The 57,671-nt window shown below is 68.6% G+C and carries 51 protein-coding genes (2 of these 51 cut by a window edge); 27 read left to right on the forward strand and 24 right to left on the reverse strand.

Features of this window, described 5'->3' with window-relative positions:
- From QSK05_RS06730 to QSK05_RS06775, 10 genes are all read left to right on the forward strand, one after another.
- A protein-coding gene (locus tag QSK05_RS06730; protein WP_285594980.1) for a hypothetical protein crosses the window boundary here: on the forward strand, positions 1–125 show its end. It extends 319 nt beyond the left edge of the window; the window shows 125 of its 444 coding nt (coding positions 320–444); its start codon lies off the left edge, out of view; it ends in the stop codon at positions 123–125.
- A gap of 303 nt (positions 126–428) precedes the next feature.
- A complete protein-coding gene (gene atpB / locus QSK05_RS06735) occupies positions 429–1,214 on the forward strand; it encodes a F0F1 ATP synthase subunit A (RefSeq protein WP_285594981.1) in 786 nt (261 codons plus the stop codon).
- A gap of 81 nt (positions 1,215–1,295) precedes the next feature.
- The gene (atpE, locus tag QSK05_RS06740) at positions 1,296–1,505 is read left to right on the forward strand and encodes an ATP synthase F0 subunit C (RefSeq protein ID WP_214158441.1); all 210 of its coding nucleotides are present in this window, start codon (positions 1,296–1,298) and stop codon (positions 1,503–1,505) included.
- A gap of 39 nt (positions 1,506–1,544) precedes the next feature.
- On the forward strand, positions 1,545–2,135 hold the full coding sequence (locus tag QSK05_RS06745) for a F0F1 ATP synthase subunit B (RefSeq protein WP_285594985.1): 591 nt from the start codon (positions 1,545–1,547) through the stop codon (positions 2,133–2,135).
- A complete protein-coding gene (locus QSK05_RS06750; protein ID WP_285594987.1) occupies positions 2,135–2,968 on the forward strand; it encodes a F0F1 ATP synthase subunit delta in 834 nt (277 codons plus the stop codon). Before QSK05_RS06745 ends, QSK05_RS06750 begins: the two co-directional genes overlap by 1 nt.
- A 175-nt stretch (positions 2,969–3,143) precedes the next feature.
- Positions 3,144–4,778: a F0F1 ATP synthase subunit alpha gene (atpA, locus tag QSK05_RS06755; protein ID WP_285594989.1), complete on the forward strand. Its 1,635-nt coding sequence runs from the start codon at positions 3,144–3,146 to the stop codon at positions 4,776–4,778.
- A gap of 34 nt (positions 4,779–4,812) precedes the next feature.
- Positions 4,813–5,706 (forward strand): F0F1 ATP synthase subunit gamma, encoded by an 894-nt coding sequence (locus tag QSK05_RS06760; protein WP_285594991.1) that lies wholly within the window; start codon positions 4,813–4,815, stop codon positions 5,704–5,706.
- A gap of 54 nt (positions 5,707–5,760) precedes the next feature.
- On the forward strand, positions 5,761–7,227 hold the full coding sequence (gene atpD / locus QSK05_RS06765) for a F0F1 ATP synthase subunit beta (protein ID WP_285594992.1): 1,467 nt from the start codon (positions 5,761–5,763) through the stop codon (positions 7,225–7,227).
- Positions 7,228–7,358: 131 nt separating this feature from the next.
- The gene (locus tag QSK05_RS06770) at positions 7,359–7,631 is read left to right on the forward strand and encodes a F0F1 ATP synthase subunit epsilon (RefSeq protein WP_285594994.1); all 273 of its coding nucleotides are present in this window, start codon (positions 7,359–7,361) and stop codon (positions 7,629–7,631) included.
- An 18-nt stretch (positions 7,632–7,649) separates the two neighbouring features.
- Positions 7,650–8,093 carry a DUF2550 domain-containing protein gene (locus QSK05_RS06775; protein ID WP_285594996.1) on the forward strand — a complete coding sequence of 148 codons (444 nt, stop codon included), beginning with the start codon at positions 7,650–7,652 and terminating at the stop codon, positions 8,091–8,093.
- A 345-nt stretch (positions 8,094–8,438) separates the two neighbouring features.
- On the opposite strand, the gene QSK05_RS06780 is transcribed toward QSK05_RS06775, so the two are convergent.
- Genes QSK05_RS06780 through QSK05_RS06790 form a run of 3 tightly spaced genes read right to left on the reverse strand, consistent with a single transcriptional unit; the run spans position 8,439 to position 11,323 of the window.
- Positions 8,439–9,335 carry a DUF4097 family beta strand repeat-containing protein gene (locus tag QSK05_RS06780; protein ID WP_285594998.1) on the reverse strand — a complete coding sequence of 299 codons (897 nt, stop codon included), beginning with the start codon at positions 9,333–9,335 and terminating at the stop codon, positions 8,439–8,441.
- Between the two features lie 6 nt (positions 9,336–9,341).
- Complete coding sequence (locus QSK05_RS06785) at positions 9,342–10,001, reverse strand: response regulator (protein WP_285595000.1); 660 nt, start codon at positions 9,999–10,001, stop codon at positions 9,342–9,344.
- Positions 9,998–11,323, reverse strand: a complete 1,326-nt coding sequence (locus tag QSK05_RS06790) for a sensor histidine kinase (RefSeq protein ID WP_285595002.1) — start codon at positions 11,321–11,323, stop codon at positions 9,998–10,000. The genes QSK05_RS06785 and QSK05_RS06790 overlap by 4 nt, the downstream gene beginning before the upstream one ends.
- A gap of 134 nt (positions 11,324–11,457) precedes the next feature.
- On the opposite strand from QSK05_RS06790, the gene QSK05_RS06795 reads away from it, so the two are divergent.
- Positions 11,458–13,641, forward strand: a complete 2,184-nt coding sequence (locus QSK05_RS06795) for an MMPL family transporter (RefSeq protein WP_285595004.1) — start codon at positions 11,458–11,460, stop codon at positions 13,639–13,641.
- A gap of 115 nt (positions 13,642–13,756) precedes the next feature.
- Here the strand turns inward: QSK05_RS06795 and QSK05_RS06800 are convergent, their stop codons facing one another.
- On the reverse strand, positions 13,757–14,464 hold the full coding sequence (locus QSK05_RS06800; RefSeq protein ID WP_285595005.1) for a GntR family transcriptional regulator: 708 nt from the start codon (positions 14,462–14,464) through the stop codon (positions 13,757–13,759).
- A gap of 198 nt (positions 14,465–14,662) precedes the next feature.
- Here QSK05_RS06800 and QSK05_RS06805 point away from each other — a divergent pair, with 198 nt between their 5' ends.
- On the forward strand, positions 14,663–15,844 hold the full coding sequence (locus QSK05_RS06805) for a hypothetical protein (protein ID WP_285595006.1): 1,182 nt from the start codon (positions 14,663–14,665) through the stop codon (positions 15,842–15,844).
- A gap of 160 nt (positions 15,845–16,004) precedes the next feature.
- Here QSK05_RS06805 and QSK05_RS06810 read toward each other — a convergent pair whose 3' ends face one another.
- Both QSK05_RS06810 and QSK05_RS06815 read right to left on the reverse strand, forming a co-directional pair.
- Positions 16,005–17,897 carry a Na+/H+ antiporter gene (locus QSK05_RS06810; protein WP_285595007.1) on the reverse strand — a complete coding sequence of 631 codons (1,893 nt, stop codon included), beginning with the start codon at positions 17,895–17,897 and terminating at the stop codon, positions 16,005–16,007.
- Between the two features lie 93 nt (positions 17,898–17,990).
- Positions 17,991–18,362: an STAS domain-containing protein gene (locus QSK05_RS06815; protein ID WP_285595008.1), complete on the reverse strand. Its 372-nt coding sequence runs from the start codon at positions 18,360–18,362 to the stop codon at positions 17,991–17,993.
- 244 nt (positions 18,363–18,606) lie between these two features.
- Between QSK05_RS06815 and QSK05_RS06820 the strand changes: the two genes are divergently transcribed.
- Complete coding sequence (locus QSK05_RS06820) at positions 18,607–18,954, forward strand: hypothetical protein (protein ID WP_285595010.1); 348 nt, start codon at positions 18,607–18,609, stop codon at positions 18,952–18,954.
- Here the strand turns inward: QSK05_RS06820 and murA are convergent.
- On the reverse strand, positions 18,951–20,240 hold the full coding sequence (gene murA, locus QSK05_RS06825) for a UDP-N-acetylglucosamine 1-carboxyvinyltransferase (RefSeq protein ID WP_285595012.1): 1,290 nt from the start codon (positions 20,238–20,240) through the stop codon (positions 18,951–18,953). The genes QSK05_RS06820 and murA overlap by 4 nt on opposite strands.
- A 185-nt stretch (positions 20,241–20,425) precedes the next feature.
- Here murA and QSK05_RS06830 point away from each other — a divergent pair, with 185 nt between their 5' ends.
- Together QSK05_RS06830 and QSK05_RS06835 are read left to right on the forward strand one after the other, a co-directional pair.
- Positions 20,426–21,013: a cob(I)yrinic acid a,c-diamide adenosyltransferase gene (locus QSK05_RS06830; protein ID WP_285595014.1), complete on the forward strand. Its 588-nt coding sequence runs from the start codon at positions 20,426–20,428 to the stop codon at positions 21,011–21,013.
- A gap of 164 nt (positions 21,014–21,177) precedes the next feature.
- The gene (locus tag QSK05_RS06835; protein WP_285595016.1) at positions 21,178–22,137 is read left to right on the forward strand and encodes a type IV toxin-antitoxin system AbiEi family antitoxin domain-containing protein; all 960 of its coding nucleotides are present in this window, start codon (positions 21,178–21,180) and stop codon (positions 22,135–22,137) included.
- Positions 22,138–22,231: 94 nt separating this feature from the next.
- Here QSK05_RS06835 and QSK05_RS06840 read toward each other — a convergent pair whose 3' ends face one another.
- The 6 genes from QSK05_RS06840 to nucS all read right to left on the reverse strand — a co-directional run bounded on the left by QSK05_RS06840 (position 22,232) and on the right by nucS (position 30,692).
- Entirely contained in the window at positions 22,232–24,232 is a 2,001-nt protein-coding gene (locus QSK05_RS06840; protein WP_285595018.1) for an ethylmalonyl-CoA mutase, read from the reverse strand.
- Positions 24,233–24,371: 139 nt separating this feature from the next.
- On the reverse strand, positions 24,372–25,649 hold the full coding sequence (locus QSK05_RS06845; RefSeq protein WP_285595020.1) for a DUF1501 domain-containing protein: 1,278 nt from the start codon (positions 25,647–25,649) through the stop codon (positions 24,372–24,374).
- Positions 25,650–25,661: 12 nt separating this feature from the next.
- On the reverse strand, positions 25,662–27,497 hold the full coding sequence (locus QSK05_RS06850) for a DUF1800 domain-containing protein (protein ID WP_285595021.1): 1,836 nt from the start codon (positions 27,495–27,497) through the stop codon (positions 25,662–25,664).
- Positions 27,498–27,870: 373 nt separating this feature from the next.
- Positions 27,871–28,812: an FAD-dependent oxidoreductase gene (locus QSK05_RS06855; RefSeq protein ID WP_285595023.1), complete on the reverse strand. Its 942-nt coding sequence runs from the start codon at positions 28,810–28,812 to the stop codon at positions 27,871–27,873.
- A gap of 72 nt (positions 28,813–28,884) precedes the next feature.
- Positions 28,885–29,997: a quinone-dependent dihydroorotate dehydrogenase gene (locus QSK05_RS06860; RefSeq protein ID WP_285595026.1), complete on the reverse strand. Its 1,113-nt coding sequence runs from the start codon at positions 29,995–29,997 to the stop codon at positions 28,885–28,887.
- Positions 29,997–30,692 carry an endonuclease NucS gene (gene nucS, locus QSK05_RS06865; protein ID WP_285595029.1) on the reverse strand — a complete coding sequence of 232 codons (696 nt, stop codon included), beginning with the start codon at positions 30,690–30,692 and terminating at the stop codon, positions 29,997–29,999. Before nucS ends, QSK05_RS06860 begins: the two co-directional genes overlap by 1 nt.
- 238 nt (positions 30,693–30,930) lie before the next feature.
- Between nucS and QSK05_RS06870 the strand changes: the two genes are divergently transcribed.
- The 3 genes from QSK05_RS06870 to QSK05_RS06880 are packed head-to-tail and all read left to right on the forward strand — an operon-like array spanning position 30,931 to position 32,589.
- Complete coding sequence (locus QSK05_RS06870) at positions 30,931–31,308, forward strand: PadR family transcriptional regulator (protein ID WP_285595031.1); 378 nt, start codon at positions 30,931–30,933, stop codon at positions 31,306–31,308.
- A complete protein-coding gene (locus tag QSK05_RS06875) occupies positions 31,305–32,450 on the forward strand; it encodes a hypothetical protein (protein ID WP_285595033.1) in 1,146 nt (381 codons plus the stop codon). The genes QSK05_RS06870 and QSK05_RS06875 overlap by 4 nt, the downstream gene beginning before the upstream one ends.
- A complete protein-coding gene (locus QSK05_RS06880; protein WP_285595035.1) occupies positions 32,437–32,589 on the forward strand; it encodes a hypothetical protein in 153 nt (50 codons plus the stop codon). The genes QSK05_RS06875 and QSK05_RS06880 overlap by 14 nt, the downstream gene beginning before the upstream one ends.
- 67 nt (positions 32,590–32,656) lie before the next feature.
- Here QSK05_RS06880 and QSK05_RS06885 read toward each other — a convergent pair whose 3' ends face one another.
- A complete protein-coding gene (locus tag QSK05_RS06885) occupies positions 32,657–34,342 on the reverse strand; it encodes a S8 family peptidase (protein ID WP_285595037.1) in 1,686 nt (561 codons plus the stop codon).
- A gap of 323 nt (positions 34,343–34,665) precedes the next feature.
- Between QSK05_RS06885 and QSK05_RS06890 the strand changes: the two genes are divergently transcribed.
- Positions 34,666–36,441, forward strand: a complete 1,776-nt coding sequence (locus tag QSK05_RS06890) for a 3-hydroxyacyl-CoA dehydrogenase family protein (protein ID WP_285595039.1) — start codon at positions 34,666–34,668, stop codon at positions 36,439–36,441.
- 128 nt (positions 36,442–36,569) lie between these two features.
- Complete coding sequence (locus QSK05_RS06895; RefSeq protein WP_285595040.1) at positions 36,570–37,139, forward strand: SigE family RNA polymerase sigma factor; 570 nt, start codon at positions 36,570–36,572, stop codon at positions 37,137–37,139.
- Positions 37,140–37,263: 124 nt separating this feature from the next.
- Here the strand turns inward: QSK05_RS06895 and QSK05_RS06900 are convergent, their stop codons facing one another.
- The 6 genes from QSK05_RS06900 to QSK05_RS06925 all read right to left on the reverse strand — a co-directional run bounded on the left by QSK05_RS06900 (position 37,264) and on the right by QSK05_RS06925 (position 43,240).
- Positions 37,264–37,635: a DUF952 domain-containing protein gene (locus QSK05_RS06900; protein WP_285595042.1), complete on the reverse strand. Its 372-nt coding sequence runs from the start codon at positions 37,633–37,635 to the stop codon at positions 37,264–37,266.
- Entirely contained in the window at positions 37,632–38,843 is a 1,212-nt protein-coding gene (locus QSK05_RS06905; RefSeq protein WP_285595044.1) for an AI-2E family transporter, read from the reverse strand. Before QSK05_RS06905 ends, QSK05_RS06900 begins: the two co-directional genes overlap by 4 nt.
- A gap of 123 nt (positions 38,844–38,966) precedes the next feature.
- Complete coding sequence (locus QSK05_RS06910) at positions 38,967–40,229, reverse strand: coiled-coil domain-containing protein (protein WP_285595045.1); 1,263 nt, start codon at positions 40,227–40,229, stop codon at positions 38,967–38,969.
- 73 nt (positions 40,230–40,302) lie between these two features.
- Complete coding sequence (ccrA, locus tag QSK05_RS06915; protein WP_285595047.1) at positions 40,303–41,640, reverse strand: crotonyl-CoA carboxylase/reductase; 1,338 nt, start codon at positions 41,638–41,640, stop codon at positions 40,303–40,305.
- Between the two features lie 263 nt (positions 41,641–41,903).
- Positions 41,904–42,350, reverse strand: coding sequence for a methylmalonyl-CoA epimerase (gene mce, locus QSK05_RS06920; RefSeq protein ID WP_285595049.1), 447 nt, complete (start codon positions 42,348–42,350; stop codon positions 41,904–41,906).
- 68 nt (positions 42,351–42,418) lie between these two features.
- On the reverse strand, positions 42,419–43,240 hold the full coding sequence (locus tag QSK05_RS06925) for an Fpg/Nei family DNA glycosylase (protein WP_352300327.1): 822 nt from the start codon (positions 43,238–43,240) through the stop codon (positions 42,419–42,421).
- 206 nt (positions 43,241–43,446) lie between these two features.
- Here QSK05_RS06925 and QSK05_RS06930 point away from each other — a divergent pair, with 206 nt between their 5' ends.
- Complete coding sequence (locus tag QSK05_RS06930) at positions 43,447–44,649, forward strand: acetyl-CoA C-acetyltransferase (RefSeq protein WP_285595053.1); 1,203 nt, start codon at positions 43,447–43,449, stop codon at positions 44,647–44,649.
- Between the two features lie 15 nt (positions 44,650–44,664).
- On the forward strand, positions 44,665–45,663 hold the full coding sequence (gene meaB, locus QSK05_RS06935; protein WP_285595055.1) for a methylmalonyl Co-A mutase-associated GTPase MeaB: 999 nt from the start codon (positions 44,665–44,667) through the stop codon (positions 45,661–45,663).
- Here meaB and QSK05_RS06940 read toward each other — a convergent pair.
- A complete protein-coding gene (locus QSK05_RS06940) occupies positions 45,562–46,986 on the reverse strand; it encodes a hypothetical protein (protein WP_285595057.1) in 1,425 nt (474 codons plus the stop codon). The genes meaB and QSK05_RS06940 overlap by 102 nt on opposite strands.
- A 290-nt stretch (positions 46,987–47,276) precedes the next feature.
- On the opposite strand from QSK05_RS06940, the gene QSK05_RS06945 reads away from it, so the two are divergent.
- Positions 47,277–47,630 carry a thiamine-binding protein gene (locus QSK05_RS06945; RefSeq protein WP_231480880.1) on the forward strand — a complete coding sequence of 118 codons (354 nt, stop codon included), beginning with the start codon at positions 47,277–47,279 and terminating at the stop codon, positions 47,628–47,630.
- Positions 47,631–48,575: 945 nt separating this feature from the next.
- On the opposite strand, the gene QSK05_RS06950 is transcribed toward QSK05_RS06945, so the two are convergent.
- Positions 48,576–48,746 carry a hypothetical protein gene (locus tag QSK05_RS06950; protein WP_285595061.1) on the reverse strand — a complete coding sequence of 57 codons (171 nt, stop codon included), beginning with the start codon at positions 48,744–48,746 and terminating at the stop codon, positions 48,576–48,578.
- A 1,543-nt stretch (positions 48,747–50,289) separates the two neighbouring features.
- Between QSK05_RS06950 and QSK05_RS06955 the strand changes: the two genes are divergently transcribed.
- The 4 genes from QSK05_RS06955 to QSK05_RS06970 all read left to right on the forward strand — a co-directional run bounded on the left by QSK05_RS06955 (position 50,290) and on the right by QSK05_RS06970 (position 55,035).
- Entirely contained in the window at positions 50,290–51,549 is a 1,260-nt protein-coding gene (locus QSK05_RS06955; RefSeq protein WP_285595063.1) for a hypothetical protein, read from the forward strand.
- Positions 51,546–52,544, forward strand: a complete 999-nt coding sequence (locus QSK05_RS06960; RefSeq protein ID WP_285595065.1) for a DUF8094 domain-containing protein — start codon at positions 51,546–51,548, stop codon at positions 52,542–52,544. The genes QSK05_RS06955 and QSK05_RS06960 overlap by 4 nt, the downstream gene beginning before the upstream one ends.
- Before the next feature lie 37 nt (positions 52,545–52,581).
- Positions 52,582–53,553 (forward strand): tetratricopeptide repeat protein, encoded by a 972-nt coding sequence (locus QSK05_RS06965; RefSeq protein WP_285595066.1) that lies wholly within the window; start codon positions 52,582–52,584, stop codon positions 53,551–53,553.
- A gap of 273 nt (positions 53,554–53,826) precedes the next feature.
- Positions 53,827–55,035 (forward strand): 2-dehydropantoate 2-reductase N-terminal domain-containing protein, encoded by a 1,209-nt coding sequence (locus tag QSK05_RS06970; RefSeq protein WP_285595068.1) that lies wholly within the window; start codon positions 53,827–53,829, stop codon positions 55,033–55,035.
- 41 nt (positions 55,036–55,076) lie between these two features.
- Here QSK05_RS06970 and QSK05_RS06975 read toward each other — a convergent pair whose 3' ends face one another.
- Together QSK05_RS06975 and glgB are read right to left on the reverse strand one after the other, a co-directional pair.
- Entirely contained in the window at positions 55,077–57,047 is a 1,971-nt protein-coding gene (locus QSK05_RS06975) for a M13 family metallopeptidase (RefSeq protein WP_285595071.1), read from the reverse strand.
- A 47-nt stretch (positions 57,048–57,094) separates the two neighbouring features.
- Positions 57,095–57,671 carry the 3' portion of a 1,4-alpha-glucan branching protein GlgB gene (gene glgB / locus QSK05_RS06980; RefSeq protein WP_285595073.1) on the reverse strand. It continues 1,775 nt past the right edge of the window, so 577 of the gene's 2,352 nt are visible here — the last part of the coding sequence; its start codon lies off the right edge, out of view; its stop codon occupies positions 57,095–57,097.

Below are 57,671 nucleotides of genomic sequence, written 5' to 3' on the forward strand. Positions count from 1 at the left end.
GGGTCAATGGCCCCAGTACGGCGTTCGGTCTCCTGGCCGGTGTCCTGGGCTGGGCCGGAGGTCTGATGCGCGGAGCGCTCAAGCTTCGCGAGCCGGTGTACGACGAGAAAGAGGCACGCGATTAACCCGATCGGGTGTGTGACCAGAGACCCTTAGGGATGTGCTGCTGGCCCCTTGTGAGGGGGTGCCGACAGAACCGCCCTACATGACTGATAGTGTCAATCCAGATGGATGACGAGTCGACCCTGCTGAGGGCACCCGCCATAACTGCGGTGTGCCTGCTGAAGGAACCCGCCGGCTACGAGCTGTAACGCCCGAGCCCGTCCTCCCCCTGAACCTGTTACACCCGTGACCCTGCTGCCAGCGCCTGCAAGCGAGCGGTTGGCTGCAACCCCGCAATGAAGCACCTGAGTCTTGGAGGAGCGACCGTGATTCATCTGGCCGCCGGCGGCGGCGAGAGCTACGAGGCTCCGACCATCGCCGAGTTCTGGCAGCCACTGGTCGGTGATGGCGCATTCGCCCTCACCCGCTCAATGGTCGTCTTCGCTGTCGTCGCCATTGTCATCTCGGTCGTGCTGCTGAGCATCACGTCGAAGCTCCGGGTGGTGCCGGGTAAGGCACAGTTCCTGGTCGAAGGCACCTACGGGATGGTCCGTAACAGCCTGGCGCGCGACATCATCGGCGCGGAGAAGTTCAAGCCGTTCCTGCCGCTGCTCTTCGCGTTGTTCACCGTCATCCTGGTGAACAACCTGATGGGCGTCACGCCGTTCATCACCTTCCCGACGTTCAGCCGCATCGGCTACGCCATCGTGCTGACCGCGATCGTCTACTTCACCTACCACGGTGTGTGGATCGCGCGGCTAGGTGTCATCGGCTGGCTGAAGAGCTTTGTGCCGCCGGGCCTTCCGGGCTGGATCGTTCCGTTCATGTGGGTCCTGGAGTTCATGACCTACGTGATCACCCGCCCGCTGACGCTCGCGCTGCGACTCTTCGGCAACATGTTCGCCGGTCACTTCATGCTGCTGATCTTCACCTTCGGCGGCGAGTACCTGCTCTTCCAAGCCTCGGGCTTCCTGCCTGTCACGGGTGCCCTGGCCTACCTCTTCACCCTCGTCATGTACGGCTTCGAGGTTGTTGTCCAGTTCCTCCAGGCGTACGTCTTCGTGCTCCTGACCTGTGTGTACATCGCCGGTGCCGTCGCCGACGAGCACTGATCTTCCGCCGGTGTTCGTCGTCGACGCGCACTGACAATTGCCTGAGCCCCTCAGGCATCAACCGAAAGGCAGGAAACTGCAATGACCGGCAACATCGCCTTCCTTGGCTACGGCATCGCTGCTATCGGTCCGGGTATCGGTATCGGCCTTATCTTCGCCGCGTACATCAACGGTGTGGCCCGCCAGCCGGAGTCCCGCAGCGTTCTTCAGACCATCGCCTTCACCGGCTTCGCCCTCACCGAGGCGCTGGCCATCCTGGGCCTGGTCTTCGCCTTCCTCTTCAAGTCCTGACCCCCTCCACCCACGGTCTGACCGGGAAGGAGGGTGACCATGAATTCACTAGTACAGATCGCAACTGCGGTCGAGGCCGAGCACGAGCAGGCGACTGGCTGGGGCACCAAGCTGCCGCTGATTCCGCACCCGTCGGAAGTTGTCGTCAGCCTCGTCTTCTTCGCCATCGTCTACTTCGTGATGCGCAAGTACGTCGTGCCGCGGCTGGAAGCCGTGTACGCCGAGCGCACCGCCGAGATCGAGGGCGGTATCGAGAAGGCGGCCCAGGCTCAGGCCGAGGCTGCCGCTGCCCTGGACGAGTACCAGGCGCAGCTGGCCGAGGCACGGGCCGAGGCCGGGCGTATTCGTGAGGAAGCCCGGGTCCAGGGCACGCAGATCGTTGCGGAACTGCGCGAGCAGGCCCAGAACGAGGCGGCCCGGATCATCGCGTCCGCAGAAGCGCAGATTGCTGCCGAGCGGCAGCAGGCTGTCGTTCAGCTGCGGTCCGATGTCGGTGCTCTGGCAACCGATCTCGCGTCGCGCATCGTCGGCGAGTCCCTTCAGGACTCGGCCCGTCAGTCGCGCGTGATCGACCGTTTCCTGGACGAGCTCGAGCAGTCCGACACGGCAACCACCAGCAGGATCTCCTGATGGCGGCGCAGGTGCGGATGCAGGGGCCGAGCCGGGTGGCACTCGCCGCCGGGCAGGACCGGCTGGAGCTGCTGTTGAGCTCGGCCGGCACCGACGCGGCCCGGCTCGCGGAGGACCTGTTCGGGGTCACGAACCTGGTGGCCTCCAACGCCGCCCTGCGCCGGGCCCTGACCGAGTCGTCCCGTGAGGCCGACAACCGCGCCGCCCTGGTGGCGCGGCTGCTCGAGGGCAAGGTCTCCGGACCCGCCCAGGACCTGGTCTCCGGACTGGTCCGTTCGCACTGGTCGAACTCCGCCGACCTCACCGAGGCGCTGGAAGGCCTGGCGGTCTCCGCCGAGCTGTACAGCGCCGAGAAGGCCGGGCGTCTCGACAATGTCGAGGACGAGCTGTTCCGTTTCGGCCGCACGGTCGCCGGCGATGTCTCGCTGCGTGACGCCTTCGCGATCCGGACCCCGGGTGGCGAGCGCAAGCGCGAGCTGGTCAACGCCTTGCTGAGCAGCAAGGTGGCGCCGGAGACGCTCCGTCTGGCCGAGCAGGCAGCTACTGCCCCGCGCGGCCGCCGGGTCGAGCAGGTGCTGGAGAAGTTCCTCGAGGCCGCCGCCGCCCGACGCCGCCAGCTGGTGGCAGAGGTCGTCGCTGCCTCACCGCTCACCGAGGGCCAGCGGGCCCGGCTCAGCACTGCGCTGCGCCGGCTCTACGGACGCGACATCCGGGTGAACCTGGACGTCGACCCCGAGGTGATGGGTGGGCTGCGCATCATGGTGGCCGGTGAACTCATCGACAGCACGGTCCTGAGCCGGCTGAACACCGCTAAGCGAACCATCGCAGGCTGACCCCGTCGCACAGCTGTCGGCCGCTCTCAGGGCAGGCAGCTGTGCGGACGCCGCGGCGCACGATGATGGACGCGTAGAAGCTTAGGTAAGTAGCAACAAAAAGTAAGTGGCAACGAAGAATGACGACCCACGGCCCGGCTCACGCCGGACAACGACGAGAGAGCAGGGGATCCAGATGGCGGAACTGACGATCCGTCCGGACGAGATCCGGGACGCGCTGGACGCCTTCGTTCAGTCCTACGACCCGAGCGCGGCGACGCGCGAAGAGGTCGGCACGATTTCCGAGGCTGCCGACGGCATCGCTCGGGTCGAGGGCCTTCCGAGCGTGATGGCCAACGAGCTGCTGCAGTTCGAGGACGGCACGCTGGGCCTGGCCCAGAACCTGGACGTCAACGAGATCGGCGTCGTCGTTCTCGGTGAGTTCAGCGGCCTGGAAGAGGGCCAGGAGGTCAAGCGGACCGGAGAGGTTCTCTCCGTGCCCGTCGGCGACGCCTTCCTGGGCCGCGTGGTGGACCCGCTGGGTACGCCGATCGACGGCCTCGGCGAGATCGTGGCCGAAGGCCGCCGGGCGCTGGAGCTTCAGGCTCCCGGCGTCATGCAGCGTAAGTCGGTGCACGAGCCGATGCAGACCGGGATCAAGGCGATCGACTCGCTGACCCCGATCGGCCGCGGCCAGCGCCAGCTGATCATCGGCGACCGCCAGACCGGTAAGACGGCCATCGCGATCGACACGATCATCAACCAGAAGGCCAACTGGGAGAGCGGCGACCCGGACAAGCAGGTCCGCTGCATCTACGTCGCGATCGGGCAGAAGGGTTCGACCATCGCGTCGATCCGCGGCTCGCTCGAAGAGTCCGGCGCCCTGGAGTACACGACCATCGTCGCCGCTCCGGCGTCCGACCCGGCCGGCTTCAAGTACCTCGCCCCGTACACCGGTTCGGCCATCGGCCAGCACTGGATGTACGCCGGCAAGCACGTCCTGATCGTCTTCGACGACCTGAGCAAGCAGGCCGAGGCCTACCGCTCGGTGTCGCTGCTGCTGCGCCGTCCGCCGGGCCGCGAGGCCTACCCGGGTGACGTCTTCTACCTGCACTCCCGCCTGCTGGAGCGTTGCGCGAAGCTCTCCGACGAGCTGGGCCACGGCTCGATGACCGGTCTCCCGATCGTCGAGACCAAGGCGAACGACGTGTCGGCGTACATCCCGACCAACGTCATCTCCATCACCGACGGTCAGCTGTTCCTGCAGTCCGACCTGTTCAACGCCAACCAGCGTCCCGCGGTCGACGTCGGTATCTCCGTCTCCCGCGTCGGTGGCTCGGCCATGACGAAGGCGATGAAGGCCGTCACCGGCTCGCTGAAGATCGAGCTGGCGCAGTACCGCGCCCTCGAGGCCTTCGCCCTGTTCGCCTCCGACCTGGACGCGGCGTCGAAGCAGCAGCTGGCGCGCGGTCAGCGTCTGATGGAGCTGTTCAAGCAGCCGCAGTACTCGCCCTACGCCACCGAGGACCAGGTCGTCTCGATCTGGCTGGGTACCACGGGTGCGCTCGACTCCGTCGAGATCAGCGACGTGCGCCGGTTCGAGCAGGAGTTCATCGATCACCTGCGCCGCAACACCGACGTGCTCACCACGATCGCGGAGACGTTGAAGTTCACCGACGACACCGCGGCCAGCCTGGAGAAGGAGGCCGAGTCGTTCAAGCAGTTCTTCCAGGCCGGCTCCGACGAGGGCATCGTGGCGGGTTCCGAGGAGTTCGAGGCCTCCGGCGACGAGGACATCTCGCAGGAGCAGATCGTCCGGCAGCAGCGCTGACGCACCCGCGCGGATCTAAGGAGAGCTAAGCGATATGGCAGGCCAGCAGAGGGTCTACCGGGCCCGAATCCGGTCTACCGCGTCCCTGGAGAAGATCTTCCGGGCGATGGAACTCATCGCCTCGTCGCGAATTTCCAAGGCACGGCAGGCCGTGGCTTCGTCGACGCCGTACGCGCGGGCCATCTCCCGCGCCGTGTCAGCGGTCGCGACCTACTCCGACGTGGATCACATCCTCACCACGGAGAAGGAAAGCGTCCGGCGGGCAGCGATTCTCGTCGTCACGGCCGACCGCGGCATGGCGGGTGCCTACTCCTCGAACGCGATCAAGGCGAGCGAACAGCTGCGTGAGCGGCTGCAGGGCGAGGGCAAGGAGGTCGCCACCTACGTCACCGGACGTAAGGGCGTCGCCTTCCTCAAGTTCCGCAAGCGTGACGTCGCGGCGGAGTGGACCGGTTTCTCGGACGCCCCGCGGTACGAGAACGCCGAGACCATCGGTGACACGCTGGTCGAGGCGTTCCTCAGGGAGTACGAGGACGGCGGTGTCGACGAGATCCACATCGTCTACACCCGGTTCGTCAGCATGGTGACGCAGCAGCCGGAGATCGTCCGTCTGCTGCCGCTCGAGGTCGTCGAGGGCACCGAGCCGCCGGCACCCGACGAGTTGCTGCCGCTGTACGCCTTCGAGCCGAACCCGGCGGAGGTGCTCGACGCGCTGCTGCCGAAGTACGTGAACAGCCGGATCTACAACGCACTGCTGCAGGCGTCGGCCAGCGAGCTGGCTTCCCGTCAGCGTGCGATGAAGTCCGCCTCGGACAACGCCAAGGAACTGATCCGGACCTACACGCGACTGGCCAACCAGGCGCGCCAGGCCGAGATCACCCAGGAGATCAGCGAGATCGTCGGCGGCGCCGACGCGCTTGCCAGCTGATCCAGCAGCTGATCTCCCGCCCGAGCCACGAGCCATGACAGAGAGAAGAGCGAAATGACCGCCACCGTCACCGAAACGGGTGCGACCAGCGGCCAGGCCGGCGTCGGCCGGGTGGCCCGGGTCATCGGCCCCGTCGTCGACATTGAGTTCCCGCAGGGCCAGTTGCCCTCGATGTACAACGCTCTGTACATCGACTACACGCTGAACGAGGGTGACATCCGGCTCTGGCTGGAGGTCGCGCAGTTCATCGGCGACAACCTGGTCCGCGCCATCGCCCTGAAGCCGACCGACGGCCTCGTCCGCGGCATGACGGTCTCCGACAGCGGCTCGCCCATCAGCGTGCCGGTCGGCGACGTCACCAAGGGCCGTGTCTTCAACGCGATCGGGGAGGTGCTCAACCTCAACGAGGGTGAGCGCTTCGAGGTCACCGAGCGCTGGCCGATTCACCGCAAGGCCCCGGCCTTCGACCAGCTCGAGTCCAAGACCGAGATGTTCCAGACCGGCATCAAGGTCATCGACCTGCTCACCCCGTACGTGCAGGGCGGAAAGATCGGCCTGTTCGGTGGTGCCGGTGTCGGCAAGACCGTGCTGATCCAGGAGATGATCGCCCGGGTCGCCCGCGACCACGGTGGTGTCTCCGTGTTCGCCGGTGTCGGCGAGCGCACCCGTGAGGGCAACGACCTCATCGTCGAGATGGAAGAGGCCGGCGTTCTCCCGAACACCGCGCTCGTCTTCGGTCAGATGGACGAGCCGCCGGGCACGCGTCTGCGCGTGGCCCTCTCGGCCCTCACGATGGCGGAGTACTTCCGCGACGTGCAGAGCCAGGACGTGCTGCTCTTCATCGACAACATCTTCCGGTTCACGCAGGCCGGTTCCGAGGTCTCCACGCTGCTCGGCCGTATGCCGTCCGCCGTGGGTTACCAGCCGAACCTGGCCGACGAGATGGGCCTCCTCCAGGAGCGCATCACCTCGACGCGTGGTCACTCGATCACCTCGATGCAGGCGATCTACGTGCCGGCCGACGACTACACCGACCCGGCCCCGGCGACCACGTTCGCCCACCTGGACGCGACCACCGAGCTCTCCCGCGAGATCGCGTCGATGGGTATCTACCCCGCCGTGGACCCGCTGACCTCGACGTCGCGCATCCTGGACCCGCGGTACATCGCCGCGGACCACTACAACACCGCGGTGCGGGTCAAGCAGATCCTGCAGCGCAACAAGGAACTGCAGGACATCATCGCGATCCTGGGTGTCGACGAACTGTCCGAAGAGGACAAGATCGTCGTCAACCGGGCCCGTCGTCTGCAGCGGTTCCTCTCGCAGAACACCTACGTGGCGAAGCAGTTCACGGGCATCGAGGGTTCGACCGTCCCGGTCGACGAGACCGTCGACGCCTTCGCCCGGATCTGTGACGGCGAGTTCGACCACGTCGCTGAGCAGGCCTTCTTCATGTGCGGTGGGCTCGACGACGTCGAGCGCAAGTGGGCCGACATCCAGAAGAAGACCGGCGGCGCCTGATCCTCGATCAGGTAGTCGTTGTGCCGGGGGCCGGCACTCTCGTGTCCGGCCCCCACACCTCGGCTCGCTGAGCCGATATTGTTTCCAGCACGTCGCACCGACGACGCGTCCAAGAGCACGGAGGAAACGGCGTGACACTCCAGGTAGAACTGGTGAGTGCCGAGGCGAAGGTCTGGTCGGGCACCGCCCGCATGGTGATCGCCAGGACGAGCGAAGGCGAGATCGGTGTTCTCACCGGTCACGAGCCGACGCTTGCGCTGCTCGCTCCCGGCAAGGTCACGATCCGCGGTGAAGACGGCTCCACGGTGGTGGCCGAGGTCAAGGACGGTGGGTTCCTCTCCATCGACCACGACCGGGTCACCGTGGTGGCCGATACCGCGGCCCTCGCCGACTCGGCCGTCTGAGCCAGGGCCCGGCCGTAGTTGGGAGACCTGGTCGCACCGCTCGAGATTCTCGGCGCGCTCCTCGTCCTCTTCGGCCTGGTCCTCGCACTGTTCATCCTGCGTCGTTACCTGTTAGCACGTAACGGCGCCACGTTCGACTGCTCGGTCAGACACGAGTACCCGCGCCGCGCGAGCGCCTGGATCCTGGGCGTCGCGCGGTACGGCGAGGACACTCTCGAGTGGTTCCGCATCTTCACCGTCGACCCGCGCCCCAGCCGCGTGTTCGTCCGCTCCCAGCTCTTTCTGGTCGAGTGGGAACAGCCCGCTGAACAGGAAATCAACTCCATCCTGCCGGGCGCTGTGATCGTGCGGTGCACCTATGGCGACGAGAAGCTCGACATGGCCATGACCAGGTCGGACTACACCGGTTTCATTACCTGGCTGGAAGCCACACCGCCTGGTATCGCACCGTTCAGCGCTTGATCTCACCTCAGCTGTTCGTGCTTCGACCTGGTCGCCCACGCACTCGACCCACCTGATCCGGCGTGGACGACCTGGCCTCCATCTGTTTTCCGCAGGGGTCGGTACAGCCGCCTCATTCGCCGGGTAGCGAATGTTCCCTCGCGGCGGCCGCACTTCCCGGCGTAGGGCTGAGTCGCAGTGGTTTCGGCTGCTCCTCGCTCATAGTGATACCCCGGTGGCGATCCATGAAACCCGTTCCATCCCATTTCTTACGGCGAATGTGGTGCTTTCGCGGTCAACCATTTCGCCATTTCCTGAATGCACCGTAGAACCGCAGGCAGACCGGGTCCGGGCGCTTTCCCGTGCTCAGCCGCCGTGCTTGATCCACACGTCGCCGGACCCGGTGTCGGCCACCAGCCGACGTTCTGAACTACCGGTCGGCACCTCGATGTGGCGGTCGCCGGTGCCGGTCGAACCGCTGATGTCGTAGCTCGTGCCGTCGTCCGGGACGTAGATCTTCACGTCGCCCGACCCGGTCTTCGTCACCACGTCGGTGGGGGAGCCGTCGAACCGGGCGGTGATGTCACCGGAACCGGTCCGGGCGGTCAGCCCCGTGGTGGCGCTGGTGAACGCGGCCTTGACGTCGCCGGAGCCGGTGCGCAGCTGGGCCCGGGTGCCGCCCAGCCGGACGGCGCTGATGTCGCCGGAACCGGTGCTGGCCACCACGTAACCGCCCAGGCCGTCGACGTGGATGTCGCCGGAGCCGGCCCGCGCCTGCACCGCCTTCGTGACATCGGTGATGATCTGGTCGCCCGACTCGGTGTGCGTCGTCACCGTGATGTCGTCGGGCACGGTGATCTGGAAGGTCACGGAGCAGTTCCCGACCGTCAGCCAGGAGCCGCCGCACGTGCCGGTCAGGTTCAGTACCCCGTCGTCCACCGACCGGGTGTAGGTGGCCTGGCTCAGGCCGGATCGCGTGGTCGCCTCGACGTGGACGGAGGTGAAGGCCGGGTCGGCGTACACCCGCACGTCACCGGAGCCGATGTCCACCGTCATCGCGTTCAGGTCATCGTCGACGGTGAACGCCTGGTTCTCCACCCGGGTGGCGAACTGGGCCACCACGGAGAGCGTGCCGCCGCCGATGAGGCACGCGCCCAGGGCGATCCCGGTGAAGCGGATCGGCCCCAGCCAGGGGTTGCGCCGGCGGGGAGGCTGAGCCGGTGCACCGGGTTCGCCGGTCGTGCCGGTCGTGAGCGTGGTCATGGTGTGTCAGGCCTCCTGGCCGAGCCAACGAAGAACAGCGAGCACCCGGCGGTGGTCCTGGGCGTGCGGGGTCAGGTCGAGCTTTCCGAAGATGCTGGAGACGTGTTTCTCCACGGCGCCCTCGCCGATCACCAGTTCCTTGGCGATGGCGGTGTTGGAGCGGCCCTCGGCCATCAGGCCGAGCACCTCCCGCTCGCGGGGGGTGAGGCGGCTCAGCGGGTCTTTCCGGGTGGCGCGGGAGAACAACTGCGCGACCACCTCCGGGTCGAGCGCGGTACCGCCGCCGGTGACCCGGCGCAGCGTCTCGGCGAACTCGCCGACATCCGCCACCCGGTCTTTCAGCAGGTAACCGATGCCCTTCGAGCGGGCGGCGAACAATTCGGTGGCGTAGTTCTCCTCCACGTACTGGCTGAGTACCACCACAGCGATCTGCGGGTACTGGTGGCGCACCACCAGGGCGGCCCGCACCCCCTCGTCGGTGAAGGTCGGGGGCATCCGCACATCGACGATCACCAGGTCGGGTCGGTGCTTCTCGACCGCCTTGAGGAAACTCTCGGCGTCGGGACAGGCTTCCGCCACCTCGAACCCGGTCTCGGAGAGCAGGCGCAGCAGGCCTTCCCGCAACAGCACCGAGTCCTCGGCGAGTACGACACGAACGGCGGTCACGAGGAGCTCCCGGAAGAGTCGGAGGGGTTGATCGGCAGGTGGATGGTGAGCACGGTCGGGCCGCCGGCGGGCGAGGACAGGTGCACGGCGCCGTCGATCGCGGCGACGCGATCGGCCAGCCCCCGCAGGCCCGTGCCCGTACCGTCGGTCGCCGCCCCGCCGACACCGTCGTCCTCGATCTCGATCCGCAACCAGTCGTCGACCCCGTTCACCAGCACCCGGGCCCGGGTGGCCCGGGCGTGCTTGGCCACGTTGGTCAGCCCTTCACTCACACAGAAGTAGGCGATGGCCTCGACCGTGGGGGCAGGACGCGTGGACAGGCCGGTCTGGACCGAGACGGGAACCGGGGACGCGGCGGCCAGGGCGGACAGGGCCGCGTCCAGTCCCCGGTCGGTCAGGATGGGAGGGTGGATTCCCCTTGCCACCTGGCGCATTTCGACCACAGCCTCTTTTGCCGCACTGTGCGCCTTGTTCATCAGGTCGCGGGCCCCGTCGGGGTCCCGCTCGAGTCGTTCCCGGGCCATGCCCAGGTCCATCGCGATCGCGACCAGGCGTTGCTGCGGGCCGTCGTGCAGGTCCCGCTCGATGCGCTGGCGCTCGGCCTCGACCGAGTCGACCGTGGCGGCGCGGGTGGCGGTCAGCGTCTGCACCCGCTGGTTGAGGGTCTTCACCTGCTCGGCATTGGATCTCTCCCGGGTGAGCAGGGCCCGGGCGATCAGCACGTTCAGCGCGATCAGGCCGGAAGCGACCAGCGGCGTGAGAATCATGCCGACCACGCCGACCCCGAAGATCAGCAGCAGCCACCACGGTCCCGACGAGGCCGAGCCCCAGGGCCAGTACATCTGCTGGTCGGGCAGCGCCCAGATGTACAGCGGCGCACTCACCAGACCGAGCGTCACCGAGGCCAGACAGATGGCCACAGTGCCGGTCACCAGGCCCCACACCGCCTGGATCGCCACCCACGCCATCGCTCGCCAGGGTCGGCTGTCGAGCAGATATCTCTGCAGGAAAGGACGTTTCGCGGTCTCGGGGGAGGGTTGCAGCCAGTTCAGGGGAACTCCCGTCGTCGCCTCCAGCCGCAGCAGGTCCAGCCGGGCCACAGCCGGCGCGATCACCAGCAACACGAAGACCAGGGGCACGCCGATGCCGAAGACCGGTACCAGCACCAGCGACACCACCAGCAGCGTGGCGATGATCAGGTAGGGGACCGCGACCAGGATGTCGAGAGCCAGGTGACAGACCGCGGGGAAACCGCGCAACCACCAGGTCAGGGCAGTACGCCCGGTCGGGAACGGCGTCGTCCGCCGGAGGGTTTCGCTCACCCCTTTACGGTAGGCGTGATCATGGGCGCCCCGGCATACCGGAGCCACCCGGGTGGGGGTGGGGTTAACCCCACCCCCACTTGAGGGGGACGCACCAATGATCGCCAGGTACTTCGTCCTCAAGCTTGATCACCATGACCACAACGACCGACTCGGACCGTCGCCGTTCGGTGAGCCCCGAACCCGGGGAACCCCGAAGATCTCTCGCCTCCTGGTGCGCCCAGCACCGCTGGAGCACCGTTCTCGCCGCGCTGATCGTGGTAGTCGTCGGCGTCGTGCTGCTCGGGGGCGGGCTGCACACGTCGACGGGTGCCGAGCAACTCGTCGGCGACTCCCGCAAGGCCTCGAAACTGCTGGAGGGAGCAGATTTCGGCGAGAAGCCGGCCGAACATGTCGTGATCAGCGCGCGGAGGGGAGCGCTGGACGACGAGCAGGTGGCCCGGATCGGCCGGGAGACAAAAGACGCGTTCGGCGGTGTGGAGGGCGTGGCTGCGGTGGGGCAGCCGGTCGTCTCGGCGGACGCCCGCACCGCGCTGGTCACGATCGACCTGACGGCGGGCAAGAACGATGACGAGGCGATCGAGGCCACCGCGAAGCGGATGTTCCCGGTCACCGACCAGGTCGCGGCCGCGCATCCGGAGCTGGAGGTGGGCCAGACCGGTGATGGATCGCTGAACGCGGGGGTCGGCGAGCAGATCGAGAGTGACTTCAAGAAAGCCGAACTGATCAGCCTGCCGGTCACTCTCGCGATCCTGCTGCTGGCCTTCGGATCGGTGGTGGCGGCCTTCGTGCCGGTGCTGCTGGGTGTCGCGTCGGTGGGAACGGCTCTGGGGTTGACCGCTGCGATCTCGCGCTGGTACGAGGTCGACCAGAACACCCAGAGCATCGTGCTGCTCATCGGCCTGGCGGTCGGGGTGGACTACGCGCTCTTCGTGATCCGCCGCTCCCGCCAGGAACGCGCCCACGGCCTGGCCGTGCGCGACACGATCAGGGTGGCGGGACTGACCGCGGGCCGGGCCGTGATCATCTCCGGCATCACCGTGGTGGTGTCGATGGCCGGGATGCTCGTTGCCGGTGGGCTGTACACGTCGCTCGCGATCGGGGCGATGATCGTGGTCGCCATCGCCGTGATCGCTTCGGCCACAGTGCTTCCGGCGATGCTGTCGCTGCTCGGCGACCGGATCGAGTGGCTGCGGCTCCCGTTGATCGGCCGGCGGGTGGGGCGCGAGGCCGGCGTCGACGGTCCGTGGGGTCGTCTGGCCGGTGCGGTCTCGCGTCGTCCCCTGATCTGGACCCTCGCCGCGACCGCCCTGCTGATCGCGCTGGCCGTTCCGGCTGCCGGGATGCACACCTCACTGCCGGGGGTCGAGTCGCTGCCGCAGGACCTGCCCCAGGTGAAGGCCACCACGACGATGGTGAAGGCATTCCCTCAGCAGGGGTCGAGCATCGAGGTGGTGGTGGGCGCCCCGGCCGGGAGCGCTGATCAGGTGCGCGCAGCGCTGCAGGAGGCCTGGCCGGTGGCGGTCGGCACCGGTGAGGTCGCGGGTGACGAGGCGGTGGTGCGGACCTCGCTCGACGGCACCGTCTCGGTGCTGGATCTACCCATCCGGTACGACGATTCGGACGAGCGGGCTGGGTCGGCGGTGGAAGAGGTCCGGGACACGGTGGTTCCGGCGGTGCAGCGCTCGCTGCCCGCGGGTTCGCAGGTTCACCTCGCCGGTGTGGCCATGGGCACCGAACTGTCCGCCTGGATGGATTCCCGCCTGCTGCCCGTCGTCGGGTTCGTGCTGGTGCTGACCTTCGTGGTGATGGTGCTGTCGTTCGGGTCGCTCTGGCTGGCCCTGGCCACCGTGCTACTGAACCTGCTGTCGGTCGGCGCGGGCTACGGCGTGATGACCTCGATCTTCCAGAACACTTGGGCTGAGAAGCTTCTCGACTTCACCTCGATCGGCTCGATCGCTTCCTGGCTACCGCTGCTGATGTTCGTGATCCTGTTCGGCCTGTCGATGGACTATCACGTGTTCGTGGTCTCCCGGGTGCGGGAGGCATGGCAGGGCGGTGCCTCGCCGCGTGACGCGGTGCGCATCGGCGTGGCCCGCAGCGCCGGTACTGTGACGAGCGCGGCCGCCGTGATGGTCGCGGTGTTCGCCATCTTCGCCACGATGTCGGTGCTGGAGATGAAACAGCTGGGTGTGGGCCTGGCCACCGCGGTGCTCATCGACGCCACCGTGGTGCGCGGGATCCTGCTGCCGGCGGTGCTGGCCACACTGGGGGAGAGGGCACACCGTAAGCCGCGGTGGGTGCCCACTATTCACTAGAACCCCGACAAACCTTCCGTGATCATGCAAAACCTCCCCGGCGTTCTAGAACTCCTTCCTGGGTAGTTCTAGAACTCTGGGGAGGTTTTGCATGATCACGAACAGGTGTAGGGGGTCAGCCGCTGGAGTCGTCCAGGCGGAGTTGGGCGGTGATCCGGTAGCGGTCGCCGCGGTAGATCGAGCGGGTGTACTCGACCACCCGGCCGTCGGTGTCTTTCGTGGTCCGCTCGAACAGCAGGGCCGGCGCGTAGACGGGTATCTCGAGCAGCGTCGACTCGGTGGCGTCGGTGACCGTGGCCTCGGTGGTCTGCACGGCGGTGGCGACGGCGACCCCGAAACGCTGCCGCAGTACCTGGTAGAGCGAACCGGTCTCGAAGTCGTCCGGCCGGATGCCCGGTACCAGCTCGGCGGGCAGGCTGATGTGCTCGATCGCCATCGGCTCGTCGTCGGTGATCCGGAGCCGACGCACCGTGAGGGCTTCGCTCGCGGGTGAAATGTTGAGGCGTGCACCCAGTCTCGGCCCGGCTGGGGCCACGGTGAACTCCTCGACCCGGCTCAGCCAGGTGCCCTCGGCAGGTGGGACGGCAAACTCCGGCGGCTTGACCGTCAGAGGCTGGGACACCGGCCGGACCGTGGTGAAGGTGCCGCGCCCCGCGTGCCGCACCAGCAGGCCGTCGCGCGCGAGTTCCTCGATCGCGGCGCGCAGGGTCGGGCGCGAGACCCCGAGCTGTTCGCTCAGCTCCCTCTCGGACGGGATCAGCGCTCCCGGCGGGTTGTCGTCGATCAGCTGGCGAAGCTGGTCGCGGACCCAGACCCGCTTCATCGGAGTTCCTCCTGCGCTCGTGCCGACGTGGGCTCCTCATCATGACCTACCCGGGCCCGGATCCGGCCGACGAAACTGACCAGTGGGAAATGTAAGGGCCCTTGACATTTACCACTGGTCAGTTCATCGTTCTGCCAACGGTTCATCCGTTTCGAGCGTTTTCTCCGCAAGATCCCTGCCCCCTGAAGGAGATCTGTGATGCCCGGGAAACACCAGAGAAGATTCGTCGCGTCGGCAGCCTCGGCGGTCCTCGTCGGCGGCGTGCTGGCGGCCGTCATCGGTGGAGGCGGCGCCGCGAACGCCGCCGGGAACACCTGCGGCGTGCTGTTCGACGACTTCAGCTACAGCTCGGCCACCGATACGAAGTTCACGGCGAACGGCTGGACGGCCCGCGGCAACGCCGGCGGTCCGGGCGTGCCCGGGGCGACCTGGAAGGCCTCGAACATCACCTTCCCGACCGTCGACGGCCAGAAGGTGGCCCAGCTGGAGAGCAGCACCGACGGCACCTCGTCGGGCACGGTGCAGTCCGAATTCCTCACCGCTGAGCGCAAGTTCAAGAACGGCACCTATGCCGCGCGGATCAAGTTCCACGACACCCCGGCCTCCGGTACCGACGGCGACCACGTCAACGAGACCTTCTTCGCGATCGGCCCGGCCCAGAGCCAGACCTTCGACCCGAACTACTCCGAGCTCGACTTCTCCGAGTACCTGCCGAACGGTGGCTGGGGCGAACAGGGGCCGATCAACTACCAGACCAGCTGGAACGGGTATCAGGACGATCCCTGGGTCGCCCACAACGCGCACGACCAGCAGCGCACCAGCATCGACGGCTGGCACGACGTGATGGCCACCGTCACCGGTTCGCAGGTGAAGTACTACATCGACGGCACTCTCGTGGGTGATCAGTCCTACGACGACGCGACCGGCACCTTCCCGGTCTGGCCGCGCGCGAACATGTCGGTGAACTTCAACCTCTGGTTCATCGACACGGCCGGCCACACCAGCGGCAACAGCGTGTACCAGGAGCAGGTGGACTGGTTCTTCCACAGTAAGGACACCGAGCTCACCCCGGCCCAGGTCGCCGGCGCCACCGCCGGATACCGCAGTGCTGGAAAAACTTTCGAGGACACGGTAGGCACCGGACCGTGCTCGACCACCCCACCGACCACACCCCCCACCACCCCGCCGGTGACCCCGACCACCACGGCCACTCCCGGCGACCCGGCGAACTGCACCCAGGCTGCGGCCTGGGAGTGGTCGAAAGTCTACCTGGAAGGCTCAAAGGTCAAGCACGGCAACCATCTCTGGCGGGCGAACTGGTGGACCCAGGGTTCCGAGCCGGGCCTGACGGCCCAGTGGAAAGACCTGGGCCCCTGCTGAGGCGGTAGGTGATGGCGCATCCTGCGTCGTGAATGGCGAGAGCGGCGCCAAACCTTCTTCGTGATCATGCAAAACCTCCCCGGCGTTCTAGAACTGTCCGACCAAGAGTTCTAGAACTCTGGGGAGGTTTTGCATGATCACGAACAGAAGGAGGGGCGGGTCAGCCCAGTTCGGCGTCTTCGAAGCACCAGCGCCAGGATTCGCCCAGCTCGATGCTGCGCATCACCGGATGACCGGTCTCGCGGTAATGGGCGTCGGCGTGACGGCGGGGGGAGGAGTCGCAGCAGCCGACGTGGCCGCAGTCCAGGCACATCCGCAGGTGAACCCAGGTGCGCTCGCCCAGCGCCACGCACTCCGGGCAGGCGTCGGGGCGGGACGCGGGGGCCCGGGTGAGCGGGCGTTCCTTCAGGTGCTCGCAGGCCCCGGGTTTCGGGCTGGTCAGCATCGACGAGCGCTCGGTGGCGGAAGGGCCGGTCCCGGTGGAGAAACCGTCGAGCATGGCCTCTTCCTGGTCGATGCGTTCCAGCACCCGCTCGACCAGGTCGTGGGGCACCGAGCCGTCACTGCGCACGGCCGCGACCACCTCCCGCTCGGCCTCGAGCATGTTCACCCGCAGACGGTGGAAGGCCGCGGCCGGGGTCTCGCGTTCGGCGTCGGTCGAGCCCAGGCGCTCCCAGGCCGCGTTCGCCACCCGTTCGCCCCACGACTGCAGCCCTTCCACCACGTCCGGCGCATCGCCGGAACGCTTCGAGGTGGCCAGCCGGTCCAGCCCGGCGTGCGCGGCCTGCTGCTGGAGCAGGGCTTCCTGCAGGGCGTCCTGGGCCGGGTCGGGGCCCACGACCCGCAGCCGGCGCACCATCCAGGGCAGCGTCGTGCCCTGGATGAGCAGGGTTCCCGCGACCACGGCGAAGGCGGCGACGACCAGCGCGGGCCGGCCGGGAACCTCTTCGGGGATGGTCAGGGCCGCGGCCAGGGTGACCACACCCCGCATGCCTGCCCAGCCGACCAGGGCCACGCTGCGAGGCGACTGCCGGGGCTCATTGCGGCGGATCCGCCGGACCAGGAGCCCTGGCAGGTAGGCCGAGGGGTACACCCACACCGCCCGCGCCGCGATCACCGTCAGCAGCACCGCGCCACAGAGCACGAGCACGTCGGTGTTCGGGGTCGACTTGTCTTCCAGGGCGGCCGTGACCAGGTCTTGGAGCTGGAGGCCGATGAGCAGGAAGACCGCGCTCTCGAGCAGGAACTGCACGGTGCGCCAGATCACCCGTTCGGTGACTCGGGACATCGCCGACTGCATCTCGATCGACCGGTGTCCCAGCATGATCCCGGCGACGACGACCGCGATCACCCCGGAGCCGTGTACCTGTTCCCCCGCGAGGTAGGCGATGAACGGGACCAGCAGCGAGACGGTCGTGTCCAGGACCGGGTCTTCCACCTTGCGCCGCAGGAACGCCACGATCTGGGCGAGCAACCAGCCGGTCAGTGCGCCCCCGGCCACGGCCCAGACGAAGTCAAGGCCCGTCGAGAGCACCCCGACCGTGCCGGAGATGGCGGCGATCGCGGTGCGCAGCAGCACCAGGGCGGTCGCGTCGTTGAGCAGGCTCTCGCCCTCCAGCAACGTCACCACCTGGCGGGGCATGGCCACCCGGCGGGCCACGGCGCTCGCGGCCACAGCATCGGGCGGCGCGACCACGGCGCCGAGGGCGAGCGCAATCGCGAACGGCACCTCGGGCAGCACCAGCTTCACCACGAACGCCACGGCGAACGCGGTGAACAGCACCAGCCCGACCGAGAGCAGGGCGATGGGCCGTTTGTTGCGGCGCAGGTCGACCCACGGCGTGCGCAGGGCGGTGGCGTAGAGCAGCGGCGGCAGGAGCCCTTCGAGCACCACATCGGGTTCGAGGGGCAGCGTGGGCATGCCGGGGACGAACGACAGCACCAGCCCGAAGGCGGTCAGTAGGAGCGGGGCCGACAGGGAGAACCGGTTGGCAAGACCAGCGGTTCCGGCGGCGATGGCGAGGATGATGACGAGCTCGATCGCCAGGGACACGGCCGGATCATCTCACGGCGCGTTGACGAGGTCTGTTTCAGGCGCGTGCCACCCACGGTGACGGGCGCGCCGTCGGCGCACCGACGTCCGGAATCAGCCGACCAGGGCCGCCGGACGTACCGACGAGGTCCAGGTGACCCGCGCGACCCGCAGCAGCCGGAGCTCGCGGGCCTGCACACCGGTGAGCACGAGCTGGCGACCCGACTGACGCGCACGACGGCTGGTGCCGACAATGACTCCCAGGCCCGTGCCGTCCCAGATCTCGAGCTTGTTCATCTCGATGACGAGCTCGCCGTCGCCGGAGTCGACCGCCTCGTGCAGCACCGACCGGGTGGTGGGGGCCGAACGTGCGTCGAGACGACCGGCGACCCGGAGCAGGGTTCCGGGGGTGACCACCTCGATGATGATTTTGGACGAGGTGGTCAGTGATGAGCGGGTGGCGCAGGGGGCCGGGGCAGCGGACATCTCCGGATCAGCCGGCTTCCGCGGATCTGGCGGTCCCGTCATTGCTCCCATGCGCGCCCCTCCCCCCAAGGTCACCCCACCCCGGACCGCGTCGATGTACGTCGTCACAGGGCGTGCGATAACTGTGACACGAAATTCGTGTTGCGCCCAGTACCGACCCGCCGCAGCTTTATCATGCGCCGATGACCGGGCCGTCGGAGTGCCCCACTGGCAGGTACCGGGGGTACCCGGGGAGACTGGTGCCATGTTGTACGGGGACGGCACTTCCTACCTGCTGTCGATCCTGACCGTCCTGCTCGGTTTCGGCGTGATGTTGCTGTTGCTGCGCTGGACGTTCAGTTCGGGCAAGTCGGTCGTCGCGCGCCGTCCGAAGCAGGGCGGAGAGCGGGAGTACGGGCTGTTCGTACCGGTCGCCACGCCCTCCACCATGATCGAGGGCGAGCAGTTGCGGTTGCGGCTGCTCGCCAACGAGATCCGCGGCAAGCTCGTGCAGACCACCGACGGGCCGCGGTTGATGGTGTTCGAGCAGGACGAGAAGATCGCCCGCACGATCCTGGCCGCGCCGCCGCCCCCGTCCGACCGCCTGCGCTAACCGGCCGCCGGGCCCGAGTCCGGGGAGACCTCGAACCGGCGGACGTCGGCCCCGAGTGTGCGCAGGGCGTGGTCGAAGCGGTCGTAACCACGGTCGACGTGCCCGGCCTCGTAGACGATCGTCTCGCCGTCGGCCACCAGGCCGGCCAGCACCAGCGCGGCCCCGGCCCGGATGTCGCTGGCCTCGACCGGGGCCCCGGACAGCCGGGGTACCCCGCGCACGAAGGCGTGGTGACCGTCCATCCGGACGTGCGCGCCCAGCCGGGCGATCTCCTGAACGAACCGGAACCGCGCCTCGAAAAGGTTCTCGGTGATCATGGCCGCGCCGTCGGCCACCGCGCACAGGGTGACCATGAACGGCTGCAGGTCGGTCGGGAAGCCGGGGTAGGGCAGGGTCGCGACGTCCACGGCCTTGGGCCGTTCGGGCCCCTTCACCCGGAAACCGTCGGCCAGCGTGATCACCTCGGCCCCCGCGTCCACCAATTTGTCGATGACCAGTTCCAGGTGACCCGGCTCGCCGTTGTGCACGATCACGTCGCCGCCGGTGATGGCCGCGGCGAAGGCCCAGGTGCCGGCCACGATCCGGTCCGGCACCACGCGGTGCTCGACCGGGGACAGACTGTCGGTGCCGATGATCTCCAGCGTCGAGCTGGCTACACCGTCGATCTTGGCGCCCATCCGCCGCAGCATGCGGCACAGGTCCACGACCTCGGGCTCCCGGGCCACGTTGTCGAGCACCGTTCGGCCATCGGCGAGCACGGCCGCCATCAGCAGGTTCTCGGTCGCCCCGACGCTGGGGAAGTCCAGCCGGATCTCCGCCCCGTGCAGGCCGGTCGGCGCGTTCGCCACGAGAAAGCCGTGCTGCACCTCGATCCGGGCCCCGAGCGTCTCCAGCCCGGACACGTGCATGTCCAGACCTCGCGAGCCGATCGCGTCACCACCGGGCAGCGCGACCTGGGCCGCGCCGCAGCGGGCGAGCAGCGGACCGAGCACGCTGATCGACGCGCGCATCGCCCGCACCAGGTCGTAGTCGGCCTTGTGCCCCGGCATGTGCGGCGTGGTGATCGACAGCATGCCGCTGCCGTCCACGTAGTCGACCCCACAGCCGAGTCTGGTCAGCAGTTTGACCATGATCCGGACGTCGAGGATGTCGGGAACGTCCGACAGCGTCGTCGTCCCCTCGGTCAGCAACGCCGCAGACATCAGCTTGAGCACGCTGTTCTTCGCGCCTGCAACCCGCACGCCGCCTTTCAGCGGCGATCCACCAACGATCCGGAAGGCTTCCACGGAACGGCATCGTATGGCTGATTCCTGAGCCGCGAACCACATCCGGGCAGGCGTCACCGCCAGTACGTCATCGGATCTGCTCCGTACGCACTGGTATCGCTCCGCGGTCCTATCGCTGGGCGTGTTCTCGGCGTTACCGAAAGTTTCTTCCGAGGCTCCGCCGAGCCCCTCGTAGGCTGGGGCCCATGGTGAACCTGACCCGGATCTACACGCGGACCGGCGACGACGGCACGACCGCGCTGGGCGACTTCAGCCGGACGTCGAAGAATGATCCGCGGCTGATCGCCTATGCCGACTGCGACGAGGCGAACAGCGCTCTCGGCGTGGCGCTCGCGGTCGGTGCCCTGGACGACCGGATCGCCTCGCTGCTGCTGAGGGTGCAGAACGAGTTGTTCGACGTGGGCTCCGACCTGTGCGTACCCCTGGCCCAGGCCCCGAAGTACCCGCCCCTGCGGGTGACCGCCGACTACGTCGACCGCCTCGAGGCCGCCTGCGACGAGTGGAACGAGAACCTTCCGGCCCTGCGCTCGTTCATCCTGCCCGGTGGCTCCCCGGCCTCGGCCTACCTGCACGTGGCCCGCACGGTGACGCGGCGGGCCGAGCGTTCGGTGTGGGCGGCGCTGGAGGCCCACGGCACCTCGACCGACGGCGGGGTCAACCCCATCACCGCGAGGTACCTGAACCGCCTGAGCGACCTGTTGTTCATCCTGTGCCGCGTGGTCAACGTGGACGCGGGTGGGGACGTGCTGTGGGTGCCGGGCGGGGAACGTTAGGTCCCCCCTCCCTTTGTTCGTGATCATGCAAATCCCCCAGCCTTCGGCCGGGAGGTGCCCCCACTCCCCGGAGTTCTAGAACTCCGAGACCCGACTTATCCACAGCCACCACCGCCTGTGGACAACAAAATCCGCCTCGGGAGCAAGATGGGCATGCTCGCCCCATGCCTCCTACCCACCCGCCGACCCTCGTCTGGAGACGCCAACTCGAGACCTGCTTCGGCGCCGATCCCTTCACGTCAGGAGAGGCGCTGAGGCTGGGTATCACCTACTCCCGCCTGAACAGGCTTCTGGCATCGGGGCTTCTCGCCCGAGGCCTGCACGGCGTATATCGACTGCACGAGATGCCGTCGCTCCTGATGGCCCGGGCGCAGGAAGCCACCACCAGAATTCCCGGCGCCGTGATCGCCCGGCGAACGAGCGCCTGGTTCCTGGGTGAAGATGCCAGACCCCCGGCCGAAAAAGCTGAACTACCGATCGATTGCGTCGTCCCCCGGGGACGAATGCCCAATCGAAGCAACGGCATTCATTGCTATCAGTCAGATCTGACACCTGAGGACATCACCCGCATCGGCACCGTTCCCTGTACGACGCCGGCCCGGACCGCAGCTGACCTGCTCCGCTGGGCGCCACCCCACATGGCACTGGCCTGTGTCGACCAGATGGCGCGCTCGGGCATCGTCACTTCCACTGAACTCAATCAGGTACTGGCCCGCTGGCCGGGTGAGCGAAACGTACGCCGCGCCCGCCGGCTCGTCTCGTTCCTGGATCCGCTGTCGGAGTCGTACGGGGAGAGTTGGCTACGACTTCGAATACTGGACGCAGGATTTCCGGCGCCTGAGGCGCAGATCCCGATCCTGAACGACCACGGCAGAGTTGTCTACCGCCTCGATCTCGGTTGGCGCCGGTCACGACTGGCGATCGAGTACGACGGCGAGGAATTCCACGCGAGTCCTCGCCAGGTCGCCGCCGACCGGCGCCGTCGTGAAGATCTGCGAGTGCGGTTCGGCTGGGAGGTCATCGGTGTGGGGCGGGGCGAGGTGCTCGGTTCCAGCCTCGCCCTGGAGCGTGGTGTCGGAGAACTTCTCAGCCTGGAGCCCACGATTCGACGGCGGTCATGGTGACACCATGCCGGACAGTTCTAGAACTCCGGGGAGTGGGGGCACCTCCCGGCCGAAGGCTGGGGGATTTGCATGATCACGAACAAGGGGGGGTTCTCTACGTGGGGAGGTGGTGGGCCTTGCGGATGTGGGTGACGAAGTGGTTCATCATGGCGGTGAGGTCTATGTCCCTGGGGGTGAAGACCTCGGAAACGCCTTGAGACAGCAGCTTTTGCTGGTCGGCTTCGGGGATGATGCCGCCGACGATCACGGGGATGTCGCCGGCCCCGGCCTCGGCGAGGCCGCGCAGGACTTCGGGCACGACCTCGAGGTGGGAGCCGGAGAGCACGGAGAGGCCGATAGCGTGAACGTCCTCGGCCACGGCGGCGTCGACGATCTGGGTCGGGGTGAGGCGGATGCCCTGGTAGATCACCTCGAAACCGGCGTCGCGGGCCCGCACCGCCACCTGCTCGGCGCCGTTGGAATGGCCGTCCAGTCCGGGCTTCCCGATCAGCAGGCGCAGGTGGGCACCGATGTCCGAGCCGGTCGTGAGGACGCGTTCCCGCACCTGGGTCAGGAGAGGCCCGGTTCCCGAGGGGGAGACGGCGGACGAGACCCCGGTCGGGGCCCGGTATTCGCCGAACACCGCGCGCAGGGCAGACGACCATTCGCCGGTGGTGACGCCCGCCCGGGCGCACTCCAGGCTGGCGTTCATGAGATTGGCCGAGCCGGAAGCATCTTCACGGAGGCGTTGGAGAGCCGCGGCGACGGCGGCCGGGTCCCGCGCGGCCCGCCACTGCCGGACGGCCTGCACCGCAGCGCTCTCCACGGCCGGATCAACTGTCTGAAAGGCGGTTTCGAGATCGGCGGTGAGAGGACTGGGCTCGGTGCTGGTGAAGCGGTTCACTCCGACCACCACGTCCTCGCCCGCCTCGATGCGTACCCGCCGGGCGGTGTGCGAGGAGACCAGCGCCGACTTCAGGTATCCGGACTCGACGGCCGCGATCGCCCCACCCATCTCCGCGACCCGGGCCATCTCGAGGCGGGCTCCCTCGACGATCGAGGCGACCTTCGCCGCGACCACCGGGCTGCCGTCGAAAAGGTCTTCGTACTCCAGCAGATCGGACTCGTGGGCCAGTACCTGCTGCAGGCGGAGCGACCATTGCTGGTCCCACGGCCGGGGCAGACCCAGAGCCTCGTTCCAGGCCGGCAGCTGAACGGCCCGCGCCCGCGCGCCCTTCGACAGGGTGACCGCCAGCATCTCGAGAACGATCCGCTGCACGTTGTTCTCGGGCTGGGCCTCGGTCAGGCCGAGCGAGTTGACCTGGACTCCGTACCGGAACCGCCGCTGACGCGCGTCCTCAATTCCGTATCGTTCTCTGGTCATCACGTCCCACAGGGTGACGAACGCCCGCATCTTGCACATCTCCTCGACGAAACGCACACCGGCGTTGACGAAGAAGGAGATGCGCTGCACCACGTCGCCGAACCGCTCCGGCGGCACCTGCCCGCTGTCGCGCACCGCGTCGAGCACCGCGATCGCCGTGCTCAGGGCGAACGCCACCTCCTGCACCGGCGTGGCCCCGGCCTCCTGCAGGTGATAGCTACAGATGTTCACCGGGTTCCACTGCGGCATCGCCGAGACCGTGTAGGCGATCGTGTCGGTGGTCAGGCGCAGGCTCGGGCCGGGCGGGAAGATGTAGGTGCCGCGGCTCAGGTACTCCTTGACGATGTCGTTCTGGGTGGTCCCGGTCAGCTCACGCAGCACGTCTTCCGCAGCGACAGAGGGGTTCTGGGCCAGCGCCACCTCCTGGTAGAGCGCCAGGAGCCACATCGCCGGGGCATTGATCGTCATCGACGTGTTCATCCGGGTCAGCGGGATGCCGTCGAAAAGCGCGGTCAGGTCACCGAGATGCTGAATCGGCACCCCGACCTTGCCGACCTCGCCGCGCGCCAGTTCGTCATCGGCGTCGTAACCGGTCTGGGTGGGCAGGTCGAAGGCCACCGACAGCCCGGTCTGCCCCTTGTCGAGGTTGCGCCGGTACAGCGCGTTGGACTCCGCCGGGCTGGAATGGCCCGCGTAGGTCCGCATCACCCACGGCCGGTCGCGCTCACTCATGGATTCGACGATAGGCAGCAGGTCAGCAGCACATCAGGGGCGCCGGGGTGACCGGCCCCACACGTATTGCCCTACCCCAAACGAAAGGGACGACGCCGGACCCCTCACAGTCCGGCACCGTCCCCTTCCCTGACCCGGGTTACGCCACCAAGCCAACCGTCTTGGCCTTGTACCCCGGGAAGATGTCGGTCGTGGAGTCCACGCCGACACGCTTTTTCAGCACCTCGGACACGATCGACCGGTAGTCCGTGGTGCCGGCCAGGTCGCCGTCCACCAGGGCCGAGGCACCCAGCCCGGGCCAGCGTCCGTGCACGCCCTTCTTCAGGCCACCGCCCAGGGCCAGCACCACGTTGCCGTGCCCGTGGTCCAGGCCGCCGGAGCCGTTCTCCTCCAGGCGCCGCCCGAACTCGCTCAGGGTGATCAGGTTGGTCTTCGCCAGACCCGCGGTGCCCAGCTCGGCGGCGAACGCGGCCAGGGCCGTGCTCATCTCCTTGAGCTGGTTGAACATCCACCCGGCGTCGGAGCGGCCGAGGTTCACGTGCATGTCCCAGTTGCCGTAGTCGACGGTCGCGACCCGCAGGCCCAGATCGGCCTTGATCAGCCGGGCGACGTCGTGCAGGGCATTGCCCAGGCCGGTGTCGGGGTAGCCGAGCTCCTTGGCGGTCTTGCTCGTGGCCTTCTGCAGCGGGCCCATCTTGCCGACGGCCCCGAGAGCGTTGGAGAGAGGGGCCTTCAGCTCCGGCGCGGCCCCGGTGTGCAGGGTCTTCATCGCCGAGCGCCACCGGGCCAGCGGCACCAGGTCCTCGCCGACCGAGAGCTTCACGCCGGCGATCGAGTTCATCGCGAACTTCATGTTCGGCCCGATCATCGAGTCGGGCATCGCCCCCGAGCCGACCTGGGTACCGCCGAAACCACCGGGATTGCCGAGGCTGCCCAGGGTGCGGTCGATCCAGCCGGTGCGCAGGTTCGAGTCGGGCGCCGCGCGCTCCATCTCTTCCATCGCCTCGAAGTGCGACCGCGTCGGATCGGCCTGTCCCACGGCGTGAACCGCTGCCATCGTGCCGTTGTCGAACAGCTTGAACACCGGCTCCATGGCCGGGTGCAGACCGAACATCGAGTCGAGCTTGTGCGCCTGCCCCGCGGCGACCTTGATGCCGGGCCGGGCCTTGGCATAGGCGGCGTCACCGAGCGGGATCACGGCGGAGAGACCGTCGAAACCGCCGCGCAGCGACAGCACCACCAGCGTGCCGGTGCCGGCCGGGGCACCGAAGGCCAGCGTCGCGCCGGACAGCGTGGTGGCGGTGGTCAGCCCACCGACCGCGGCCATCCGGAACAGGGTGCGCCGCGAGACGCCGCGGTTCTCCGGGCAGCCGCAGTCCAGCATCTGCTCCGGCGTCTGCGGGATCATCGTCGTCATGAGAATACCGATCTAGACGGAGAGGTGGGCCGGGGCGGCGAGGAACAAGGTGGTGGTCAGCGCGATCGTCTCGTGCTGCTCCCAGGAGTTGGCCTTCAGCGCGGTGGGCAGCTTGGTGCCCGCCAGCAGGTTCACCGCGGCCGCGCGCTCGCGCTTGGTCGGGGCCCGGCCGAACACCTTCTTGCCCACGGCGGTGATCACGGCCGAGCGGGTGGTCGGTTTCTTGGCCAGGATCTTCTCCGGGCCGGGCAGCGACATCCGGGTCGGCCACCAGCCGTGCACCATCGCGGTGGTGGAGTTGAACACCTGAAGGGCCCCGGCCGGCGACTGCCACGAGTCCGCGGTGTCGGCGTAGCCGTTCGGCATCGTCCAGCTCAACGGCCCGTGGCCGGCGTCCTTGACGATGTAGTACATGTCCATCAGGGCCTTGGAACTGGAACCGTTCTTCACGCCGATCGCCCGCGCGCTCGCGACCACCTGTTCCATCGGCCGGCGGATCTTCTCACCGCTGGAGGCCGCGAACTCGGGCGAGGTGAACAGTGCGCGCAGCACCGGCACGATCGCCGTGTCGTTCTTCGTGTAGACCTTGGCCAGCGCGGTGATCAGCGACTTGGGCGGGCTGTCGGAGACGAAGTGCGTGGCCAGCTTGGTGGCGATGTTGCGGGCCGTCTTCGGGTGGTTGGCCAGGTAGCGCAGATACCGGCGCTGCGCGGCCGGGCCGCCCGCACCCGTGGAGTTCGCACTCTTGAACCCGAAAGCCTTGATCCCTCCGGTGTAGTGGCGCGAGGGGTCGTAGGCGCGCTTGCCCTCGTTGAAGGTCCAGCCGGTGAGCAGCAGGGCCGAGTGCTGGATGTCTTTCTCGGTGTACCCGCCGTTCACGCCGACGGTGTGCAGCTCCAGCACCTCGCGGGCGTAGTTCTCGTTGGGCGCCTGGCCGGTGGACTGCGCGCCGTTCAGGAACACCAGCATCGAGGGATGAAAAGCGCTGGCCAGCAGCAGATCCTCGAAGGAGGTCATCGCGTGCTTGCGGATCACGTCGCGCTGGTAGCGGTGCCGGGTGTCCCAGACGTCGCCGCCCGGGCAGGTGATGTTGAGGTGATTGGACCAGAAGTCGACCATCACCTCGTACAGCTCACGGTTCGAGAACAGCGCCCGGCCCAGGTGATGCGCGCTGGTGTCTTGCATCAGGTCCCAGGCGCCGACCTTCAGCCCCTTGCGGGCCTGGGCGATGCTCCACTTCAAGTCGGGGAACTGGGCGTCGACGGCCAGGCCCCCCGGGTCTTTGATCTTCGCCGGGCGCAGCTGGCGCTCCAGCCAGGCCGAGGCGCCGATCTTGCCGATCAGCCGGTCGCTCGTGGCGGTGCGCCCGTAGGAGGCCCGGCCGAGCAGCAGATCGGGGTCGGCCCTGACCTTCTTCGCGGCAGCGGTGGTGGTGCCGGCCGCTGTGGTGGTGCCGGCCGCTGTGGTGGTGCCGGCCGCGGTGGCCGCCTTGGTGGCGGTGCTCGCCTTGGCGGCGGCGCTGGTTGAGGTCGCACTGCTTGAGGACGCGGTGGCGCTCGCCAGGGCGTCGGCGGCGGTCTGGTTCGTGGTGGCCGAGGCGGCGCTACCGCCCGGCAGCGAGGTTGTCGCGGACTCGGCGCCGCCACCCCGCATCAGCAGGTATCCGGTGCCACCGGCCGCGGCCACGGCGGTGGCGCCACTGACGATCATGCTGCGTCGGGAGAGCCCGGCGGCGACGCCCGCCCCGTTCTCCCGCAGGGTGCGGCGGGTACGGAAATCCGGTGTGGATTCCGCTGGGGAACCGCTGCGGCCGGAATCGTTCCCGACCGGCGGAAAGCCGTCTGCCATCCGTTGCATTCCTCCTGCGAGCCGCGCCCCCGAGGCGAGGTGTCGGGTGAAGTCGCAGGGAACTTACAAGTTTTCCGGGCAGGCGGGCAACCATCCCGACGCCGGGCGCGACTGATCACTGGTGCTGATGAAACCTGCTGGTGAGAGCCACATCAGGAGGTGAGTGAAACGAAGGTCAAGAAACACTCAACAGACCCACCTAAGCTTTAGGGAGTGCTTCGGCAGCCTTAAGAAGGTTTCATGGGAATGGGTATTTCCCCCGGAATACGAGGGCAGTGGGCGGTGCAAAAAATTAATCTGATGGATGCCCCGCGACCCGCGTTCCGGGAACGCTGAGTGGATCGGTGGTGGCTTTTCGTGGTCTGCGGAAGCTCTATGACAGCCGGGAGACCTCGGTGAGCACGTCGTCCGCACATCCCCAGGCCAGCGTGACCCCACTGCCGCCGTGGCCGTAACAGTGCACCGTGGTGCCCTCGGCGGTGTGAACGGTCTCGAGCCGCACCGCAGGGCGGGCCGGGCGGAGGCCCACCCGGTGCGAGAGCACCGTGGCGCGGCTCAGCGCGGGCACGAGTTTCCGCGCCCGCTCGAGGATCTGCTCCGCGATCACCGGGTCGGGGGTGGTCTCGAAGTCGTTCACCAGGGCCGTGCCCCCGATCACGATGTGCCGGGTCTGAGGCAGTACGTAGGTGAGTACGTCCGGGTCGCTGTCGTCGGTCCACCACTGCGCCACACCCGGGTTCGACACCCGCAGCACCTGACCGCGCACCGGGTAGACCGAGGGGTCGGCGGCGAGGGCGCGACTGGCCAGACCGGTGCAGTTGATCACCACACCGCGGGTCGGCAGGGCGCTCAGCGCGATCCGGGTCAGCGTGCCTGAGGCCGCTTCCAGCCGGCGCACGAGATAGGGCAGGTGCACGGTCATGTCCACGACCGGAACGGTGAGGTGCCAGCCGTCGCGGTGGTCCGGGTGCGGGTGGTTGACGTGAGCCAGGCCGACCGCCGGGAGACCGTCGGCGAAGACCGGCCGCTGCGCGACCCCGACGATGTAGCCCGGTCGCTGCACGACGCCGGTGACCCGGGCCTCGTTGTCCTCGGACAGCTCGGTCAGCGCCCGGTAGGTCGCGTGCGACCAGCGGGACACCAGGTCGGCGGGCTCGGCCAGATAGGGCTGCCACAGCCCACCGGCCACCGCCGAGGTGGTCTCCAGGGGCATTTCGCGGGCCATCACGTCGACCTGATGGCCCGCCTCGGCCAGCCGCACGGCACAGGTCAGACCGATGACGCCCGCGCCGATGACGGTGATCCGTGCAGCCATATGAGCGATGGTGCCGTGACTTGGTGTCAGGCTGCTACTCGACGTCCACCATTAGGGCCTGTTTCCCGGCCTTTAGTTCTCGGCGGTGCCCACGGCCTGGTGGATCGACGTGAAGCCGTCGGCGCGGAGGCGTTCGGCGATGCGCCGTTGCACCTGGCGCGGCCAGAACAACCCGCCGTAGATGAAGCCCGTGTACGCCTGCACCAGCGTGGCGCCGGCCCGGATGCGCTCGTAGGCGTCATCCCCGTCCTGGATGCCGCCGGCCGCGACCAGCACCATCTCGTCACCGACCCGGGCCCGCAGCCGGCGCAGCACCTCGAGCGACCGCTCGGCCACCGGGGCGCCGGAGAGTCCGCCGGCGCCCATCGCCTCGACGTCGGCCGCGGGGGTGCGCAGGCCGGTGCGGGTGATGGTGGTGTTCGTCGCGATGATGCCGTCCAGCCCCAGCTCGACGGCCAGGTCGGCGACGGCGTCCACGTCGTCGTCGGACAGGTCGGGTGCGATCTTCACGAGCAGGGGGACGCGTCGGGTACCGGTTCCCCGGCCGGTCGGGCCGGATGCATCAAGAGTGCGCCGAACCGCGCTCAGCAGTGGCCGCAGTGACGAGACCGCCTGGAGATCACGCAGTCCGGGCGTGTTCGGGGAGCTGACGTTGACCACGAGGTAGTCGGCGACCGGGCCGAGCCGGGCGGTGCTGGCGACGTAGTCCTCGATCGCGTCGGCCGGGCCGACCACCTTGGACTTGCCGATGTTCACGCCCACGACCGCCGGGCCCCTGCGCGCCTTCAGCCGGATCGAGGCCGCGGTGGAGCCGTGGTTGTTGAACCCCATCCGGTTGATCAGGGCCTTGTCCGCCGGCAGGCGGAACATCCGGGGCTTGGGGTTACCCGGCTGGGGGCGGGCCGTGACCGTGCCGATCTCGACGTACCCGAAGCCCATCGCGGCCAGCGCGTCGGGTGCCAGGGCGTCTTTGTCGAAGCCCGCCGCCAGGCCCAGCGGACCGGGTAGGTCCAGACCCAGCGCGCGGGTACGCAGCACGGCGTCCTTCGGGGCCAGCAGCTTCGCCAGCTGCGCCCGCAGCGCGGGCACCCTCTCGACCAGACGGATCGCGGTGAACGCCGCGTGGTGCGCGGTCTCGGCCGGCACCCGCACCAGGAGGTGCTTGAAAACGAGTTGATAGAGCATCAGAAGAGTCGGGTCTCCACGTCGTCCAGGCCCCGCATCTCGTTGTAGTCCAGGATCACGCAGCGGATGCCCCGGTCCTCGGCCAGCACCCGGGCCTGCGGCTTGATCTCCTGTGCGGCGTAGATGCCGGCGACGGGGGCGAGCAGCGGGTCGCGGTTCATCAGTTCCAGGTAGCGGGTGAGCTGCTCGACGCCGTCGATCTCACCGCGCCGCTTGATCTCGACCGCCACCGAGCCCCCGGAAGCGTCCTTGACCAGCAGGTCGACCGGCCCGATGGCGGTCATGTACTCGCGCCGGACCAGCTGCCAGCCGTCGCCGAGCCGGTTCACCTGCTCGGCCAGGAGCTTCTGCAGATGGGCCTCGACGCCGTCTTTCACCAGCCCGGGATCGACCCCGAGCTCGTGGTTGCTGTCGTGCAGCACCTCGTGCAGATTCACGATCAGCCGGTCGTCGGTCTTGGCGCTCTGCACCGTCCAGACCTCGGTCACACCCACCTCGGCGGCCGCCTCGTCCGGCGGGCCCACGGTCAGCTTGGCGGGCGGGCTCATCCAGTTCAGCGGCTTGTAGGAGCCACCGTCTGAATGCACCAGCACACTGCCGTCGGCCTTCACCATGAGCAGGCGGTTCGCGAGCGGTAGGTGGGCGGTCAACCGCCCGGCGTAGTCAACAGAACAACGAGCGATAACCAGGCGCACGGTCGACGAGCCTAGCCTGAACCCGGACACCGGATGGGCGACCACCCTGACACGCGATGGATGACCACCCTCGCCCCGTCCCCATCCAACCCCTCCATGATCACGAACAGAGGGGGGGGGTTGCCCGCGTCGCTCGTGGGTGATCCTGGCGTGACACGCCCCACTCCCGCACCATGGACGCTACTGCGCATTGCGCGGTACCTTCTGTGGCGCGGCAGTGGATGGTTGGGGGAGACGGATGGATACGACGCAGTTGCTGAAGGGCGTGCTCGACGTCGCGGTGCTGGCGGTGGTCGCGCAGGAGGACGGGTACGGGTACGACGTGGTGCGTCGTCTGCGGGCCGCGGGGCTGGAAGACGTCGGGGACGCGTCGGTGTACGGCACGTTGCGGCGTCTCTATGCCGGTGGGTCGCTGACGTCTTACGTGGTGCCCTCCGACGAGGGGCCGCACCGCAAGTACTACGGCATCACGCCGCTCGGGCGGCAGGAACTCGGGGAGCAGCGGCAGACCTGGGCCGCGTTCGCCGACACGATGACCGGCCTGCTGGCCGGGTCGACGGGTAACACGGTGCCGCTGGAGCGCCGGCGGCGGACAGGCTCGGAGGGAACGCGATGAACACGGTGACTCAGACCCCGGACCTGGCGAACTATCTGGCGGCGGTGCGGCGGGAGCTCGGTGATCTCGGTACGGATGAGGTCGACGAGCTGACCGGTGGGCTCGAGGCCGACCTGGCCGACGCCCTCGACGGCAGTGACCGGACACCGGAGGGGATGTTCGGTCCGCCGCAGGCTTATGCCGCCGAGCTGCGCGCCGCGGCCGGCCTCTCGCCGCGGGGTGCGAAAAAGCCTCCGCGGCTGAGCATCCGGCCGCGGATCGCCGCCGCCGAGGCCTGGCTGGACCGGCAGCCGTGGGGGCCGGGTGTGAAGGGCTTCGGCGAGACGGCTCGTCCACTGTGGTGGGCTTTTCGCTCCTACGTTGTTTACCAGCTCATCGTTCAGACCCTGAGCGACACCCGTCAGAGGGCTCCGGAGTCTGAGGTGCAGTGGCTGCTGCTCATCGTGCTGGTGATCGGGGGTATTGAACTCGAGCGCCGGAAGTGGTTCTCGTCCGGCAGATTCCGTCGTGGTCTGGTCGGTGCGGCCGATCTGCTGGCCGTCGGCTCGCTGGTGCTGGCCGCTTGGCTGTTCGTCATCCCGAACTATTCCGTCGTGGGGTTGGTGCCGGTGGGTACCGACGGATACACGGATTCGTTCAGCGCGGCTCAATCGGACCCGATCGAGGGCGTGACCAACGGCGGGCGGTTGGTGCACAACATTTTCCCGTACGACTCCGAGGGAAACCCGCTGCAGGGCGTGCAGTTGTTCGATGATCAGGGGCGGATGCTGGTGCCGTCGGAAAAGGACTACCTGGAAGGTGGGTCGGACGTCAGCGTGAATCCGGCGAAGGGCCGAGACGGCCGGAACCTCTTCAACGTCTACCCGCTGAAGGAGACGCTGACGGGGTGGGACGAGAACGGGAACGAGATCCCGGTGCGTGTCCGCGACGCCAAGGCTCCCAGCCGCCTGCAGTACCCGGTGAGCCAGGGTGAGCCGGAGCCGACCGGGACCGCCACGCCCGGGCCGACCCCCACCCTGGCGCCAACCCTGACCCCGACGCCGGCCCTGACCGAAACCGCGGAACCGACCTCGTCCGAACCGGGCGATCCCTCGCCGTCGGCAGAACTGACCGAGGCTCCGGCGGACGGTGACGAGGGATGAGCGCGCTCCTGGAAAACCACCGTCCGATAGCCGATTACGGTGGCCCGCGCTGGTGGGCCTGGGCATCGTCCTGCTGAACCTCTGGCTGGTGGTCCTGGTTCTGCTCGTCGTGCCGGTCGACCTGTACTGGGGTTCCTGAACGCGGCACCACCTGAACGCAGAAGCGGCGGCGGTCCCCGAAAGGTCCGCCGCCGCTTCGTCTTCAGTTACAGTCGGCCGCTCACCGCGGCCTTGGCGTTGACGATGCCGTGACCGTAGAAGCCGTTGTCCGACTTCGGGCCCTCACACGTGGCCTCCGAGTCCACGATCGCACCGGTCGTCAGGATCCGGTGGTACTTGAACGTGCGGGGGTTCGGGCAGGCGGTCTCGGTGGCCGACTTCAGCAGCTTGGCCTCGGTCTTGTCCGGGTCCAGGCCCAGGCCGCTCTTGTCCTTGTGGCCGAACTCGCTGACCACCAGCGCAGCCACACCCGCGGCGTGCGGTGAGGCCATCGAGGTGCCCTGCAGGTACTGGTAGTAACCGCAGACCGAGCCCTTGCACGACTTCACCACGGCCGGCGTGAGGGGTTCACCGTTCTCGTCGATGAGGCCCTCCTCGATGGCTAGGTGCTTCGGGAAGGCGGCCAGCACGGTGCCGCTGAGATTCCTGGAACCGTCGGCGGTGTCGTAGGCGTCACCACCGGGCGCGGAGACGTCGGTCTCCTCCGTGCCGTAGTTCGAGTAATAGGCCTTGCGCTTGCTCGGCCCGGTCGAGCTGACGGTCAGCACACCCTTGCTCTCGGCCGGCACGTTGATGCACGAGTTGTCGATCGTGCGTTCCTTCGCAGCGCCTTCCGGGTAGTCCGGCGAGGTGGCGTCCGTGGTCGGGTTATTGAGGTCGGTGGCCTCGTTGCCCTCGGCGGAGACCGGCAGCACACCCTTGTTGCGGGCGTAGGTCAGGGCCCGCTGCGTGGCGGTGCGGATGACCTGCTGCTCGCGCTGTTCCGCGGGCGAGTCGGCCGGGTTGCTCGTGCAGTTGAACAGCCACGGGTCGACGTAGTAGCTCATGTTCACCACGTCGACGCCGATGTCACCGGCGTAGGTGAGGGCGTCCAGGGTGGGCTGGAGGAAGAAGTAGCCCGAGTCCTGACCGGCCCGGATGTTCACGAGCGTCACGTCCGGCGCGACACCCGCGATGCCGATGCCGTTGATCGGTGACCCGATGGTGCTGGCGACGTGCGTGCCGTGACCGCCGTCGTCCACGTCGGCGGCGTCCTTACAGCTCGCCACCTCGCACTCGCCGTCGATCTCGGGGATGTCCGTGACGAAGTTGCGCGACAGCTTCTTGCTGAAGTTCGGCGCGATGTCCGGGTGGCTACCGTCGACGCCGGTGTCGATCACGCCGACCAGCACCTTGCTGCTACCGGGCTGCGAGGCGTACGAGCCCTTCTTGGTGGCGTCGATCTGCTTCATGTCCCACTGCAGATCGGCCAGCGGTTCGTTGCTTGCGGAAGAACCCTTGTGCGTGCCGGACTTCGACGACTTGGGGGTGCTCTTGCGCAGCTGCTCGATCTGGAACTGGCTGGCCTGCTGCTCCTCCGGAGCCTGGCCGATGATCTGGTTGCCCGCGGCGCCGAGCACGGTCTTGTCCGCGTTGATCTTCGCCTCGAAGTCGGACTTCGAGCTGGTGGCCACCACGTAGCCGAGCGCGGAGTTCTCCGAGACCACCGTGCCCCCGGCCTTCTCCACGGCGGCCTTGGCCGCCAGAGCGCCGGAGTTAGCGTTCTGCAGAACGACGTACTCGGTCGTCGCGGCCTTCTGAGAGGTGCTCGCCGAGGCCGGGGAACTGGCCACGAGCGCGGTGCCGGTGACGGCGAACATCGCTGTCACCAGGCAGACGCCAAGTTGTCGCATCGAATCGGTCCCTTCGTCGCGGATGTTCGCGGGTGGAACGTGACTACCGAATTCTGCTCGGTATGCGGACTCGCCGGACCTGCGGCAGTCGGGCCCCCGACCGGCAAAGCAGTTCGCATACCGGATGACTTATACATGTTCTTCCGTCCGGATTAAATGCAAACCGAACGTTTTTCTGCCGGAGGGTGGCGCAGAATACTTTTTCTTGACGGGAGCCACCTCCGTCCGCAGCGTGGCGTGGGCGACAGATTCACCCCTGCTGAAGGTCTTTCACCCAGGTCACCATGAGTGATCGGCAATGATCGGCCACGAGGAGGCTCGCGATGGCGCGGCAGATACGGACCGTGGGAGTGGTCGGGCTCGGCACGATGGGATCGGGCATTGCCGAGGTGCTGGCCCGCCACGGGTTCGGCGTGATCGGTGTCGAGGTCGACGCGGCCGCCGCCGACCGGGCGAGGACGCGGATCGAGGCATCCACCGAGAGGGCGGTCGAACGCGGCAAGCTGCAGCCCGCCGACCGCGCGGAACTGCTGGCCCGCATCGAGTTCTCCACCGAGCCGGCACGGGTCGCCGACGCCGGTCTGGTGATCGAAGCAGTGCCCGAGGTGCTCGGCCTGAAGCGCGAGATCCTGGCCTCCCTCGATGCCGTCGTTGCCCCCGACGCCATTCTGGCCACTAACACCTCCAGCCTTCCGGTCACCGAAATTGCCGTGGCCACCAGCAATCCCCGGCGTGTGATCGGGCTGCACTTCTTCAACCCGGCCCCGGTGCAGGAGCTCGTCGAGGTGGTGCGCACGGTGGTGAGTGACGAGGACGTGGTGGACGACGCCGCACTCCTGGTGCGGGCCCTGGGCAAGGAGCCGGTGGTGGTCGGCGACCAGGCCGGGTTCATCGCCAACGCCTTGCTGTTCGGCTACCTCAACCACGCCGTGTCGATGTTCGAGGCGAAGTACGCGCGGCGCGAGGACATCGACGACGCGATGCGTCTGGGGTGCGGTCTGCCGATGGGCCCGCTCGCCCTGATGGACCTGATCGGGCTGGACACGGCTTACGAGATCCTCGACTCGATGTACCACCAGACCCGCGATCGTCTGCACGCCCCGGCGCCGTTGATCAAGCAGATGGTCACCGCCGGGCTCACGGGGCGCAAGAGCGGGCGGGGCTTCTACCGTTACGCGGCTCCCGGCTCGTCGGTGGTCATTCAGGACGCGCGCCTGCCCGCGGGCGGGCCGGTCGCCGACCGGGGGAGAGACGTGCAGAGCGTGGGGGTGGTCGGCTCCGGCACGATGGCCACCGGGATCGTCGAGGTGCTGGCCAAGGCCGGTCTGGACGTGCTCTTCGTGGCCCGGACACCGGAGAAGGCCGAGGCGGTGCGCGCGGGCCTGAGGCAGAGTCTGGACCGCTCGGTGACGAAAGGACGGATCACGCCGGATCAGCGGGACGCCGCCCTGGGGAAGGTCCGCGGCACCACGGCACTCGCCGACCTGGGCGACGCCGACCTGGTGCTGGAGGCGGTGGTGGAGGACCTGGAGGTGAAGCAGGCCCTGTTCCGTGACCTCGACCGGATCTGCCGGCCGGGTGCCGTTCTGGCGACCACGACGTCCTCGCTTCCCGTCATCGAATGTGCCGCCGTGACGGGAAGACCACAGGACGTCATCGGGATCCACTTCTTCAACCCCGCCCCGGCGATGCGGCTGGTCGAGGTGGTCAGCACGGTTTCGACGGCGGAGGATGTGACTCTGACCGCAGTGAAACTCTGCCGCCACATTCGTAAGCACCCGGTCACATGTGGCGACCGGGCCGGGTTCATCGTCAATGCGCTGCTGTTCCCCTACCTCAACGACGCCGTGAAGATGCTCTGCGCGCACTACGCCCAGGCCCAGGACATCGATCGGGCCATGCGCCTGGGCTGCGGGTATCCGATGGGGCCCTTCGAGCTTCTGGATGTCGTGGGTCTGGATGTATCACTGGCGATCGAGAAGGTTCTCTTTCATGAGTTCCGTGAACCTGGCTTCGCTCCGTCACCGATGCTGGAACACCTGGTCACTGCGGGTTATCTGGGCCGGAAAACTGGGCGAGGATTCCGTACTTACGGCTAGAACGGTGCACAGGCAGTCGCAAGGTCCGGTTAGGCTGACGCCGGATTGCGCGAACGCGGCTGTGGGAAGCCGTTCACGGGGGCGCGGCACAACGTCGGTGAATGAGCTAGATCTGCGAGGGGAACGTGGTGGTGCAGCAGCCTGTCGATGCGTCGGCAGACGATGCGCACTGGTCTGTCCCCGATCAGATGATCGGTCAGGACGCACCGGGACGGCTGGTGTTCGAGGAGTTCGTGGCGAGCCGCGGCCCGGCGCTGGTGCGGTTGGCGCGTGGTCTGCTGCGTGACCCCTACCTGGCCGAGGACGTGGTTCAGGACGTGCTCGGTAAGGCCCTGCTGCAGTGGGACCGGGTCAGTGCCGCCAACGACGTCGACGCCTACGTGCGGCGCATGGTGGTCAACGCCTGCACCTCCTGGTTCCGGCGGGCCGCCCGGCGCGAGCGGGCGACCGACTCGGTGCTGGTGCTGGACACCCCGTCGGGCGACGGTGCCGAGAACCGGGCCGATCGCGAACAGCTCATCGCCCTGCTGCGCCGGCTGCCGGCCAAGCAGCAGGCCGTGCTGGTGCTGCGGCACTACGAGGGCCTGCCCGACAGCGAGATCGCCGTGCTGATGAAGTGCTCCGAGGTCACGGTGCGCAGTAACGCCCACCGCGGCCTGGCGAAGCTGCGCGACATGCTGACAACCGCCCCGGTCTAGCGCGCCCCCTCAACTCCAAAGCCTTCGTTCGTGATCATGCAAAACCTCCCCGGAGTTCTAGAACTGTGAGTTCGAAGAGTTCTAGAACACTGGGGAGGTTTTGCATGATCACGACGGGGTTGGGTTAACGGGCTACGTCGTACGGGGTTACGTCGGGTAGTTCCGGGCCGGTGAACTCCAGTACCGCCACCACCGCGTCCACCGGGATCGGCCCGTAGAAGTGGGGGAACGGGCTGTCTGAGCCGGGGACGTCGTCCCAGCGCATGGGCGTGCCCTGCTCCGCGCACTTCTCTTCGTCGACCACCAGCAGGCGCAGGTCCGCAGGAGGCAGGTCGCCGTAGAACGTGCTCAGCACGACCGTGGCCTGGCTGACGGTGCTGGCGTGGATGAAGCCCTCCTGCGCCAGAGTGACGTCGCGGCTGGACTTCTCATAACGGCCCAGGGTCAGGGCCTGCGCCCAGTCGGGCTCCAGGGCGATGTGCAGAACGCGGGTCACGCTTCCTCCTGTCGGGGGATGACGACTTCCTGGATGATCAGCAGGATCGCGGCGGCGATCGGGATGGCGATGAGCGCCCCCAGGACGCCGAGCAGCGCACCGCCACCGAAGGCCGCGATCAGGGCCACGGCGCCGGGTACGGCCACGGTGCGGGACATGATGCGTGGCGCGATCAGGTAGTTCTCCACCTGCTGGTAGATCAGGTAGTAGACGGCGGCGATGATCGCGATCTGCACCGACTGGAACAGCCCGACGAGCACCACCAGGATGGCGCCGAGAGTTGCACCTACGAGCGGGATCACGCCCAGCACGCCGACCACGAAGGCGAGCACGGCGGCGTAGGGGATGCCGATCACCGTCATCATGATGAAGCTGCAGACGCCGTTGATCGTCGCGATCGCGACCTGCCCGGCCACGTAACCGCCGATGCGCTTGATGATTTCGTCGCCCAGGGCTCGCACCCGGGTGCGGCGGCTGCGCGGCACCAGCCGGTAGCCGGCCTCGGCGATGTTGTTCAGCGAGGCCAGGAAGTACAGGGTCAGGATCAGCACGGTGAAGGTGCTGGCCAGGCCGGACAGCACGGCCTTGCCGGCGCCGAGCACCCCACCGAACACCTGCATCACGGTCGTGCCGTTGCTGGCCCGGTCGCGCAGTTGCTTGCTCATGTTGTCGATCACGCCGTACTGCGCGTTCAGGTCGTTGATCCAGCGGGTCTTCGTCAGGTTGTCGATCTGGTCGGGAGCCGAGTCGATCAGCTCGGTGGCCTGGTCGACCATGTCCGGGATGATGATCGCGGCGAACCCGCCGAAGATGCCGATGACCGCGACGAACACGATGCCGACCGACCAGCCCCGGCTCAGCCCCTGGCGCTGCAGGTAGCGCACCACCGGGTCCAGGCCCACCGCCAGGAACGCCGCGATCACCACCAGGGTGATGGTCTGCGAGAGGTCGGCCACGATCTTCATCAGCTGGAAGGCCAGCAGCGCGCCGATCGTGGCGAGAAAACCGAAGTAGAACGGGCTGTTCCGGTTGATCGGAGGGCCCGGGCGGCCGAACTTCGGGTCGCCCTTCACCGGTTCGCCCTCCTCGACGATGCGCGGTTCGCCGGCCGGGTGCTCGGGGGTGGAGTCCGACACCTTGGCGGGCTCGCTGCCGGGGTGCTCGGAGCCCAGGGTGGAGGCGGTGTCGGGGTCCGACTGCTGTGACACAGCGAGGGCTCCGTTTCAGTGGTAGGTCGCGAGCCGGGGAAGATCGCCAGGAGCATTCTCACCCGGAACACAGCAACGCCGCCCGGTGAGAACCGGGCGGCGTTGCTGGCGTGATCTTGGCGGTTACCGCTTGGATCCGGCGGGGGCGGCGTCAGGCAGCACGATCGTGCGCTGCTCGCTGTCCTGACCGTTGTCGCCGGAGGGGTCGTCCTGCGGGTTGTGCGAGGCGGCCTGGGCGACCTTGTCCAGCGAGCCGGCGTTCATCGGCATGCTGTTGCCGAGCAGGGCGCGCAGCTGGTCGAGGTGACCGGTGATGCTGTCACGCTGACGGATCAGCTCGTCGACCTGACGCTGGGCGGCCCGGCGGTTGCGGTCGGCCTCGCCCTTCGCCTCGGAGAGCACCTTGTCGGCGTGCGCCCGGGCTTCGGCCATGACCTGGTCGGCGTTGCGGCGGGCGTTGCCCACCAGGGTCTTGGCGTGCTCGTCGGCGTCGCGGCGCACGGCCTCGGCCTGGGCCACGGCCTTCCCGGCGCGGGTCTCCGCGGCGGACGCGCGCTGTTCGGCCTCGGCCACCAGCTGGGTGGCCTGGGCCACGGCCTGCTCGTGACGCTCGGCGTCGAGACGCTCGGCCTCTTCCCGGCGGGCGGCGAGCTTGACCTCGAGGTCGGTGCTCATCTGCTCGGCGCGGCTGCGGGCCTCTTCCAGGGCGGCGGCCGCAGACGTGCGCATCTCTTCGGACTCGCGCTTGGCGGTCGACCGCATCTCCTCGGCGTCACGCTTGGCGTGACCCCGGGCCTCGTCGGTCTCGCGCTTGGTGCCGGCCCGCAGCTCGGTGACCTCGCGCTCGGCCGTGGCCCGCAGACGGGCCAGCTCGCGGTCGACGGTGCTGCGCTTCTCCGAGGTCTCGTGCTCCGTGACCGATTTCAGCTTCGAGGCCTCGCGCTCGGCGACGGCCAGCATCTCTTCGGACTTACGGGTGGCCGTGCCGACAATGTCCTCGGCCTCGGTGCTCGCCTGGTTGCGCAGCTCGGCGGTCTCCCGCTGGGCCACGGCCGTGGTCTCGGCCGCCTCGTTCTGGGCGGCCGCGCGGTGCTGGGCCGCCTCGACCCGGGCCTGCGCGACTGCTTCCTCGGCCTCCTTGGTGGCGGCCGCGATCACGTCGCTGGCCTGCTCCTCGGCCAGACGCAGCAGCTGCTCGATGCGGGAACCCAGGCCGCTGTACGACGGGCGCTCCACCTCGCGCAGCTGGCGGTGCGCCTCGGCCACCTCACCGGAGAGTTTCAGCGCGCGGGTGTCGAGCTCCTCGACGCGGGCTCTGGCGTCACGCAGGGAGGACTCCAGGGAGGCAATTCTTTCCTCCACCTGCGCGCGATCGAAACCACGCATGACGATCTGGAATCCATGGGGGCTCTGTTCGCCGGCCACTACTCAGTCCTCCCTGACGGCCCGCCGCCCGGGCCTAGACGTTCCTGAACCTCATGATTGCTTTACTATGCCGCTCGCGTTGGGCTGCGTTGCGCACGCCGAGACCTTCATCAGGTGCCAGGCAGCGTACTCCCACCTTGCCTTGATGCCGGTTGCCGTGAACGTCGAATGCAGCCTGTCCAGCCTGGTCGAGCGGGTAAGTTCGAGACAGCGTCGGATGGATCAGCCCTCTCGACACGAGGTCGTTGGCCGCCCATGCCTCGGCATAGTTCGCGAAGTGCGATCCTACGATGCGTTTCAGGTTCATCCACAGATAGCGATTGTCATATTCGTGCATGTAACCAGATGTTGATGCACAGGTGACCACCGTTCCCCCTTTCTTCGCGGCGTAGACACTGGCCCCGAACGTCTCGCGCCCGGGGTGCTCGAACACCACGTCAACGTCCCGCCCGCCGGTCAGTTCCCGGATGCGGCTGCCGAACCGCCGCCACTCCTTCTGGTCCTGGGTGTGTTCGTCACGCCAGAACCGGTAGCCCTCGGCCCGGCGGTCGATGACCAGGTCAGCGCCCATCCGCCGGCACAGCTCGGCCTTCCCGGGACTGGACACCACACAGACCGGAGTTGCTCCTGCGGCCAGTGCGAACTGCGTGGCGTACGAGCCGAGCCCGCCCGAGGCGCCCCAGATGAGGACGTGGTCGCCGAGCTTCAGGCCGGCGCCGTTGCGCGAGACGAGTTGTCGGTAGGCGGTCGAGTTCACCAGTCCGGGACAGGCGGCCTCCTCCCAGGTGAGGTGGGCCGCCTTGGGCATCAGCTGGTTCGTCTTCACCAGCGCCAGCTCGGCCAGGCCGCCGAAGTTCGTCTCGAAGCCCCAAATACGCTGTTCGGGGTCGAGCATGGTGTCGTTGTGCCCTTCGGGGGCCTCCAGCTCGACCGACAGGCAGTGCGCCACCACCTCGTCACCGGGCTTCCACGCCTGCACCCCGGCCCCGGTCCGCAGCACCACCCCGGCCAGGTCCGAGCCGATCACGTGGTACGGCAGGTCGTGCCGGGCGCCGAGGGGGCCGGTGCGGCCGTACCGGCGCAGGAACGCGAAGGTCGGGACCGGTTCGAAGATCGAGGTCCAGACCGTGTTGTAGTTGACGGCGCTGGCCATCACGGCGACCAGTGCCTCACCCGGCCCGAGCTCCGGCACCGGTATCTCGTCCAGGTGCAGTGAGCGGCGCGGATCCTTCTCCCGGGTGGGCAGCCCCTCGAACATGTCCACCTCGTCGGCGTGCACGGTGACGCCGCGGTAGAACTCGGGCACGTCGATGGCGAGGTAGTCCTCGCGGGTCGCCGTGCCGGACAGGATCGCCTCGAGAATCTTCTGCACGATGGGCCTCCGGCGGGCATGAAGAAAGGGGGACGCGGGTGTCGGCGGAAGGGCGTGGAGCCCGCCGGAGAGGTCCTGGACGCCGGGTCACGGCCGGTCCGGACAGCGGGGGAAGTTGTTCTGCCTACGACGTTAACGAGCAGGTCAAAAGGGTTGTAGGTGGTGAGCGGTGATGCAGCTCACCGGTTTTGAGGTTCCCAGGGGACAACGAAAAACCGCACCTCCCCGTGGGAGGTGCGGTCCGGCGTCCCTAAGCTCTGGTTCTAGGCCGGTTCGACCAACTCGACCAGCACGCCACCCGCGCTCCTGGGATGGATGAAGTTGACGCGACTGCCCGCGGTACCCCGCCGGGGCGCGTCGTAGAGCAGCCGGGCGCCCCGCTCGCGCAGGGTCGCGCAGACCACGTCGATGTCCTCGACCCGGTAGGCGACCTGCTGCAGGCCGGGGCCCGAGCGGTCGATGAACTTCGCGATCGTCGACGTCTCGTCCAGCGGGGCCAGAAGCTGCACGTGGCTGCCGGAATCACCGACGGCCATCATGGCTTCCTGCACCCCCTGCTCCTCGTTGACCTCGCGGTGGGCCAGGCGCATGCCGAGCACGTCGCGGTAGTAGGCGATGGCGGTGTCCAGGTCGGGCACGGCCACCCCGACGTGATCGATCGTGGTGAAGAGCTGGGTTGCGGGGGTGCTCACCCCAGTCGGGTCGGTCATGCAGGCCAGGGTAGGTGGCCGGTTCCCGGAACAGTGGACGACAGCCGTGAGCAGTCCCACGTATTTCCCTAGTTCGCCTGGTCTTTCGGGCACCAGTAGAGATTTCGCGCCACCATCTCCTCGGTGCGCACCGGGGTGCCGCAGGTCCGGCAGGGCTCACCCGCGCGCCGGTAGACGTAGTGCGAGTCCTCGCGCCGGACGGTCGATGCCGTGCGCCGCCCGCGGGGCCGGTCTTCCGGGCGGGTCGTGATGATCTTCTTCGTGCGCACCCCGGCGCGCATGAGGACCTGCAGGTCGGACCACAGAGCCGTCCACTCCTGCGGGGTCACGTCGCGGCCGGGCCGGTGCGGGTCGATGCCGTGCCGGAACAGGATCTCGGCGCGGTAGACGTTCCCGATGCCCGCGATGACCTTCTGATCCATCAGTAGGGCGCCCACCGCGGTTCGGGACCGGCTGATCCGCTCGAACGGCGCATCGCCGTCCGCGTGCTTCCGGAGCGGATCGGCACCGAGGCGACCGATGACGTGCCGGCGCCCCTCCTCGTCCAGAAGCTCACTGGCCGTGGCCCCGCGCAGGTCGGCCCAGCCCCGCTCGCTCTCCAGCCGCAGCCGCAGCTGGCCCCAGGGCGCGGCCGGCGACCCCGGCCCGTGCTGGAACTTCCCGTACAGACCGAGGTGCACGTGCAGCCAGACCGGGGGCCGGTCGCCCGCTGGGGCGACATGCACGAAGAGGTGCTTGCCCCAGGCGTCCGTACTCGTGACCGTGCCGCCGTCGAGCAGGGCGACGCCCGCCGCGAACTTGTCCTGCACGGCACTCGCGCGGATCACGGTGCCGGTGAAGAGCTCGTCCAGGTCGCTGGCGAGCCGGTGGATGGTGTGGCCCTCGGGCAGTGTGGTCTCCGGTGCTCAGGTGCAGTGCGGGTGCAACGTTGGAAGTACTTGCAGATCTTTCAACCTGTCGGCGAGTACAGCAGATTCCCCCGGGCCCGGCCATCGCGGGATGTGGTGCCCGACACCCACGAGGGACATCAGGTACCCCGATGACATTGTTACGTTGAGTTGCCGGGAAAACTTGACTGTCGAACTGCGAGGATGCCGTGACCGACCAGACGCAACGCCCGACGTCCGTCATCGTTGCCGGGGCCCGCACGCCCGTGGGCCGGCTGCTCGGCTCGCTCAAGGGGTTCTCTGCCCCCGAGCTGGGGGCGATCGCGATCCGGGGCGCCCTCGAGAAGGCCCACGTCGACCCGGCCACCGTGCAGTACGTGATCATGGGCGAGGTGCTCCAGGCGGGTGTCGGCCAGGGGCCGGCCCGTATCGCCGCGGCGAAGGCCGGCATCCCGCTCGACGTTCCCGCCGTCACCATCAACAAGATCTGCCTGTCCGGCCTCAACGCCATCGCGACCGCCGACGCGCTGATCCGGGCCGGTGAGTTCGACGTGATCGTGGCCGGGGGCATGGAGTCGATGACGCAGGCGCCGCATCTGCTGCCCGGCAGTCGCGGGGGCTTCAAGTACGGCGACGTGACCCTGAAGGACCACATGGACCTCGACGGGCTCTACGACGCGTACACCGAGCAGGCCATGGGCGCCCTGACCGAGGCCGCGAACGTGGACGACCGGAAGTTCAGTCGCGAGGAGATGGACGCCTTCGCCGTCGCCTCGCACCAGAAAGCCGCTGCGGCACAGAAGAACGGCGTGTTCGACGACGAGATCGTGCCGGTGCCCGTCCCGCAGCGAAAGGGTGACCCGCTGGCCTTCGCCATCGATGAGGGGGTGCGCGGCGACACCTCGCTGGACGTGTTGTCGCGGCTGCGCCCGGCGTTCCGGAAGGACGGCACCATCACGGCCGGTTCGGCCTCGCCGATCTCCGACGGGGCGGCCGCGGTCGTGGTGATGTCCCGCCGCCGGGCGGAGGAACTCGGTCTGACCTGGATCGCCGAGATCGGTGCGCACGGCCAGGTCGCCGGGCCCGACTCCACCCTGCAGTCGCAGCCGGCCAACGCGATCCGCGCCGCACTCGCCCGCGAGGGTCTGACGGTCGCCGACCTGGACCTGGTGGAGATCAACGAGGCCTTCGCGGCGGTCGGGCTGGCGTCGACGAAGGAGCTCGGCCTGGACCCGGCGAAGGTGAACGTGAACGGTGGGGCGATCGCGACCGGCCATCCGATCGGGATGTCCGGCGCCCGGCTGGTGCTGCACCTGGCTCTCGAGCTGGGCCGCCGGGGTGGCGGCACCGGGGCGGCGGCCCTGTGCGGGGGCGGCGGTCAGGGTGACGCGCTGCTGCTGCACGTGCGCTGATTCTTGGTTCGCCCGGTGTCTTTTCCAGCAGTGGACGTCGGTGAGCTGGTTTCCGGGGCCCGTCGCCAGGAGCCCCGGGCCCTGGGGAGACTGCTCTCGCTCGTCGAGCACGAGAGTGCACTGCTGCCCGGGGTGATGGCCGCGCTCGCCCCGCACACCGGGCACGCCGTGGTGGTCGGGCTGACCGGGCCGCCGGGGGTGGGGAAGTCGACGACCACATCCGCCCTGATCTCCTGGTATCGCCAGAAGGGTTGCCGGGTAGCTGTTCTCGCGGTCGATCCGTCGTCGCCGTTCTCCGGCGGGGCCTTGCTCGGTGACCGCATCCGGATGCAGGACCACGCCGGTGACCGGGGCGTCTTCATCCGGTCGATGGCGAGTCGGGGCCATCTGGGAGGACTCTCGGTCGCGACCCCGCAGGCGGTGCGGGTGCTGGACGCGGCCGGGTTCGACGTGGTGCTGATCGAGACCGTCGGTGTGGGGCAGAGCGAGGTGGAGGTGGCGGCGCTCGCCGACACCACGGTGCTGCTGCTCGCGCCCGGTTCCGGTGACGGGGTGCAGGCGGCCAAGGCCGGGATTCTCGAGGTGGGCGACGTTTTCGTGGTGAACAAGGCCGACCGCGACGGCGCCGCCGCGACCGCTCGCGATCTGCGGCAGATGCTCGCGATGTCGGATCGCCCCTGGCGGCCCCCGGTGGTTTCGCTGGTGGCCACCACGGGTCGCGGAATGGTGGACGTGGCGCAGGCTCTCGGCGATCACCAGACCTGGCTGCGGGGGTCGGGTGAGCTGGAGAACCGGCGCCGGGCCCGGGCGGCGGCCGAGATCGAGGCTCTCGTTCTCGCCCGGGTGCGGCGCCGGATCGCCGCGCTGGGTGGACCGGTGCCCGCGGCCGATCCCTACGTCGCGGCGGACGCCTTACTGCGGCGCGTCGTCGTCGCTGTCGCGCAGGAGGATCAGGGACTGGAACGAGGCCACCGCGGTACCGACGATGCAGAGCACGAGACCCGGGCCGGGTGACCAGTGCACGGGCTGCGTGGCGAAGCTGCCCTCCGGGGTGTAACCACTGGTCAGGCCCACTACGGCGAAGATCGTGTAGCCGGAGAACCCGAGCAGCCCGAGCGTCAGAAGGCTCAGGGAGACGGCTGTGAGGAACCGGGGCAGGCGGCTCGCCAGCACCAGGCCGGTGAGCACCATGCCGTAGACGAACGACATCGCCAGCGCTGCAGGCGTTACCCGCCACTCGACGCTGACACCGAACAGTGTGGGGGTGTCGTAACCGGCGAACGGGATCACCGAGCCCAGCATCACGGCCAGGGTCGCGACCAGCGTGACCCAGTGCACGCGGCGGAACGTGCTGAACGGCCCCACGGCGAACGGACCTGACTGGCCTGTGGGCTGACCGGTCTGACCAGACTGACCGGGCCGGCCGGTGTTCCCGGGTACTGGCTGCCAGGTCGCGCCCGCCGGTTCGTGGGTGGCCGGCCGAGCTGGTCCGGATGGCCAGTGGCCGCCTGCCGGTGAGCCGGTCCCGGAGACCTGACCGAACGGCCCCGGCCGGCCCCACTGTCCGGGGCCGTTCGGTTCCGGGCCGTACTGTCCCGGGCCGTCCGTTCCGGCGGGCGGCGTGCGTGTTCCGCCGGGCTGGGCCCAGCCCGGCGCGGACGGGGCAGACAGGTTGTCGGGCCGCTGTGGGGCCCAGGTCGTGGGTGGTTCGGGATTGCTCCAGTGAATGACCGGGGCTGGTTCTTCCTGGCGGACGGGATGTGTTGTCGACGAGGTGGTCGCCGGTTCGGCCTCGTCCGTGGGCGTGGCATCGCCGGGTTCGGGACGCAGCGGCTCGTCAGCGCTGGACCTGGTGGGGCCGGAAACAGCTCCGGAGGTGCCCGGGTTGGAGGTGCCCAGGTTGGAGGTGCCCAGGTTGGAGGTGCTCAGGTCGCTGGTGCCCGGTTCGGAGGGGACACGTCCTGGTTCAGGGGGAGTCTGCTCGGTTTCTCCGGAGGCCGGTGACTGATCGGTTCGATGTGAGCCGGCCTGGTCGGAGGCTACAGAACTGGACGTGTGCAGGCTGGACCGGTCGGCGTTGTTCTGGCTCGAACTGGTCCGGGGCGGCTCGGACTGCGGGGAGGTCGGGGTTCCAGGCTGCTCGGTCGCGGTCGCGGTCGCGGTCGCGAGATCGGTCTCGGTCTCGGGTGCGGGGATCGCGGGGGAGAGGTCGTCGATCCAGAACTGCCAGCCCTCCGGGGCGGTGGGCCAGCTCGGGTCGGGGCGCCAGTCGGGGGCGGGGTCGAAGCCCTCTGGTGGCGCGGGCCATCCCGGGGCGGGATTGAAGCGAAGTGCCATCGTGATGTCTCTGCCCCTTACCGGCTGATCCGTCAGCCGCGCCGGATGATCAGCCTATCGAGGCGTCCACAGGAACTGCATGACCGCGGCACCTGATGGGCGGTGCGGACCTCCTGATCTGCACTCTCACGGCACTCGTCGTTTTTCGCCGCACTTCGTCGTCCCGGTTCTCCCGGGGGAGGTCGGAGGCCGTTCCGGATCGGCCTCCGGAGTCGACGTCTTTGCAGCTCAGGTGGCAGTTGTTATGGATGTGAAATCTTTCTTCGGCAACTGCGGCTAGGGTGGTCAACGTGTTGTTCGCGTTCTCGGTTGCCCCCAGCGGAAGTGGCGAGTCGGTCTCCGAGGCGGTGGCAGACGCGGTCGCCATCGTCCGTGCCTCTGGCCTGCCCAACCGCACCGACTCCATGTTCACCACGATCGAAGGTGAGTGGGACGAATGCATGGATGTGATCAAGCGTGCCTGCGAAGCCGTGGGTAAACATGGCAATCGCGTCTCGCTGGTGCTCAAGGCCGACATCCGGGCCGGGTACTCCGGCGAGATGACCGCCAAGCTCGAGCGTCTGGAGTCTGCTCTGGAGCAGCAGGCCAACTCTCAAGGCCAGGACGGCCCGGTCACCGGCACTCCGCCGGTGGCGACCGACTGACCCCGGAGCGCCCATGTCAGACAGCCACACCAATCCTTCCGGCCTGCCCCGGTCCGGCCGCAGGGCCGGCACGGACACCCCGTCCGAAGGCTCGGACCTCTCGGTCAGCCTGGAGCCGGGTCGCGGGACGAAGAACGGTGAGCAGCCAGGCAGGGGAGTGTCTGACCGCGATACCCCGAACCCGGTCGTCGAGAAGTCGGGCTGGGAGAGGCCGTCGGGCCCCGAAGCATCTCGTGGCCCCGGTCCCGCGGGTGCCGCGTGGCCTATGCCCGTGAACCAGCGTCGGGGAGAGGACACGGGCTCGCGGAGTCCGTCCACCTCCTCGATCGCGCTCCCGGACACGGATGCGGCCCGTCGTGCCGCCAGTTCCGCCTCCCCGCAGCCCGGCGCGGAATGGGCCCGGCCGGCGACACCCGGTGCTGCTCCGCGGCGCACAGAGCCGCCCGCTGAAGGCGCACCGACGGAAAACGCCGGTGGTCAGAACACCCCCGGCGTTGCTGCGCGGGAAAGCGCCACCGGCACGGGCGCCGTTGCGAGCGCGGCCGGTGGAGACTCCTCAGGTGCGAGCACCGTTGGCCAGGATGTAGTTTCGGGTGCCGCTGCGCCCGGCGCGGTGAGCCCGAAGGTCCCTCCGGCCGCGGATACGGCCGCGCGGGCTGCCGGGGCAAGGGGCACGGACACCGGCAGTGCTTCAGACGCCACGGCCCCCGATGGCACCGCTGCTGCCGCGGGTGCCGCCGGGCTGCGTAACTCGGCCAAGGGTTCGGCTGTCAGTGCGATACGGAGTCTGGGCCCCCGGAAGGGATTGTCGTCGTGGCTCAAGGGACGGCAGTCCACCAGTGACGACGCCCCACCTTCCCAGGTCGGCCCGGCGGCCGATCCGGGGTCGCCGGTCTCCCGGTCCGGTGTCGATCAGACGTCGGTCCAGCCTGACGCCGCGGTTCATCAGCCGGAAGCGGGGACGCAATGGCCGGCGTCCCGGCCGTCCGGTGGCGAAGGCACCCAGGCCAGTTCGGCCAGGCCGGCCACTTCGGCGGGTTCAGTCAGTTCGGCGGGTTCAGTCAGTTCGGCGGGCTCGGTCAGTTCGGCGGGCTCGGCCAGTTCGGCCGGTTCCACCTGGCCTCGCCCGGACCGTCAGGTCTCCCGACCCGGCCCGGCGACACAGCAAGCGCCCCCGACCGGGGCGATCGTGCTCCCGGACACCGATGCCGCCCGCTCCGCCGCTAAGAACACGACCAGGACCGCCGATCCCACCGCATCAGGTGACCCGGCTGGTCCGGCCACAACTGGCCTGTCGGCTGGTCCGGCCACAACTGGCCTGTCGGCTGGGACTGCCATGTCCTCCGGATCGGCTACTTCTGCCGGATCAACCCCGTCGGGCCGTTCTGCCGGAAGCACGTCGCCTGCCGCATCGGTTGCCGGGCCGGTTGCACCGGCTGAGTCCGATGCGGTGGCTACACCGCCTGCTAGGTCGGTCGTGCCGACCGCGCCTGTCGTGACGGGCGGGGGCGGCGCCACAGCGGGAAGGGCGGCCACCCCTGATGCGTCCACCTCACCCGCTGAGCGTGTGGAGACCGCCCTACCTGCTGAGCATATGAGGACCGCACTACCCGCCGAGCGGGCGGGGACCGCCCTACCTGCCTGGCGTTCTGCGCGGACCAGCAGGACAGTGACTGCTGGCCCTGTCGCACCGCCCGCGGCGCCGGATTCCTCTGCCGGGACGGAGCGGTCTGCCCTGTCGGGTGCGCCCAATTCCCCGGCCGCGCCGGCTGGGGCCGCCGTATCAGGGGTGCACATCGCAGCTGCTACCTCTGCTGAGCGGGCGGTGTCGGCCGTGAGCGCTGCGCCCGCTGATTCCGTCCCGCCAGCAGCTAGGCCCACCGCGTTGGCCGGAAGCTCTATCCCCAACCGGAGCGGTGTATCTGACCGGAGCGGTGCACCTGCTGGAGCGGGCGCGCCTGCTCGGGTCGATGCACCCGCTGGAACCGATGGATCTGGCACGCCGGTGACGTCCGGCAGGACCACCGACTCCGCCAGGCCGGTCGTGCTTCCGGAATCTGCCACGCCGGTGACGTCCACAGCATCGGCTGCGTCGACTACGTCCACCGGGTCCGCCCCGTCAACGACACCCACCACACCGCCCGCACCGGCTGGATCAGCGGAAACCACAGCGTCGGCCACACTCACGGCGTCGGCCACACCCACGGCGTCGGCCACACCCGCACCCACGGCCACGACTACGGCGTCGGTCATGACCACGGCGTCGCCCACGCCCACCGGTCGGGCGGTGCCGACCGCAAGCTCGGTACCCGCTGGTCGGGTCACACCACCTGCTGGGCCCGCAGCACCAGCTGCACCGGTCGGGATCGCCACGTCGGCTGCGCCCGACACACCGACTGCCGCCGGTGGGTCTGTACCGTCGCCCGGATCGGCCCCGTCGCCCGGATCAGTCCCGTCGGCCGGGACCGCCCCGCGCCCGGTGTCTACCGAGCACGTCGGGTGGGCGACGTCTGGTAGTCCTGCGAAATCACTTGCTGCGCCAGTGGTTTCGCCCACAGGTCCTGCTGTGTCACCGGCGGTGCCCACCGTACCGACCGGGCGTGCGATGCCTTCTGATCCGGCTGATCCGGCTGATTGGGCTGGGTCGACTGCGCGTGCCGTGCCCACCGCACCGGACGGGCGTCCGCCGTCCGCCGCGCCATCCGTGACGTCCGCCGGGCCGGCCACAACGGCCGGTTCTGCGACGTCGCAGACTGGTTCCACGACGTCGCAGACCAGGTCCGACGTCGAACCGGCCGCGCTCAACCCGCCTTCCGGCCCCACCAGACCGGCCGCACCGCCCACCGGGCAGTTCGCCTCGCGGCGTGAGCGGAAGCTCTATGAGACCGGTGCCATCAGCATGCCGACCGGTGCGGTTCGGCGTCCGGCGACCGACGTCGTCGGCCCGGCAGCCACCGCTCGGCTGAACCCGACTCCTGGCTCGACCACCGAAAAAGCTCCTGGCTCGACCACCGAAAAAGCTGCCAGATCGGGCCTGGCCGCACGGATGGGCCTTGCCGTCGGGGCCGGCGCCGCTGCCGGAACCGGCACGCCGGGCACTGCTCCGGACACTGCTCCAGACACTGCGCCGGGCGGAGTTCCCTCCGTCACACCCCAGGCGACGTCCGCTCAGGACACGAATGCCACCCCGGCCGGAACGAAAGCCGGGAAAGGCCTCTCGCGGCGCCGGGCCAAGACGGTCGAGAACGGCGGGACGGCGAGCGGTTCCTCGTCCACAGTTCCCGAAAGGGCCCGCGGCTCACTGGTGTTGCGGGTGATGGCGGCCCTCGTAGCGCTGGCCGGAGTTGCCCTGCTGGTGGTGGGCACGATGAAGGCGACGGTCTGGGCCCCTTCCGACACCGTCACGGCCACGCTCGGTGCGCACTCGCAGAAGTTCGTGACCAGCGAGATCGGTTCCCTGGCGCTGGGTGGTCCCCGGCTGGAGATCACGGTCTCCGGCGCGGGCAGCAATCCGGTGTTCGTCGGCATCGGTCGCGCCGGGGACGTGGACGCGTACCTGGCCGACGCCGCGAACGACCGGATCACCGGGCTCGACCAGGACACGTCCACGCTGATCACCCGGGTCGAGGGCAGTGAAACGGGAGAGATCCCGGATCCCGCGGCCGTCGACGTCTGGTCGGTGAGTTCGCTCGGGCAGGGCACGGCGAGCGTGACCTGGCCCGACCCGGCCTCCGGGCAGTGGCGTCTGGTCATCGCGACCGACGGCACCGAGGTGGCGCCGCAGAACGTCACGCTGACCTGGACGGGCGCCCAGATCTCGAACCCGGCCCCGACATACATCGCGACCGGCGTCGCGCTGCTGGTGGTCGGGGTGGTCATCTCGGTGATGCTCCGCCTCCGTGATCGGAGGAGAGCATGAACCCGCCGTTCTCCAGGCGCGCCGCCTTCGGTCTGCTGCTCACTCCCCTGGTGGTGGCGGGCTGTGGAGAAGACGCGATCACGGTCGTCGCGCCGCAGGCCGACGCCCAGGCGTACCCGGTGGTCGAGTCCGGCCAGGCCCGCTCGATCCTCGACGCGGTGGACAAGGCCGTGAGCGCGGGCGTCAGCTCGAAGGACACGACCGAGACCGCCGACGCCCGCCTGCTCGGGCCCTATCTGGAGCTCCGCCTGGCCGAGGCCAAGGTGGCGGCCGAGCGCAAGAAGAAGGCCGGCACGCCCGACGAGGTCACCCGCGAGGCACTGATCGTGCCGCGAACGACCGCCTGGCCCCGGTTCTTCCTGGCGGTGGGCCGCAGTCGGCAAACCTCCACCTACCTGGTGCGGGTCCTGCGGTCGGACTCGGCCCGCGACCCGTACGGCCTCTGGGCCGAGACCATGATGCTGCCCGGCGCCAGCCTGCCGGGGACCGCGACGGACGCCTCGATGCTGACCCAGGACGTGGACGGTCTGCTGCTCGCGCCGAAGGAAGCGATCGAGGGGTTCGCGGGTTACCTGAACGGCAAGGGCAAGGGGAAGGGCGCCGAGAACTTCCGCCGCAGCGAGTACAGCGACCAGCTGCTGCAGCGGCTGGAGGCTGACGAGAAGGCTCTGAAGGAGGTGGCGACGGTGAGCAGCAAGCACGTCGCCGTCGACGAGAACCCTCTCGCCATGCGCACGGACGACGGCGGGGCCCTGGTGATCGGCAGGCTCCGCCAGACCTACACGGTGAAGGTGAAATCCGGGTCGGGCAAGGTGAAGGTCAAGGACGCCGACCTCGCCGCGCTTGCCGGGAGCAAGGACGCGCTGCAGTTCAGCAAGTCCTTCACCCGTACCGCTGTGGAGGTCGTGGTGCTGCACGTCCCGGCCCAGGACTCGAAGGAACGAGTCCGTGTCGTCGCCGCCGAGAAGGGCGACGTCAAGGCCGAGGTGAAGTAGTGACTCAAATATCGGGGCACGGAGAAAGGAACCCTCGATGACGAACCAGCCGGGTATGCGAGCCGGAAGGCCTTCGCTCAACCTGCGCGGTGCGGTGGATCTGGGAGCGCTGGCCTCACGGCCGGCGGCTTCCTCGGGCGCCGGTAACAGTGGTGCCCCGGGCAGTCCGGCGGGAACGCCGGGCGCCTTCGTCATCGATGCGAGCGATGCATCGTTCGCGACCGAGGTCATCCAGCTGTCGCAGACCGTTCCGGTGGTGCTCGACTTCTGGGCAGCCTGGTCCGATCAGGGCCGGCAGCTGTCCCAGGTGCTGGAGTCCCTGGTCACGGAGCTCGCCGGCCGGGTGTTGCTGGCCCGGGTCGATGTGGACGCCAACCCGCAGTTGGTGCAGGCGTTCCAGGTGCAGTCGATCCCCAGCGTCTTCGCGGTGATCAAGGGCCAGCCGGTTCCGCTGTTCCAGGGCGCCCAGCCGGAGGCCCAGGTGCGTGCGGTGTTCGACGAACTGCTGCGCGTGGCCGAGGCCAACGGTGTCACCGGGCGGCTGTCGGCGGGCGAGACCGAGGGCGCCGAGGAGGCCGAGCCGGAGGAGGAACCTCTGCCTCCGCTGCATCAGGCCGCCTACGACGCGATCGAGAAGGACGACCTGGACGGCGCCGTCACCGCCTACGAGCAGGCTCTGCGGGAGAACCCGGCCGACGACCTGGCCAAGGTGGGCCTGGCGCAGGTCCAGCTGATGAAGCGCACCAACGGCGTGGACCTCAACGAGGCCCGTCAGACCGCGGCCCAGAACCCGGCCGACCCCGACGCACAGATCGTGGTCGCCGACCTGGACGTGCTGGGCGGCCACATTGAGGACGCGTTCGCGCGCCTGATCGACACGGTGCGGGTCACGGTCGGGGACGACCGCGACAAGGTACGCGCGCACCTGGTCGAGTTGTTCGAGGTGGTCGGCAAGGAAGACCCGCGCGTGGGCAAGGCCCGCATCGCGCTGGCCAACGCGCTGTTCTAGGACAGGCCCTAGCGACATCAGGGACGGCGTCGGACCCGGAAACCGGGACCGGCGCCGTTCTTGCTGTCGGTTGGACCCTCCAGGAAGAAAGTTGGGCTACCGAGCGCCCCTCCGTTTGCCGGATTCTGGCGGATGTCGCGCCTGCCGCGCGTCGGTCGGCAGCGCGGAGGGGTTGAATGACGCCGTGCCGTGACTCTTTGTTATCGGCCGATGACTTTAGGTACTCGTCGTCGTCATGCTCGCGGGCCCTTGGGCCCGGCCTGGAGGAGAACCATGTCGCGCGTCTTCATCGTGGGTGCCGGAACGGTGGGCACGGCCACCGGCCGGGCCCTGGGGCATGCCGGGCATCGAGTGACCTTCGTGGACATCGATCCGCGGCGTGTGGCGATACTGGTGAACGAGGGCCTCGATGCCCGTCGGGATCTCTACCTGGCCGGGGAGCCGGAGTCGTTCGTCTTTCTCTGCACGCCCACCCGGATCGTGACGGGCCGGCACCACCTGGCCGACGTGGCGGCCGGTGCCGAGAGCATCGGGCGGGCCCTGGCCCGGGCCGACAGCTCCCACACCGTCGTGGTGCGCTCCACCGTGCCGCCGGGCACCACCCAGGACCTCGTGCGTCCTCTGGTCGAACTGCACTCGGGCCGCCGGCAGGGCGCCGGGTTCCAGATCGCCGCGAGCCCGCACTTCGATTCCCGGACCAGTGCCTCGCGGTCCGGGCGCCACCCGGGTGACACCGTTCGCCCGCCGATGACGGTGATCGGCGCCGACAGCGAGCGCGTTCTCGCCTCGGTGCGCGACCTGCTCGGCACCCTGGCGCCCGGGGGAGGGCAGCTCCGCCTGCTCGACGACCCGGCCGAGGCCGAGATGATCAAGTGTGTGCACAGCCTGTTCAACGCCACGAAAATCAGTTTCTGGAACGAGATCTGGCGGGTCTGCGACCGGCTGGGTCTGGACCCGGACGACGTCGCGAGTGCCGTGGCCACCTCGGCCGAGGGATCGCTCAACCCGGAGTACGGCATCTGGGGCGGTGCCCCGTTCAAGGGGAAGCAGTTGCCCGGCGACACCCAGGGGTTCCTGGGCTTCGCCGAGGAGATCGGGCTGCCGATGCCGCTCCTGTCCGCGGTGGTGGGCGTGAACTCCGGCTTCGAGCAGCGTCTGGACGCCGAGATGGAGGCGCTCAGCATGCTGGCCAGCGGGCCCTACTACTACGCGCCGGACGACGGGCAGCCGGACGACTCCGAGCCCGAGTACTACGACCAGGTTCCTTGCCGGATGGCGGATCTCGCTCCGCCGATCGAGACTGCGCCGGTGCTGGACGGGAAACCGGAGGTGGACGAGACCCCACCGCCGCAGGCCCGGCCCGACCTGGACCGGCGCAGTGAGCTGGCCGGTGGTGAGGTGCAGGTCGACCCGAGCGCGAACCATCCCTCGCGCCGCCGCGCCGGCCGCCGGCCCTGGATCCCGCGGCAGCTCGGGCGATGAGAAAAGGCCCGGCCACACAGTGGCCGGGCCTTTTCAGAGCATCACCAGATGTGCACGCGCTTGTCCTCGTCCAGCCAGAGCCCGTCGCCGTCCTTCACCTCGAACGCCGTGTGGAACTCGTCGATGTTGGCCACGACCGCGTTGCAGCGGAACTCCTCGGGGGAGTGCGGGTCCAGCGAGAGGCGGCGGATCACCTCGGTGTCGCGGCCCTTGCTACGCCAGCCCTGCGCCCAGGAGATGAAGAAGCGCTGCGGGCCGGTGAGACCGTCCAGCGCGGGCGCCTCCTGTCCGTCGAGGGCGATGCGGTAGGCCTTGTGCGCGATCGAAAGACCGCCCAGGTCACCGATGTTCTCGCCGACCGTGAGTGCGCCGTTGACGTGGTGGCCCGGCGTCTGGGCGGGCTCCAGGGCGTCGTACTGCGCGATCAGGGCCTTGGTGCGCTTCTCGAACTCGGTGCGGTCGGCGTCGGTCCACCAGTCGTTCAGGTTGCCCGAGCCGTCGTACTTCGAGCCCTGGTCGTCGAAACCGTGGCCGATCTCGTGCCCGATGACCGCGCCGATCGCTCCGTAGTTGGCAGCGTCGTCGGCCTCCGCGTCGAAGAACGGCGGCTGCAGGATCGCGGCCGGGAACACGATCTCGTTCATCAGCGGGTTGTAGTACGCGTTCACCGTCTGCGGGGTCATGAACCACTCGTCGCGGTCGACCGGCTTGCCGAGTTTCTCGATCTCCCGGGCGATCTCGTAGTCACCGGCGCGACGCACGTTACCCACCAGGTCACCGGCGCGGATCTCCAGCGACGAGTAGTCACGCCACGCGTCGGGGTAGCCGATCTTCGGCGTGAACGAGTCCAGCTTCTCCAGGGCGCGGCCCCGGGTCTCCTCGCTCATCCAGTCGAGCTTCACGATGCTCTGCCGGTAGGCCTCGACCAGGTTGGCGACCAGCTCGACCATGCGGGCCTTGGCGGTGGGGGAGAAGTGCTCGTCCACGTAGAGCTTGCCCACGGCCTCGCCGAGCGCGGACTCGACCATCGAGACCCCGCGCTTCCACCGCTCCCGCAGCTGCGTGGCACCGGTGAGGGTCTTGCCGTAGAAGGAGAAGTTCTCCTCGACCAGCTCGGCGTTCAGCAGCGTGGCCGAGCCGTGCAGCGTGCGCCAGGTCAGCCAGGTCTTCCAGTCGGCGATCGGGAGCTCGCTGAAGGCCTTGCCGAGCGCGGTGAAGAAGCTGGGCTGGCGCACCACGACCTCGGCGAAGGCACTCTGCGGCACCTTCAGCGCGTCGATCCAGGCGGTCCAGTCGAACTCGGGGATGAGTGCTTCCAGCGCGGCGCGGTCGACCTTGTTGTAGGTCTTCGTGGCGTCGCGGTTGGTGACCCGATCCCAGTGCGAGCTCGCCAGGCGGGTCTCCAGCGCCAGGATGCGCCGGGCGGCGTCGGCCGCACCGTCTTCGTTCGTGATGCCGGCCTGGGTGAACATGCGGGCGACGTGACCGAGGAACTCGGTGCGGATCTCGGCGAACTTCTCGTCGCGGTAGTACGACTCGTCGGGCAGGCTGAGCCCACCCTGGGAGAGATACATGACGTAGCGGTCGGAGGCCATCGCGTCGTTGTTGACGAAGTAGCCGAAGGGACTGCCGCTGCCCGAACGCTCCAGCACACCGAAGGCGTGGATCAGCCCGGCGAGGTTGGTGACCTCTTCCACCAGGGCCAGATCGGTCGCGATCGGTGCGATGCCGAGGCGCTCGATGGCTTCCTCGTCCATGAAGCTGGCGTAGAGGTCTCCGACCTTCTGCGCCTCGCTGCCGGGCTCGGCCGTGCCGGTGCTGGCGGCAGCGCTCTCCACGATCACCCGTAACTGGGCCTCGGCCTCGTCCCGCAACCGGTGGAAGGTGCCGTACACCGACTTGTCCGGAGGGATCTCGGCTGTGTCCAGCCACGTCCCGTTCACGTGCCGGAACAGGTCGTCCTGCGGCCTGATCGAGGGGCTCAGCTGATCGATTTCGATACCGGACCTCATGGTCCGAGCCTAACCAGCTACCCCTCGATCAGGACAGGATCAGATGTTCAGCCCTCCGCCGAATCCGGCGGGGAATCGGGCTGGAAACCCGGACCGCTCTCGTGGTGCACCTCGTGGGCCTGCCCGGACGCGCCCCATCCGGTCTCCGGCGCCGACTCCGGCACCAGCCAGACGGCACCCAGGGGCGGCACGCGCAGCGTGACGGACGACGGCTGACCGTGCCACGGCACCGGCACGGAATCGACCGAGCCCAGGTTGCCCACACCGGAACCGCCGTACTGTTCGGCGTCGGTGTTGAGCACCTCCAGCCAGCGGCCTCCGTTCGGCACACCGAGGTGGTAGACCTCCTGCGGCTGGGCAGAGAAGTTGACCACGGCCACCAGCGGGTTGCCGGCCGCATCCCGGCGAATGAACGAGAACGTGTTGTGCTGCGTGTCGTTCGCGTCGATCCACTGGAACCCGGCGGGGTCGCTGTCGGCCTGCCAGAGCTCGGGCCGGTCCTGGTAGACCCGGTTCAGGTCACGCACCAGCTGCTGCAGCCCGGCGTGCCAGGGCGCATCTTCCAGCCACCAGTCCAGGCTGCGCTCCTCGGACCACTCGCGATCCATGCCCAGTTCCTGGCCC

It is taken from the genome of Kineosporia sp. NBRC 101731 (assembly GCF_030269305.1).
Classification (GTDB): Bacteria; Actinomycetota; Actinomycetes; order Actinomycetales; family Kineosporiaceae; genus Kineosporia.

Bases quoted from the DNA above. Each gene is read 5' to 3' on its own strand.
- atpE (WP_214158441.1), top strand. From the start codon at position 1,296: ATGACCGGCAACATCGCCTTCCTTGGCTACGGCATCGCTGCTATCGGT.
- QSK05_RS06745 (WP_285594985.1), top strand. From the start codon at position 1,545: ATGAATTCACTAGTACAGATCGCAACTGCGGTCGAGGCCGAGCACGAG.
- QSK05_RS06750 (WP_285594987.1), top strand. From the start codon at position 2,135: ATGGCGGCGCAGGTGCGGATGCAGGGGCCGAGCCGGGTGGCACTCGCC.
- atpA (WP_285594989.1), top strand. From the start codon at position 3,144: ATGGCGGAACTGACGATCCGTCCGGACGAGATCCGGGACGCGCTGGAC.
- QSK05_RS06760 (WP_285594991.1), top strand. From the start codon at position 4,813: ATGGCAGGCCAGCAGAGGGTCTACCGGGCCCGAATCCGGTCTACCGCG.
- atpD (WP_285594992.1), top strand. From the start codon at position 5,761: ATGACCGCCACCGTCACCGAAACGGGTGCGACCAGCGGCCAGGCCGGC.
- QSK05_RS06780 (WP_285594998.1), bottom strand. From the start codon at position 9,335: ATGACCACGCTCACGACCGGCACGACCGGCGAACCCGGTGCACCGGCT.
- QSK05_RS06795 (WP_285595004.1), top strand. From the start codon at position 11,458: ATGACCACAACGACCGACTCGGACCGTCGCCGTTCGGTGAGCCCCGAA.
- QSK05_RS06800 (WP_285595005.1), bottom strand. From the start codon at position 14,464: ATGAAGCGGGTCTGGGTCCGCGACCAGCTTCGCCAGCTGATCGACGAC.
- QSK05_RS06805 (WP_285595006.1), top strand. From the start codon at position 14,663: ATGCCCGGGAAACACCAGAGAAGATTCGTCGCGTCGGCAGCCTCGGCG.
- QSK05_RS06815 (WP_285595008.1), bottom strand. From the start codon at position 18,362: ATGTCCGCTGCCCCGGCCCCCTGCGCCACCCGCTCATCACTGACCACC.
- QSK05_RS06820 (WP_285595010.1), top strand. From the start codon at position 18,607: ATGTTGTACGGGGACGGCACTTCCTACCTGCTGTCGATCCTGACCGTC.
- QSK05_RS06830 (WP_285595014.1), top strand. From the start codon at position 20,426: ATGGTGAACCTGACCCGGATCTACACGCGGACCGGCGACGACGGCACG.
- QSK05_RS06835 (WP_285595016.1), top strand. From the start codon at position 21,178: ATGCCTCCTACCCACCCGCCGACCCTCGTCTGGAGACGCCAACTCGAG.
- QSK05_RS06840 (WP_285595018.1), bottom strand. From the start codon at position 24,232: ATGAGTGAGCGCGACCGGCCGTGGGTGATGCGGACCTACGCGGGCCAT.
- QSK05_RS06845 (WP_285595020.1), bottom strand. From the start codon at position 25,649: ATGACGACGATGATCCCGCAGACGCCGGAGCAGATGCTGGACTGCGGC.
- QSK05_RS06850 (WP_285595021.1), bottom strand. From the start codon at position 27,497: ATGGCAGACGGCTTTCCGCCGGTCGGGAACGATTCCGGCCGCAGCGGT.
- QSK05_RS06855 (WP_285595023.1), bottom strand. From the start codon at position 28,812: ATGGCTGCACGGATCACCGTCATCGGCGCGGGCGTCATCGGTCTGACC.
- QSK05_RS06860 (WP_285595026.1), bottom strand. From the start codon at position 29,997: ATGCTCTATCAACTCGTTTTCAAGCACCTCCTGGTGCGGGTGCCGGCC.
- QSK05_RS06870 (WP_285595031.1), top strand. From the start codon at position 30,931: ATGGATACGACGCAGTTGCTGAAGGGCGTGCTCGACGTCGCGGTGCTG.
- QSK05_RS06875 (WP_285595033.1), top strand. From the start codon at position 31,305: ATGAACACGGTGACTCAGACCCCGGACCTGGCGAACTATCTGGCGGCG.
- QSK05_RS06885 (WP_285595037.1), bottom strand. From the start codon at position 34,342: ATGCGACAACTTGGCGTCTGCCTGGTGACAGCGATGTTCGCCGTCACC.
- QSK05_RS06890 (WP_285595039.1), top strand. From the start codon at position 34,666: ATGGCGCGGCAGATACGGACCGTGGGAGTGGTCGGGCTCGGCACGATG.
- QSK05_RS06910 (WP_285595045.1), bottom strand. From the start codon at position 40,229: ATGCGTGGTTTCGATCGCGCGCAGGTGGAGGAAAGAATTGCCTCCCTG.
- mce (WP_285595049.1), bottom strand. From the start codon at position 42,350: ATGACCGACCCGACTGGGGTGAGCACCCCCGCAACCCAGCTCTTCACC.
- QSK05_RS06940 (WP_285595057.1), bottom strand. From the start codon at position 46,986: ATGGCACTTCGCTTCAATCCCGCCCCGGGATGGCCCGCGCCACCAGAG.
- QSK05_RS06960 (WP_285595065.1), top strand. From the start codon at position 51,546: ATGAACCCGCCGTTCTCCAGGCGCGCCGCCTTCGGTCTGCTGCTCACT.
- QSK05_RS06965 (WP_285595066.1), top strand. From the start codon at position 52,582: ATGACGAACCAGCCGGGTATGCGAGCCGGAAGGCCTTCGCTCAACCTG.
- QSK05_RS06970 (WP_285595068.1), top strand. From the start codon at position 53,827: ATGTCGCGCGTCTTCATCGTGGGTGCCGGAACGGTGGGCACGGCCACC.
- QSK05_RS06975 (WP_285595071.1), bottom strand. From the start codon at position 57,047: ATGAGGTCCGGTATCGAAATCGATCAGCTGAGCCCCTCGATCAGGCCG.